Raw genomic sequence first — 57,671 nt, forward strand, 5'->3', positions numbered from 1 at the left:
GCCAAGCATAAACAGGCCAAAGCGCGCCATATCACGCGTCGCCGCCTGAATGCAGCAGCCGCTGATTTCATTGTCCGAATTGTTGAGCAGCCATGTCGCATCCTGCTGCATCCCAAACGGCGCCCAAATTTTCTCTGAGAGATAGTCAGCCAAAGGCTTGCCGGTGGCCTCGCTCACCAAAATGCCGATGAGATTGGTTTCACCGGTTTTATACACCCACTTCTCACCCGCTGGTGCCTCGCGCGGGAGCGAGCGCATATAGCTGACGGTGGTGTCCATGCCCGCTTCAGGCTGGTGATTGTTGAACTTCGCGACGTCAGAATTGGGATCGCCATAGTCTTCATTCCAGGCAACGCCGCTGGTCATGGTGAGCAACTGCTCGACCGACACATCGTCATAGGCGGAGCCTTTGAGGTCTTCGATATATTTGGTTACCGGGTCATCAATGGAGTCGATCGCCCCATCCGCGATGGCCGCGCCCACAAGGGTCGAGGTTAGGCTCTTTGCGACGGAAAAGCTTGTCCATTTGCCGTCGGCTGAAAAATCGAGGCCGTAGTCTTCGAACACCACCGCGCCCTTGTGCACGATTACTAGGGCTGAGGCGCGTTGGTCGGCCATATAAGCTCTGACATCTGTAGGAATTTCGAGCAGTTCGCCCTCAGCAAGCTCCAGCGTTTCATCACCTGCCGCAATAGTCCGCGCCCCTGCCAACATGGGGAAGCCATCGAGTACGCGGAAGCCAGCATCGCGCTCTTCCACCGACCAGAAAAGGACGTTTGGATCGGTCTGCCCTTTGGCCAGAAACGCGCGTGCGTCCTTATCAAGTGAGAACCAAGCTACGCCTAAGCCGACCACCAGCAATGCTAGAAGTAAGAGAATTGCTTTCTTCATGAGGTGATCCCGCTCCCACTGAAATCGTGAACGCTCTACGGCGTCTGAGCTGGCTTTTCCCATGCTAATTGGCAGGTGGCAAGCGTATCAATCGCCTTTCATCGCTTTGTACGCCGTAAGCGCCCTCTCACGCGCGGCCTTATGCGCAATCATCTTGGGCGGATAGGCTTTTGGAAGGCACCCGTGCTCTTCGGGATCGTGGATATAGGGTTCGTCAAGATCGCTGAGCTCTGGCACAAATTTGCGTATGTAGTTTGCGGCATCGAACTTCTCCGACTGGCTAAGCGGGGCCATAATCCGCACGAACATATTGGAATCGACGCCTGTTCCCGCCGTCCACTGCCAATTGGTGGCATTGGAGGCGTAGTCGGCATCCAGCAACGTGTCCCAGAACCATTGTTCGCCGTGCCGCCAATCGATCAGCAAGTGCTTGATCAAAAAGCTCGCCGTGATCATCCGCACCCGGTTGTGCATCCAACCGGTCTGCCACAACTCCCGCATGCCAGCATCCACAATCGGATAACCGGTGCGACCTTGCTGCCATTTCTTGAGGTCTTTGGCCGCCTTTTCGTCGGTCTCAGGGTCACGCCATTCGATCTGGTCGAAGTCCTCGCGGTAATTGCTGCGGGCATAGAGCGGAAACTGTGCCACCGTGTTCTGCGCATAATCGCGCCAGATCAGCTCGCTTTCGTAGGTGTCCCAGCCCTTGGAGCGTTTGTGTTTAAAGTGATGCCAGATTTGCACCGGCGTAATCTCGCCAAAGTGCAAATGCGGGGAGAGTTTTGATACCTTATCGACACTGGGAAAATTGCGTTTGTCATCATAGTCATCAACGTGGGTCTCCCACCAATCGAGACGTGCGTGAGCCGCCTCTTCGCCGACCTCCCATGCCTCGGCTATGCCACCTGACCAATCGGGCTTCGTCGGAAGCAGGTCCCAATCCGCAAGCGCATCGCTCTTGGGCCAGCTCTCGGGTGAAGACAGCGTTTCAGGCTCGGGCAGTTCATCGCGCGGCGGGAATTGCGCACGCACGGCTCGGCTGAATGGGGTGTATATCTTATACTGCCCGCCAGTGCCCGTTTTGATTGAGCCCATCACGGTGAGGAAATTCGCATCATCATAACGCTGAAGGTCGATTTCCTCAGCGAGCTGTTTCTCTGCATTGCGCCACCACGGCTCATAATGGCGGTTGGCGTGGATGGTTGTCGCACCTGTTTCTTTCGCGATTTCAAGCAATTGTTCCACGCAGTCGCCTTTGCGAAGGACAATTTTTGCATGGCGCTTGGCAAAACTTGTCTGCAAACTCTCAAGCGAATGGTGCAGCCACCAACGCGACGCGCCGCCATATGCATGGGTTTTCGCGACCGTGTCATCGAGCACGTAAACCGCGACAACAGGCCCCCTTTTGGAGGCTTCGAAAAGGGCGGGATTGTCGGCCAAACGCAGGTCGCGCCTTAGCCACACTATTTGTGTTTCACTCATGTGTGCAAAAGCGCTTTAACGCCCGTCAAGTTCCTCACATTGCACATCTGGCAGCGGCAATGAGAACCTTGCCCGCGCACGCGGATCATAAAACCGTGCATCATGCAGGATCACGCTCCCATCTTCCGCGCGCGTGCCAAAGGGTGCTCTTGACCAAAACAGGAAAGCATCAAGCTGACTGTTATCATGCCGCTCCTCGCTCAAATCAGGAAGGACGCATTGAACCGCCTCGGAATGGCGATAGCCATAGCCGGCGTCCTCGCCCTGCCAGGTGTCCGATACCCAGCGCCCATCCTCAAGCTTTGCAATCCGCTCGCGCGCAAGCGAGGCGATTGGCTTTGGCGAGGCGATGAATTCTGACGGATAAGGCTCTGCCATGATCCCCTTGTTCAGATAATTGAGCGAAGTGATTGTCCAATTCATCGCAATATAGGCAAGCATGATCGCAATCGCACCGCGGGCAATCGGGCGTTGGTTCCCTCCTGATTTTTCTCGTCTGTACCCCCACCACACGGAAATGATCAGCAAAGCCCAAAGCCACACATCAATGATAAACAATGTATCGCCATAGGCCCAAGTGGGCGCGAACGGCTCCCAAAAACGCACACCGTAAACATTGAGCCAATCGAACAGTGGGTGACTGAGAGCGCCGATAAAACTGAGTGCGTACAGCCAGCCAAAATGCACAGGCAATCGCCCCTCAGGCCGCTTACCCCGTTTGGTTTGCCATCGGTCATAATACCAAAGAATGCCCGCCAGTATCAGCGGCAAAATCACCAAGGCAGGCGGTCCATGTGTGATCCCGCGCCGGAAACCCAGATGCTCTGTACCTTCAAGCCAGAAGAAGCAGGCTGCATCCACATCTGGCAAATTTGCCCCGATGATCAGCGCAGGCATACCAAGCCCGGTTTTCGTCTTAAGGCCCGCTTGGCCCATCACTGCGCCTACAAGGCTGTGCGTCAGGTTATCCATTTGCACACGCCTAACCTTCGTGCATAGCTGCGTCAAAATAGTATCGACGAGAGAGACAAAACCCATGACCGACGCACCCTTTGTACGCCCCGACATGAAGGCCCTAATCGATGGCCTTGCAGCAGCGGGCGGCCCGGCGATGTCGGAGATGAGCCTCGAGGAAGCACGCGCGTCCTATGTGGCGTTGCACGCTATGGCAGACCGTCCAGCGCGCGAGCTTGCGGTGATCAAGGACCTCTCGTGTCCAGGGCCTGCTGGCGATATTCCCCTGCGGCTTTATGACGCGAAGGACACTCGCGGGCCGGGTCCAGTGATCACCTTCTTCCATGGCGGCGGTTTCGTTATCGGAGACCTCGAAACCCACCATAATCTGTGCACCGAAATCGCGCACCTGATGGACCTGCCCCTGGTCGCGGTCGATTATCGCCTTGCGCCCGAACATCCCTTCCCCGCTGCGATTGAAGATTGCGAAGCGGCGGCGCGCTGGATTGCCTCATCGCCTCATGAGCTTTACCGCGAGGCAACGGGTCTCATTACGATCGGCGATAGCGCTGGTGGTAATGCGACGATCGCTGTGACCCAGCTACTGGGCACCAAAGCTGCCGATGTCCCCGTTGTCCTCCAAGTGCCCATCTTCCCGCTTGCAAGCGATGCCATGGGATCAGCCAGCATTGAGGAATTCGCCGATGGCTACATCCTCACCAAAGCGGCGATTGAGTTCTTCGATATGGCATATCAAGCCGACAAGTCCGACCCGCGCGGCTTTCCGATCCTTGGCGACCACAGCAATGCCCCGCCCACCGTCCTGACCACAGCAAGCCTTGACCCCATTCGCGATTCCGGGCGCGACTATGGCAAGGCATTGATCAATGCAGGGCGCGATGTGGTGTTCTTGGAAATGCAGGGGCTGTGCCACGCGCATACCAATTTGCGCGCCGCCGTACCAAGCGCTCAGGCTGACCTTGAACGGATGGTGGCTGCGATGAAACTCATGTTGGGGCGCGCGTAAAATGAGCGATCTTCCCTACCGCCCGTGCGCTGGCTTTATGCTGGTGAATTCAGAGGGGCTCGTCTTTGTCGGCGAGCGTATCGACAAACGCGCGCATGGCTTTTGGCAAATGCCGCAAGGGGGTATCGATGCGGGCGAAGACCCCAAGACAGCCGCCCTGCGCGAGCTTCACGAAGAGACCGGCGTTGGCCCTGATATGGTGGAGATCATCGCAGGCGGTGACATGACCTTCAAATACGACCTTCCACCAGAGCTTTTGGGCCGCATTTGGAAGGGCAAATATCGGGGCCAAGAGCAATATTGGTATCTGGGACGCTTCACCGGGACCGATGCCGATATCGACCTCAACGCTCACGATCCAGCGGAGTTTAAGGACTTTCGCTGGGTGAGTGTCAATGAACTGCCCGAGCTCATCATTCCGTTCAAACGCGATGTTTACGAACGGCTCGTCGCAGAGTTTGCGCCGCTGATTTAGAACTTAAACGTAATGCTATCGCGGTTGTCTTTTGCTCGGGCTGCTTTGAAGCTGCCCAGCGCTTCTACCCGGTTAAACCACGCGTTCACATTCGGATAGCCGCCTTCAAACAGACCCTTATCGCGCACGGCGAACATGGGATAGGACAAGGTGATATCTGCGCTTGTCAGATTGTCACCGCCAAAAAAGGGCTGCTTGCCGAGATCTTCTTCCATCAGCTTAAGCATCGCTGCCATGCGCGGGTCTAGGAAGAGTTTGCGCACCTGACCAAACACCGCTTTCAAAAGCGAGCTAATCGGCCACGGGCTGCGGCTCTCCAATAGCCCCAAGATCATAGCGATGCTCTGAAGGTTCATCAAAGAGCCCGGCGATGAGTGATACCAAAATAGATGCCGCGCGCGGTCCTTGTGCCCTGCCCCCGGATTAAGCGTGCTCTCGGGATACCCATCGAGAATATAATCGATGATCGCATTGCTTTCTGCCAGCACCAGATCGCCATCTGTCACCACCGGAGCCGTGCCCAAAGGCGAGAGTGCCTTATAATCGTCAGGTGCCAGATTATCGTCGGTGTTGCGATTGTAGAGCTTAAGCTCATACTCAGCGCCAAGCTCCTCCAACAGCCAAAGAATGCGGAAGCTTTGCGAATATTCGAGGTGGTGAAGTGTTAGCATGGCCGCGACTCCTAACGGTGAAGCTCAGTTCGTGACAGCGGTTTCTTCGCCTGCGTCACCCGCAGTCTCAACCGCGAGACGCGCAGGAGGACCGGCAGCAATGCGCTGTTGCAACGCCAGAGTTTCCGGACAAGAGGAACCGCAGAGGCTCTCTAACCGCGACAAGTTGCGCTGTGCCTTTTCAACGGCACCCCTCTCCACCAAAGCCTCGCCCTCGCCCGAAATTGCCGCAAAGTTATCCGGATCGCGCTCCAAAGCCTCACGGTAATACCCAATCGCTTTTCCTTGAAGGCCATCCTGACGCGCAGCCTCAGCAAGCTGTACGAAAATCGGCGTGTATGCAGGGTCCACGGCAAAAGCGGCTTCAAAGGCATCAATCGCGCCTTGCGTGTCGCCATTGGCGAGCGCTGCCTGACCTGCTTCAATCAACTGAGCCGCCAGCGGGCTCGGCGTTTTTTCGCCAGCGCTTGTCACACTCGCCGTAGTGGCCAGGAAAAGCGAAAGAGCAGCAGCAACGGGCGCGAAACGCATGAAAAGCTCCTTGGGAGTAGCAAGGCCGATGGTGGATGGCTTAGCCATAGGCGCGCTGCCTAACACTCAAAAGCGAGCTTTGCGACAAAAAAGCCATCTGTGTCGTCGTGGAACGGCGTAAGGCGCTTGCCCTGTCCGCGCGGCCGCCCAATAGGCATTTCAGGCGCAGTTGCAGTCCAGCCCTCGTGTCGCTTCAAGAACGCTTCAACTCGGTCAGCCCCTTCGTCGTCAAGGACGGAACAGGTCACAAAGGTCATCGAACCGCCCGGCCGCGTAAGGTCCGCGCCGATATCGAGCACATGGTCTTGAAGCTTGGTCAGCCGCGCAAGCTCTTTGGGATCGAGCCGCCAGCGCCCTTCGGGTTGCCGCCGCCAAGTACCGCTCCCCGAGCATGGCGCATCAACCAGCACCCGGTCCGCTTTTCCAAGCCACGGCTCGAGGGCCTCACGCTCTTTGCCCGGATCAAGCAAGACAGTGTGATCAACCTGCACCCCGGCACGCGCTGATCGCGGAGCCAGATTGCCAAGACGGCGTTTGTCTGTGTCACAAGCAACAAGGCTCGCTGCATTGCCCAGCTTGGCCGCCAAAGCGAGCGTTTTGCCCCCTGCCCCTGCGCAAAGATCGATGATGGTGTCACCCGGGTTAGCCTCAAGGCTTTCGCACACCCATTGACTTGCGTGATCTTGAATTTCGATCAGTCCCTCGCGGTATTCGGCCCATTGCTCAACCTGCGTACCTTGGGGAAAACGAAGCGCATTTGGTGCGGCAAGCGGCTCGCCCAATTCAGGAAGCTCTAAGCCATCGCGCGCAGCTTTAAGGGCGTTCACTCGAACATCGAGAGCCGCGCGTCCAAGAAGCGCCTCGGCCTCTTTGCCCGTCACCCCTGAGGCTTTAAGCCTTTTCTCAAGCCACTCTGGCGCGACACCAATAAACGCCGCCATCTCGCCTGCACCAATCTTGGCAGGGCCATGGGTGGAACCATCGAACAAGGGCACGAGGTTCTCATCCTGCGTCGCCACCGCCAACATGGCAGAGCGACCATCGTAAGGCACCTCTCCGCACAGCCGGATCGCCTGGTACACAAGGTCGCGCACCGCGCGGCGGTCCTTCGAACCTGCATAGCGGCGTGTTTTGAAATAAGCGGAGATTAACCGGTCAGCAGGTGCGCCTTTATTGCGGGCGCCTTCGATGATCTGGTCAAGAAGCTCGATTGCGGCTTGGACGCGGGCTGCGGGCGTCATTCAGGCGCTTCGGTCTGGCGAAATTCGCGCTTGAAAAGTTCTTCGATCTCAGAGCGCTCAGGAAATTCGACACAGCGGGCGGCGAATTGCCTTGGTGTGTCCCCTTCAGAGGTCACTTCGGTGTAATCTGCCAGAATGCCAGCGCTCGCTTTTTCACAAGCTTCGATTGAGCTAAACAAGACGGGGTGACGCTGAAGATCAATCTGCGAGGGATCATCAGCGCTCCAACCAAGGATAAACAGCATTACAGGGACAAGTTCGATCAACATCTGGGTCCTTTATCGGGTCGGATAATTCGGCGCCTCACGCGTGATCGCCACATCATGCACATGGCTTTCGGAGAGCCCGGCATTGGTGATGCGAACAAACTGTGCGCGGGTTTGCAGGTCGTTGATCGTGTGTGAACCCGTATAGCCCATAGCTGCCTTCACCCCGCCGACAAGCTGGTGGATTACATCGGCGGCCGGGCCTTTGAACGGGACCTGCCCTTCGATCCCCTCCGGCACGAGTTTGAGCGCGGACACATCCTGTTGGAAATAACGATCAGCAGACCCGCGCGCCATCGCGCCGACGCTGCCCATGCCCCGGTATGCTTTGTAAGAGCGCCCTTGGTATAGGAACACATCGCCCGGGCTTTCCGCTGTGCCTGCCAGCATAGAGCCGACCATGACGCTGGATGCGCCAGCAGCGAGAGCCTTGGCCGCATCGCCAGAGGTTCGAAGGCCGCCGTCTGCGATGACCGGAACACCTGATTTTGCAGCTTCCTTCGCGCTTTCCATAACGGCGGTAAGCTGCGGCACGCCGACACCAGCCACCACGCGCGTTGTGCAGATGGAGCCAGGGCCAATGCCAACTTTCACAGCGTCCGCGCCTGCATCGATCAGCGCGCGTGTGGCCTCAGCCGTGGCAACATTGCCTGCGATGACTTGCACCGAGTTTGAAAGAGCCTTTACCCGTTCCACTGCACGGCTGACATCGTCATTGTGACCGTGAGCTGTATCGATCACCACCACGTCAACTTCGGCATCGACAAGAGCTGCTGTACGCTCAAAGCCTTTGTCACCCACCGTGCTGGCCGCTGCCACCCGAAGACGCCCGGCGGAGTCTTTGGTGGCGGTTGGGTAATTCACAGCCTTCTCGATGTCTTTCACCGTGATAAGGCCAATACATTTGTAGTCATCATCAACCACAAGCAGCTTTTCAATCCGGCGCTGATGAAGGAGCCTGCGCGCATCTTCTTGGCCGGTGCCAAGTGGGACGGTGGCAAGATCATTCGTCGTCATAAGCTCACGAATGGGCTGCAAGGGGTTCTCGGCAAACCGAACATCGCGGTTGGTAAGGATACCCACGAGGATGCCATCATCATCGGTCACGGGAATGCCGCTGATCTTGTTTTGCTCCATGATCGCTTGCGCTTCGCCAAGCTCTGCATCGGGGCGGATGGTGATCGGGTTTACCACCATACCGCTTTCGAAGCGCTTGACCGCACGCACAGCGGCGACTTGTTCATCAACATCAAGGTTACGGTGAAGAACGCCAATTCCGCCCAATTGCGCCATAACGATGGCCATATCGGCCTCGGTCACAGTGTCCATTGCACTCGAAAGAACAGGGATATTGAGAGCAATGTCCTTTGTCAGCTTCGTTTGCGTATTCGCCATGCTTGGCAGCACATTGCTTTGCGCCGGGCGAAGAAGGACGTCATCAAAAGTAAGGCCGAGGGGGATTTCCATGTGCACGTGAGAGCTTTCATCAAGGTGGAGCGAGATCGTGCACGTCCCTGTAGGACGGACTTTCACTCAGCGCTAGGGGAGCCTTGTGCGTAATCGCCCACTATTGTGACGCCGAGGTGTCACCCGCCGGGTAGGAAACAACATTCGCTAGCCGCGTGACCAATGCCTCATGCAGCAAAAGGTCATCAACCGCCCCGCCCATTTGCAAAGCGTCCACCTCATCACTTGGGCGATGATAACGGTTCTCCAAATACGGGCCAAGGACAATCTCAGAGGCAAAAGAGGTCGATAAAAGCACCGAGGGCACCCCTTGTTCGAGCAAAGCCCAGCCATCGTGACGCTGCAAGAAGCTGTTGGCGAACTCGCGGTTACCAAGCTCCTGCCCGCGTTCGCGAATTACATCGAGCACCACCGGGTCAAGCGGCGTTCTTCCCTCTCCGATGAAGCCCACCGCTCCCCCTGCTGGCGCGACTGCCGTTGAATCGAAATTGAACGCTGCGACAATTCTCTCAAGCGCAACAGAGGGCGCATCGACAAAGGCTTTGGCCCCCAAAAGCCCTGCTTCCTCCGCGCTGGTTGCGAGAAAATAGATGTCCCGATCATGCGGCCCTTTCGCTTTAAGCTTAGCTGCGAGCTCAAGCATCAGCGCGACACCCGAAGCATTGTCGACCGCGCCATTGCATATGAGGTCTGGCGCCGCGCTTGCGCACTCCCCCAAATGGTCCCAATGGGCCATTAATAAGACCGCACCCGACCCCGGTAATTGGCCCGGGATCAGTCCGATCACGTTGGAACTGGTAAATTCGCGGCGGCTCGAGTGCACATCAAGAGCGATGGTTGCTTTGAGAACTTCAAATTCAAAATCGGCGCGAGAGGCACTTTCAAGCAAACGCGCCCACTCACCCCTGGGCAATGCATCGGCAAACGCCCTTTGGGTAACAAATGCGTTAAGATTATCGGGGGATTGGCTTGCAAGAAGCAAACGCTCCCTCGCATATTGAGAGCCCACTTTGGCAAGGCTGCTCTTGTCAGGCAAAATGCTCAAAACGGCGGCTGGACGATGAGCGTGGATCGCGTCGAGAGCCACAGGATCGCCTTTGTCGAAGAGCATGACAACGATGCGGCCGGTAATTTCTTCATCGGGAATGGGATTGGCACCAGAACCGATAAAGACCACCTCAACACCATCGATCAGAACCCGGCTGCTCAACGAAAAGGCGGCGCTGCTTTCCAGAGGGAGCACCGTTGTCCCCGTCCTGGTCCGCACGGTTATTTCATGATCAAGCGGTTGTGAGCTCAGCAATTCAACCGGAGCACGCCAAGCGCTTCCAGGATCATTTGTACCCGATTGAAGACCAATCGCTTGCATCCGGCTGATGATATAGGAAATCGTTCGTTCGCCTCCGGGCGTGCCCGGCTTGCGCCCGCCAAACTCATCGCTTGCCAGCACCTCGACATCGCGAATCATTCGTGCAGCTGCGGCGTCACGCTCAATCTGTGGATCGGGCCCGTCAGGAACCGTCACACAGGCTGCAAGGGCAAAGCAAACCCCACACGCAAAGACAAAGCGGCCAAAGGACGTCATTCAGCGGTCCAGCCTCCGTCGATGCTCCAATTGGCCCCTGTCACATTGCCCGCCTCCTCGCGGCATAAGAACACTGCCATCGCGCCAATTTCTTCAGGCTGAACGAACTTTTTGGTCGGCTGTTTGGCCAAGAGCACATCCTGCATGACCTCTTCGCGGGTCATTTGGCGCGCTTGCATCGTGTCTGGGATTTGCCCCTCCACAAGAGGTGTCCAGACGTAACCGGGGGAAATGCAATTGGCTGTCACCCCGCTTTGAGCAAGCTCCAATGCGATGGACTTGGTAAAGCCGTCAACGGCATGCTTCGTTGCCACATAGGCGCTTTTAAAAGGCGATGCCTGTTTAGAGTGTGCACTCGCCGTGTTGATTATCCGTCCCCATCCCTTTGCTTTCATATACGGCACGGCAAGACGGGTTGCATGGAAGACGGCATTAAGGTTGAGCGCAATCACCTGATCCCATTTCTCAGGCGCAAAATCCTCAACTGCTGAGACATGCTGCATCCCTGCATTGTTCACGAGGATATCGACGCCCCCCGCCTCGGCGATCTCCTCCATCATCGTCTCGATAGCGGTGGGTTCAAGCAGGTTTGCGCCATGATACGAGGCGCTAAGCTCTTCGCACAATTGCTCAATCTCTGATGTGTCGCCAAGCCCGTTGAGGATCACTTGCGCGCCCTGAGCTTGCAATGCCCGCGCGATGGCAAGCCCAATTCCCGAGGTCGACCCTGTGACCAATGCGCGTTTGCCTTCAAGCATCCTACCTCACCTCATTATCCATAATCACATGCTATCTTGGCATTGCGAGCCACTTCAAGACGTGTACCATGGGGCATGCAAGCTTTTGCGGTGCAAGGCGGCTGTGTCCAGTTAATTGCGCCAAATATCGAAGCTTTTGAGCAGATTGCGGTCATCACCTGCCTTGCTCAATTGGGAATTAGGAGAACACCGTGCGGCTTGGCCGGTATGATACATCCAAAATCAAAGTCCGTTCTGCGGGAGGGCGTGGACGTGCTGGTAAAGCGGGCAGCGTTGGGTGCGGAACAATAATCATCGCGCTCATCGCAGCGGTCCTGTTCGGCGTCGACCCAATGCAAACGATTGGACTAATCGAGGGCGGGCAGAGCCCTGTTTCCCAAACCGGCCAGCAATCAAACCTCACCGAAGATCAACTCTGCTCAAGCGGCCCTTATGCTGAAGAAGTGTGCAACGCGATGCTAAGCCTCAATCAGACATGGGCGCCAATCGTGAGCCAAGCGGGTATTCGTTTTGAAGAGCCTGAACTTGTTCTTTATCCACCGGGGCCTGTCTCAACTCAGGGTTGCGGAAACGCGAGCTCAGCGGCCGGACCATTTTATTGTCCTGCAGACTACGGCATCTACATCGAAACGGGCTTTTTTGATCAGCTTGCCCAGATGTCTGGCACCAACGGCGATTTCGCCCGGCTTTATGTGATGGCGCATGAATATGGCCATCACATTCAAAATTTGAGCGGACTTTCGGGACAAGTGCGCAGCCTGCAACAGCAAAACCCTCGGCAAGCCAATCAGCTTCTGGTGCGGCTAGAACTGATGGCGGATTGCTATGCAGGCGTATGGGCAGGCAAGAACCGGGCACTGATCGAACCGGGTGACCTTGAGGAGGGCTTGCGCGCAGCCAGCTCTGTTGGAGATGACACCATCCAGCGGCGTGCCGGGCAAAGAATAAATCCCGAAGGCTTTACTCATGGCACAGCGCAGCAACGAATGGATGCGTTACGACGCGGATTGCAGAGCAGTGATGCAGGGGCATGTGATGTCTATTTCAATGAGCGGTAAGGCGATTGCGCTTGGTTTGATTATCGCGATGGTTTGGCCTGCCGCTTCTGCGCAAGCCCAGATGCGCCAGGATGACCCGAACGCGATGGATGTTGCGCGCACGCCGCTGGAAGACCTCAATATCGATTCAAAGGATATCCCAGAGGTTTTGCAAGAAGCGGTGCGCAATCCATACGACAACACTGGCATTTTCAATTGCGATCATGTGCGCGCACAGATTGCGGTGCTCGATAGCGCGCTTGGGCCTGACTTTGATCTACCGCAAGAAGAACAAAGTCGGATTAGCGCGGGCCGTGTTGCCAAAAGCGTTGTTGGCTCGCTCATCCCCTTTCGCGGGATCGTGCGCGAAGTCTCAGGCGCCAACAAAAAGCGCAACGAAAGGCAAATTGCCTACACCGCCGGAATGGTGCGCAGAGCGTATCTTAAAGGCATGGGAGAGGCGCGTGGATGCTCGTACCCTGGGCGACCTCGCACGGCAGTTGGCGAAACAGATCCACGCCTCACTACACCCATTCCGCCCAATATCGATCGAAGTGCACCAGATGCAGAGGCACCCGAGCCACTGCCGGTTCAGCTCAAACAAAGCGGTGAGGACACCGCGCCAATCGACCAATAAAAACCGGCGCGAAGGGGACTGATCTTCGCGCCGGTTGAGTATGCTCAAAAAGGACTTTGCCCTTTTGTGAGGTGTTTTACTTCGCCTCGCTCTCCCAGCGAGAAATCACCCGGTCAATCTCACGAAGAGCACGAGAGCGCGCCTCACCTTCCATCTCCGAGCTTTTGATAGAGCGGCGCGCTTCCTTGAGGCCATCGAGGGCTTCAACCATCACACGTTTTTGGCAGATACGAATGATTTTCACGCCGTCGCTGTCTTGCGTTTCGGTAACGACCTCGCTGTCGCCGCCCTTACAGCTTGATACAACGCGCACCTGTTGTCGGCTCGCACCAAGGCGTTCTTCTTCCGCCCCGGCCTGGGCTTGCTCAATGATCTCAGGAAGGTTCTCAAGCGCCTCGTTGGCCTCTTCAAGGCCTTCGCGGACATCTTCGAGAATTTCCTCGATCTGCTCTTCGCTCAGTCTGCCCTCAGCGCTGAGGTCCGAACGATCAAAAAAGCGCAAATTGCTGCTACGGCTTCTTAGCGTAAGCCGTCTATTTTCTGATCGCTCAAGAAGCTTGGCAAGCTCCTGTGAGTCCATGCGCTTGCCTTCGGATATCCATTTGTCGAAGGAGCGGGTCTCTCCATCTTTGCCGCGGATGATCAAGCGGGTCTCTTTATCGCCCTCCTCAGAGTTCCAGACAAAAACACTGTCGCCATTGCCCTGTGCCCCGGACACCTCGACCTCACCATCTGGATCAATCACGATGATCTGCTCATCGACAAGCGGTGCTTCGGGTGGAACGGGCGCACCTGGAGCTTTTGGCGGTGCCGGCGGTGCAATGGCGAGCGATAGCGCTTCGGGAGCTGTGGGTGCTTCGGGCGCCTCACTCGCGGCATAGCTAATCGAGGCTGTCATCGGAAGAGCGACAACCGCTGCTCCGAGCATTAGCCTTCCTGCCAAACGGCGGCTCTTGTTTGTGTTGTCCATTTTCAGGCTCCTTAAACGGTGTACGATGGATTTTTCCCCCAGCACAGGACAGGCCATTGGGGCTGTCAGTGCATGGCTTGGGGCAACATTGGGGCCAAAAGCGCGTTCGGCTGCGAAGCTGACGATGAGATTGGCGTAAACCTCGCGGTCCTCGCGCTGGGCATGGGCCATAACACGCGCGTCACAGGCCGCCTCTTGATCACGGCGCAGCGCCAGCCAGCCATACCGGCCAAGCGGGTTCCACCAATGGATCGCAAACAGGGGTTGCACAAGAACATTAGCGAGAAGATCGCCGCCTTTGTGGTGTGCAAGCTCATGCGAAAGGGCAAGATCACGCGCCTGGCGGTCAGGATGAGCGAGAAACCCGTCGGGCAACGCCACCACTTTGTCGATAACGCCAAAGGCTAAGGGAGCCTTGGTTCCGGGCGTCTCGACCAAGCGAACCGAGCCTGAACGCCCGACTTCACGCGCATCTTCGAGCAATTGGTCGCGAAGCTGGAAATATGCAGAAAAGCGCATTCCCAAAAAGATGGCGGCCCCGATAAGCCACACAAGCACTCCCACTTGAACCAGCAATCCGGTGTCAAAACCGCTAAGGTCGAACGAGGAGGCTTTTGTCAGGACAGGCGCAGTATCGGACGCTGCCCCCAATGCGCCATCAGACGGTGCGACAACCGCGTCGTCAAAGCGCGCGGTGGAAGCATCCATTTGAGGGGCGGCATCGCTTTGAGGAACTGAGATGGGAGCTGGCAAAGGTGCAAGCAAAGCAGCTTGCGAGCTTTCCCCCAAACGCATCCAGGCCGGAAGTTCTATCGGCGGGAGCACCAGTCGCAAAGCTGGAATGGCCCATAAAGCATAGGCAATCTGCGGCCCAAAAGTGCGCGAGACAGGACGACGAATAACAAGGACGAACGCGATCAATACCGCTGTCCAAACGAGGGTTTCCATCATCCAGCTGGTCATGACTTTAACTCCTTGAGCAAAGCCTCAATCTCGCTGAGGTCATCATCGGTAAGCGCTTCGGTCTCTGCCAAATGGGCAACCAAGGACGCGGCGCGGCCGCCAAACAGCCTATCAACAAGTCGGCGCGATTCCCCACCGACATAATCTGAACGTTCAATCAGCGGGCTGTAGATATAGCGCCGACCATCAGGACGCGTTTCAATCGCACCCTTTTGTACAAGCCGGGACAAAAGCGTCTTGACCGTTGCCAAGCTCCACCCGCGTGCCTCGCACACGGTGTCACACACCTCTGAGGCGGTTGCCGTGCCTTGGTCCCACAAGGCCTCCATCACCGCGTGCTCAGCTTCGCTTATGCGTTCTGGTCCAGAATTATCTGACTTACTCAAGATTGCCTCCTCTAACCGCGACGAAGACTAATGATTACGCCTGTAGTCACATCGACTACGCCTGTAAACATTGCTGCTGGATGAACATATGTACATCCCCCTTTTTGTCGCCCCTTGTTTATGGACAGACGTGCGATATGGGAGGACGAATGACTTGGAGATTTTTGTTAGTCGCGGCCCTCATGATGGGCCTATCCGTGAGCGCGCAGGCGCAAGACGAGATATTTGCCGAAACACAGCCGGTTGAGTTGAACGCCGATGATCCCGAGGTCAATCAAGTTGGCGAGCTCATCTACCGTGGCGGGCTGGAAATTGCCCCCGGCGAAGAAGACATCGGCGGCATCTCCGGCCTCACATGGCACGAGGACAAGCTCTACGCGGTGAGCGATGATGGCCATTGGCTGACGATTGAAACAGATGAAATCGATGGGCTGTTGATCGATCTGCTCAATGTTGAGCGTGGGCCCCTCCTCGATGAGCGGGGTAAGAAGCTAAAAGGCAAGGAGCGCAGCGATGCTGAGGCGATCAGTTTTGTGCCTCAGCTTGGATGGTGGGTGAGTTTTGAGCGCGAGCACCGTATTTGGTACTACCCGGAATTGGGCGCTCCGGCACAGCCATGGTCCTTTGGTGAAGAGGGTTTTCCGCCTCTTCCATTCCGTATTAGCGCAATGATTGGATCAAATCAGGGCGTGGAGACTCTTGCTCACTACCCGCAAGGAATGCTGGCGTGTGAAGAGCGATATTCTCCTGAAACCGTCAATTGTGTGCGATTTGATCCAACAGGTGAGGCTGAGTATTTTCAGCTTGTGCCACCAAAACCACTTGCCGAGCATGGCGGTGTGCCCACTGATGCCGCTTGCCTCGAAGATGCAACTTGCTTCATCCTTTTCCGCAGCTTCACGCCCGGCGAAGGCAACCGCGCCGCCATCGTAAAGCTCCCCCTCGAAGGCGAGCCGGAAACCCTCGCCGTCCTCACGCCGCCCCTGACCCTCGACAATTTCGAAGGGCTCGCGGTGCGCGAAGAGGCGGGGAAGACCTATCTCTACATTGTATCGGACAACAATTTCTCGCGTGACCAACGCACGCTCCTGATGAAATTTGAGATCAAAGCGCCTGAGCCGGTCATCATCCCTCCTCCGCCTGAACCTGAGATCGTTTATGAAACACAGGACGTGGTGCTCGAAACAGACGCTGGCAACATCACCATCCGGCTTGAGATCGAACGCGCGCCGATAACGGCTGCAAACTTCCTTGCCTATGTCGATGAAGATCGCTTCAACGGTACGACAATTTATCGCGCTTTGAAATTCCGTCTCGAGCCAAAACCCTATGGCATGCTCCAAGGGGGCACACGCTATGATCGCAAACGCATGCGCCCTGATATTGCGCATGAACCGACTACGGTCACCGGCCTTAGCCACACGAACGGCGCTGTCTCAATGGCACGGCTTGGGCCCGGAACAGCAAATGGTGATTTCACCATCATGTTAGGGGACATAACCAGCCTCGATGCAAATCCTGATGCACAGGACGAAAATGAGCGCGTGGGCTATGCCGTCTTCGGCTATGTCGTTGATGGCATGGATGTGGCGGCAACGATCCTTGCCGGTGAGCCTGACCCCAAAGAAAAGGGAGCATTGGCCGGACAGATCCTTGCAAAGCCTGTGGTCATAAACCAAGCCCGGCGCGCCGATCCCCAAGAAGAAGTGGCCCCGGCACAGAGCGCAAAAAGAGCGGAAGGGCCGTAATCAGTCGCCAATCGCAGGCCTGCCAACCGGCGCGCTTGCGGTCTTTGGAATGCGAGACTCCAGCACTGGTAGCCATTCGCCAACCCCTGCTCCAAACGCATTTTGAGGAAGCGATGCCAGAAGGCGCTTTTGGGTCTCCCACCCTGCAATTTGTACAGATGCCGCACGCGCCGCATCGTTAAGGCTTTGGGGTTTGCGCAATTGATGGTTGACCAAAGCATCACCATAAAACGTCCAATCGTTCTCCGGTTGGCACCCGAATGAATTACGCTCAGCAGCTGACGCTGTCAGAATGGCGGTCTGATGAGCGGCAAGCACCGGCACGAACACTCCCGAATGGCATGCGCTGATGATCAGAATGCGCCGCTCAATCCCCAACTCCTCCAGCGCACCCTTTAACCTTGCCGGTGACAGAACACCGTATCCCGTGTCGCCATAGTGATAGGCCAGACCAAGCTTGTTTCCATGGCTAGTGGTGTAAAGCACGAGCACGTCTTCTGACCGATCCATCACATCGGCGATATGGGCAAGGCTCACCAAAAGGTTCTCGATCGATCCCTTGGGAAGGTCATTGCGGCTCCCATCAGGCCCAGCGAGCGCAAGCGTGCGCCCCTCCCCTTGATATCGGTTTGAAAGAACCTTCGCAGTTTCCCGCGCCTCACGCGCAAAAACCGGATCGCTATCAAGCGCGATGGAGACAACATAGGCATCAACAATACCCGGCGTTTGAGGCTGAAGCCTTGCGAGCGCGCTGTCCAATCGGCGTCGCTGCGCCACAATCTCGCGCACGGGCACTCCGCGATTAAGCTCCGGCGCGCCTTCCATACTGGCGGCCAATTGCTCCTGTGTTTGACCGGCGGCAATATTGGGCCAAGGCTGCGTGTGAGCGGGGGGTTGGTTCGGGCTATCTTGTGCCACTGCAATCTGAGGCCCGGCGAGTGATACACAACACAGCGCTGACGCAATTGGGATGCTAATCGCTTTGATCATAGACAATCAATCACCAAGCGCGAACCTCGCGTCAAGCTTTTGACCGGTCCGATTGTGTCAAAGCGACATTCTTGACCAATGTCGCCCGCGTACAATGCGCTTGATCAAAGGTGATGTAAGAGCCGCAATGCAAGCAGAACCGGTTAAGCAGTAAGAACCGGTTGGGGGGACGATTATGAGCAGCACTATCAAGGGTAACTCAGAGGAAAAGCGCACAGCCAACAGCGCAACTGTGCCAGCGCAAAACCTGGCCCACGGCCTATTTGGCAGAAGAACCGCTTCCCTAAAGGATGCGTCTTCGCTTAACCGCAGCGGGCCCAATCCTATTGGACGGGCCGCTTAGTCACGCCCTCGCATCCGCGCCAGATCGCTCGCCAATTGCGAAGGGCCAAAGCCCTTGCCGGTGATCAACCGTTTGAAATCGGCAGCATGATCGAAGTGCTGCAATTGGCGATGGTAATAATTGATGTATTCAAGGATCGTGAGCACTGCCGCGATCGTTATCGAGACCTTGTCGCCGGTTGAAGCGCCGATGCCAAAAACCCAAACCGCGAGAATAAGCGCGAGCGACAAGACGCTTGATACAGCAAATGGCCACTGGAGCTTGTCGGTCCATGGCAGCAGGTCTTTGAGAGTTTGCGGCTGCCCCTCCAACTGATGCAGCTTAGCGCGCCAGTAAAGACCGCCGAGCAGAAGCAGCCCGCACATTGGCAGACACGCCAAGGCGAGCCACAAGCTCATGGATTGTTCGAGCGAAATGCAGGCGAAGACTATGATGGCTGGCATCAGCACCACGTTGCCCACTTCCATCTTCCAATAGGAAGACAGGCGGGAGCGGAGACGGTGTTTAAGCAACGCCTATAAATCCATTGCAGTGTTCTGGGCCGGAGCAAGCAACGCGGAACGGGTCGCTTCGATCAAGTAAAGAGCCACTAGAACAGCCGGCGTCCCGATAAAACTGGACCTTAACGCTGCGTCTATTCCCAGATAGCCGATGACAATTGCAACTAGCGCAAAAGGTAATGTGACTGCCGCGCTCATCCCTGGCATGTCGTACCGCCATTGCAGTAGCTGAACCGGCAAAGGCCGAAAGAAGAAGGCTATCCCCGCCCCAACTGCGACGCAGATCAGCGCCAAGACTAAGTATGCGATTGTGAAGCTCATCATCGGAATTATGATAGTATCAGAGCACCATGGAAAAACTCCACGCCCCAGATCCAGTGTCAGACCGTGCATTTGCGAGAGCCAGCTAAGCCCTAGGACACCGATCCCAAGTGCAAAATACGTCCATTTGCGCTTCGGTGTGACCAAACGAGCGCTGGTGGGATCACCAAAAGCAAAGATAAGAAGAAAAGACGTAGCAGCTGCGAGAGCTAGACTGATCCCGCCTTGCATAATGGGATAACGCATTGTTTCGAGCGCCATCATCCGTTCGCGCCACCCATAAATAACGTTGCCTTCTGCATCGCAGGCAGCGGAACGCAGAGCTATGAAGGCTTCATGATCAGTGTGGACCGGGATGGTATGACCATAAAAGAAGAGGCCCGCTCCGATCGCCAGCGCAACCGCTAGCGGCATCGTCACGAGCCTCTCGAACGCTGTGTGCATGCAGCTTAGTAAACCCGCGCCTTCGGTTCGATATAATTTGTGTCATCGGTGAGCGTGTACTCATGCACAGGACGATAATCGATCTGGATGTTTGAACCGCGACCGCCCCAGCCTTCGAACCAGGCGACGGTGTGCTTCATCCACTCACCATCATTGCGATCCGGGAAGTCCTCGTGAGCGTGCGCGCCGCGGCTTTCTTTGCGGTTGGCAGCAGACGCCATGGTGACGTTTGCTTGGCTCATGAGGTTATCAAGCTCGAGCGTTTCGATGAGATCGCTGTTCCAGATGAGCGATTGGTCGGTCACGTGGATGTCTTCCATGCGCTTGTTCTGCTCGGCGAGGATTTTGACGCCTTCGTCCATCAGTTCGCTGTCGCGGAACACGGCGCAGTGTTTCTGCATGGCCTTTTGCATGTCGCTGCGGATAGCCGCCGTTGGTGAGCCACCTTTGGCATAGCGGAAATGGTCGAGGCGAGTGAGCGAGAAGTCTGCGCTATCGGTTGGAAGCTCAGGTTGAGCAGCGCCAGCGGTCAGGTTGTCCTTAAGGTGCAGACCCGTCGCACGGCCAAAGACCACAAGATCGATCAGCGAGTTTGATCCCAGACGGTTTGCACCGTGGACCGAGACACAGGCGGCTTCGCCCACGGCATAGAGGCCCGGTACAATTTCGTCCGGATTGCCGTCTTTGCCGATGGTCACAACTTGGCCGTGATAGTTACACTGAATGCCGCCCATGTTGTAGTGGACGGTCGGCGTTACCGGCAGGGCCTCTTTGGTGAGGTCAACGCCTGCAAAAATCTTACCGCTTTCGGTAATGCCCGGAAGACGCTGAGCCAGAACGTCTGGCGCAATATGGTCTAGGTGCAGGTGGATGTGGTCGCCATCAGCGCCGACACCGCGCCCTTCGCGCATTTCAAGAGCCATGGAACGGGACACGACATCGCGCGACGCCAAGTCTTTAGCGGAAGGCGCGTAGCGCTCCATAAAGCGCTCGCCCTCGGAGTTGGTGAGGTAGCCGCCCTCACCGCGTGCGCCCTCGGTGATGAGGACGCCTGCGCCGTAAATACCGGTTGGGTGGAATTGCACGAATTCCATATCCTGCAAGGGCAAACCAGCGCGAAGCACCATGCCGCCGCCATCGCCTGTGCAAGTGTGCGCGCTAGTTGCTGTGTAGTAGCAGCGGCCATAACCGCCTGTTGCCAGCACGACGGACTGAGCGCGGAAACGGTGTATTGTGCCATCATCAAGGCACATCGCCATTACGCCAACGCACTGCTTTACGCCATCAACGTCCGCCATGATGAGGTCGAGCGCAAAGTACTCGATGAAGAAGTCTGCGTCGTACTTCAGGCTCTGTTGATAGAGCGCGTGAAGCATCGCGTGACCGGTACGGTCAGCAGCAGCACACGTGCGCTGCACCGGAGGACCATCGCCCATGTTCTGCATGTGACCGCCGAAGGGACGCTGATAGATCGTGCCGTCTTCGTTGCGCGAGAATGGGACCCCTGCGTGCTCTAGTTCGTAAACCGCCTGAGGCGCTTCACGAACTAGATATTCAATCGCGTCCTGGTCGCCCAGCCAGTCTGACCCCTTCACGGTGTCATACATGTGCCAGGTCCAGTGATCGGGCGTGTTGTTGCCGAGCGATGCCGCGATCCCGCCTTGCGCTGCAACCGTGTGGCTACGCGTCGGGAAAACCTTGGAGATGTTGGCGGTGCGCAGACCTGCTTCGGCAGCACCAGTGGTCGCGCGAAGGCCCGAGCCCCCTGCGCCTACCACGACCACATCATAGGTGTGGTCGATAATCTTATACGCGCCTTGAAGATTTGCGGTGTCGTTTGCGGGTGCAGTTGCCATCAGGCAGCTCCTGTAAGTGCGAGGCGGGCAATGCTGAACAAAGCAAATGCGCCGCCGCCAAATGCGGCAAGGTTAAGGGCGGTGAGCGTTCCGAATTTCAGACCCGCTTCGTGCACGTAGTCTTCGATCAGAACCTGAAGCCCAAGCTTCGCGTGGTAAAAAACGCTGATAATCAGCAGCATCATAGGTACGGCGGCAATCGGCTGAGAGATCCAACCGCTGACCGTTTCGTAGGAATAATCAGAGAGCAGGACGAAGCTGACGATCAGCCATGTCATCAAGATAAGATTGCCAACAGCGGTCGTGCGAGCGACCAACCAGTGATGCGCGCCCTCATGCGCTGAACCCAAACCGCGAACGCGGCCGATGGAAGTACCGTTACCCATGGATCAAGCCCCCTTCACAAACAGGAGGTAACCCCAAAGGGCAACCGTCAACAAAATGGCGATAATCGGCGATGCAATCGACCACATGCGGTTTGTATCCAGCTCATATCCAGCGCCAATATCGAGTACAAAGTGACGAAGACCGCTCATCATATGGGTGAAGAACGCCCAGGTGAGGCCCACCAGAACCACATAGCCAATCGGCGAACTCGCGGCGCTCAGAAACGTCTCATACGCCGCAGGGCCGCTCGCCAAAGCGCCCAGCCACCAGACCAGAACGCCAAGCCCGACAAGCGCCATCCCGTCGCCCGTTGCACGGTGCAAGATTGACACCAGCATATGCGGTCCCCACCGCCATATCTGTAGGTGCGGCGAAAGCGGTCTTTGGCTCATACTCGTCTCATGTAGATTGTTTATCCCCCGTCCCACTTAGCGAAGTGGGCCATGGGTGCAAGCCTAGACCGCCTCGACTTTACTTGCAATTTTCCCGATAGAGGGTTGCATGAGTTACATTCTCGTCACCGGTACAAGCCGCGGAATTGGATCAGCGGCTAAGCAAGCGCTCGAAAACCGGGGCTTCACCGTCATCGGTCACAGCACAAGGGGTGGTGCCAAAGACGGTGGGGACAATACGATCGCTGCCGATTTCGCGGACCCGCTGGCGGCACAAATGCTGTGGAATGAAGCACTTGAGATGAGCGGCGGGGACATAATCGCGGTGGTGAACAACGCCGGCCTGTTCGAACACAACTCGCTTGATTCGTCCGATATTGAATGGCTCGACCGCTGGGAAGACACGCTTAGGATCAACCTCACCGCCGCCGCTCAACTCAGCCGCTATGCCGTGCGCCACTGGCAAGGTCGCCTTGCTAGCAAAAGCGGAGAGCGCGGGCGGTTGATCCACGTTGCAAGCCGCGCTGCATACAGGGGCGATTCGCCTGCGCACTGGCATTATGCAGCAGCAAAAGGCGGCATGGTCGCGATGCATAAGACCATCGCCCGCGCCTATGCCGCAGAAGGCATTTTGAGCTATGCTATCACTCCGGGCTTTACTGACACCTCGATGGCAGGCGACTACTTGCAAAGCCGGGGCGGCGCAGGCCTTCTCGCAGACATCCCCCTTGGCCGCGTAGCTACTCCGGAAGAAATCGCCTCAATCATTGCTTACTGTACACTTGATGCCCCTGCCAGCATGACTGGCGCGGTCATTGATGCCAATGGCGCAAGCTTTGTTCGTTAAAACACGGTACTGCGCTTCGAAGAAATTTGCGGTGAAAATCAGCTGCCGGATTAAAACCTTGTTATGTATCCAGCGCTTGCTCTACGAATGTAACATTCGTTAGCTTCTATGGCGGATTGGGGAAATTTGGTGGGGTCTTGCGCAAGTTGGAAAATGATCGCGCATGCGCCGAAAAAGACGGTGCAAGCAGCACTTTTAGCGCATGATGAAATTGAAGACTGGGACTATGATCTGGTAATCTCAGGCCGAGAGATCAGCGAGGAGCGCCCGCAAGAGTGGGTTTTAGAAGGTTGGTATCCCAGCAAACCCACAGACCTTCAGAAAAAGGCCATCCAAAGCCTGTTTGATGGCGAGGCTCCTGACATCGCAGTTGAACAATTGCCCGAAACCGATTGGGTAACTGAAAGCCAACAAGGCACGCCGCCAATCGAGGCCGGCAAGTTCTATGTCCATACACCTGATTATGATCCCTCACCTGACCATATAAACTTTCAAATCCCCGCAGCGCAGGCCTTTGGCACGGGACAGCACGACACAACCGCCGGATGTCTCGAAGTGCTCACCAAAATGAAAGCCACCGGCATGCGCGCGCGCCGTATCGCTGATATTGGCACGGGCACGGGATTGCTCGGATTTGCAGCGGCGAAACTGTGGCCCATGGCGCAAATCACCGCGTCCGATATCGATCCAATTTGCGCAGACGTTGTGCACTTTAACGCAACGCTCAATTCGATTCCTGTGGGCCCCGGCCCTAGCGAAGTCACTATGGTCGTTGCTGATGGTATGGACGATCCTCTTCTGCGTCTTCGCGGGCCTTATGATATCTTGATCGCTAATATCCTCGCAGGGCCGCTTGTGGATCTCGCCACCGATTTCAGCGCCTCTGTTGCGCCTGGCGGGAGTCTGCTTTTGGCAGGGTTGCTCCATGGCGAACAGGAAAGCGCCGTGCGCCGCGCCTATCGCCGCGAGGGGTTCCGCCTTGCCGGAAGGCTAGAGCGCGGCGATTGGGCAATCTTGTGGTTTCGCCGCCGCAAGGTGATTTAAGCGTCACCTAGCTCTGCGAGCTTACGCTCAAGAAAGAGCCTCTCGGCAAGAGGAGGACCAAGCGCGATTGCTTGTCGATAGGCCTGAGCCGCATCCCTCGAACGCCCCGCTTGCGCAAATAACTGCGCGCGCGCTGCATGAAATGGCCTCGTACTTTCAAGCTTGGTATCATCGATAGCACCCAATGCTCTTAGGCCCGCTTGGGGCCCTTGCGTCTTCGACAGTGCCACAGCGCGGTTAAGCTCAGTGATTGGGCCGGGGCGCAGGAGCAAAAGCGCATCATACAGCCTGACAATCGCGTCCCAATCAGTTTGACCGCCAAAGCCCCTGCTCGCATGAGTAAGCTGGATAGCTGCCATGATCTGATAGGGCCCCGTCTTCCCGATTGTCGCTGCCTCATCCATCCACGCCCTCGCCTGCTCGATCGCGGCAAAATCCCAACCTCTCGTATCTTGCTGCGACAAAGGCACCATTGCGCCTTCGTTATCCACACGGGCACCCGAACGCGAATGCGCAAGAGCTATCAAGGCAGCGCATCCCAAAGCCTCTGGCTCGCGCGGCAAAAGCTCCGCCACAAGCGTCCCGAGGCGCGCAACCTCTTCGCCTGCATATGCACCATCGATCTGCGAGCATTCACCACCTGCATCCTGATACGCCACCGTATACGCCAATTCGAGGGTTAGAAGCACCGCGTCCAAGCGCTCAGCCCAAGCTGCGCGGGGAGGCAATTCAAACGGTATCCCGGCCTCGGTCACCTTGCGTTTGGCGCGCGTAATGCGTTGAAACATGGTGGGTTCGCTGGTGAGAAATACCCGCGCGATTTCGCTCACAGGCAGCCCGCAAATCACTTTGAGCGCAAGCGCCACCCTTGCCTCGGTCGCAATCGCGGGGTGGCAGCAGATAAAGAGCAATCGCAGACGCTCATCGGCAATCGGTTCGGGAAACGCGAGCACATCGGCGCTTGTCTCTGCGATCATTTCGGCATCCTCAATTGCGCGCGTCTCGGTCTCGCGACGGCGCAGCTGATCAACGATCCAGCGCTTGCCCACAGTAACAAGCCACGCGGCGACATTCTCAGGCGTCTGACTTAGCTTGAGGCACTTGGCCGCGCTCTCAGCAAAGGCATCTTCGGCCAAATCAAGGTCGCGGCAATGCGCGGCCAAGATGGCAACCACCTTTGGCCGTGCATCACTTATCGTGCGAGCCAGGGCGCGATCACTTTCGCTCACGCCAAATCCCCCTATTCAGGCCATTTCCTCTTCAGGAAAGACCGGGCGAATTTCGACCGCACCTTTGCCGGGAATGGGGATCATCTTGGCCCACTCAATCGCTGCATCAAGGTCGGCCGCTTCAACGATGTAAAAGCCGCCAAGCTCCTCATGCGTTTCCGCGAATGGACCATCATGCAGCGCCGGTGCCGTGCCACCCTCATATCGCAAAGTGGTCGCCATATGCGCCTCGCGAAGCCGCTCGCCCGACCATTTCACGCCCGCTTTGGTAAGCTCTTCGGCAAGCTTCATATGGCCTGCAATCGTCGTTTCCATCACGCTCGCGCCATCCGCGCCAGCATAAGCGTCTTCGCTCTCATGGATCATCAACATATATTGCATTTGACTATTCTCCGTGTGTGCCCAAGCGCATGTGCCAAGGCTCTGACAGGAAGACGAACGGGGCAAGCCGGATTCGACACGGCCGCTAAAAAAATTTGGAACGAGGCGGCCGATATTTTCATAGGCTGACAAAACAACCGAGACACAAAAGGATTTCTCATGGCTAAGACCCTTCTCATCACCGGCGCATCTTCAGGCATTGGCGCAGCGAGCGCAAAAGCAGCAGCCGAGGCCGGATGGAACGTCGCATTGTGTGCCCGCTCTGCCGACAAGCTGGACGATCTCGCGAGCGAAATTGGCGACACAGCGGTTGCGATCCCTTGCGATGTAACGAACCGTGATGAGGTGCGCGGCGCACTTGAGAAGGCCGAGAGCCATTTTGGCTCCATCGACGCTGTATTCGCGAATGCAGGCACGGGCGCAAAAAAGCCGGGGATCGAAAACGGTGACCCTGACGAATGGCACGATATGATCCACGTAAATGTCCTCGCCCCGCTGCTTTTGGCGCATGAGGCGACGCCTTTCTTGAAGAAAACAAAGGGGCATTATCTGATCACAGGCTCGAAAGCGGGCCGCGACAATTTCAAGGGCTCGGTCTATTCAGCGACCAAGCATTTCGTACACGGCTTTGGCCAGAACTTGGCCGAAGAAATGCGCGAATGGGGCGGCCGGGCAACGGTGATTGCGCCCGGTATGGTCAATACCCCGTTTTTCGATGAGCCGAAGCCCGACAAAATTCAGCCTGAAGATGTTGCGAACGCGGTGGTGTACGCGCTCTCGCAGCCCAAAACCGCAGCCGTGCGCGAGATTTACATCATGCCCAATGACTAGGAGTGTTTAAGCACGCCTTCGGCAAAGTCGAGGGCGTGCTTTGTAAAAGCGTACATGTTGGCGATGCGATCATCGCTTTCAGTTTCCAGAACGCTGTGCGCAATAAAGTCATCGGGTCCGGAAATCGCGACCACGCTAAGGCCCGATGGCGCACCGCCCGGGTGGGTTGATCCGCCCACAGAACCACTCTCAGCAAGGCCCCACTCAGCGTGCAAATTGTCCCTGATCGACCGCGCTTGAAGCTCGGCATACTCTTGGCAGGGTCCGCGAATGCCTTTGTACGCCTCGCGCGGTTGGTCAAAGAGCACGTCGCGCGCGCGGAAAGAGTAAACGACGCCGCCACCCACAAAGAAATTGAGCGCACCGGGGACTGTGAGCAAGCTCGCCATGATAAGCCCGCCCGTTGCCCCATCAGCAATCGCAATCTTCTCGCCGCGCGCACGAAGAGAAGCCGCAATGCGCGAGGCTTGCGGGTGCAGTTCGCGCAATGTGTCCATTATTCAGGCGTCAAATCTTGCCGTAGAAAGAGGTCGCGCTTTCGGTTTCTTCGCCTTCGACCTTTGTGGCCAAACGCCAGAACACGCCGAGGAAGAAGCCCATAAGCACGCCAAGTCCGGGATAGCCAGTGACAAGGCCAGCGGCCGCGCCTGCAAGAACGGTAAAGCCGATCTTGTTCATGAGGCTGTCTTTCATCCGGTCGCTTGGTTCGACCACTTGCTTTGCCAGCAAATAAAACGCGCCTGCGATGACGCCGTAGACAATGCCAAGTTCAAGGTAGCCCGTGACAGAGCCCACAACCGCGCCCCATAGCGCGCCGTGGATGAGTTCGCCCCGAAGAAAACTATTGGGAATGAGATCGTTATTCATGCGTCAATCCTTTTTACCCACCGGCCGCCTGAACAATCTCAGCCCAGCCCGCTTCGTCCAACACTTCGATCCCTAAATCTTGCGCTTTTTTCAACTTTGAACCTGCGCCAGGCCCCGCCACTAGCATATCTGTCTTGGCACTAACAGACCCTGATGCTTTTGCGCCTAGTCTCTCTGCCTGCGCCTTGGCCTCATCGCGGCTCATGGTTTCAAGTTTTCCAGTGAAAACAATGGTTTTTCCAGCCACACGGCTCTCGACAACCTCAACTTCGTAGCGCGGCGGAGAGACTTGAGAAAGCAAATCCTCCCATACGGCCACGTTATGAGGCTCGTGAAAGAAGTCGCCCAGGGCCTCCACAACGCTCGGGCCGATACCGTCAATTTCGGTCAACTCACTTGCAGCATCCTCATCACCGGAGCGCGCTTTTTGAGCGATTTCGCGAAGCGCCGGAAGCTCGTGGACATGCTTCAAAAGATCGCGCGCTGTGACCTCACCCACATGGCGAATGCCAAGGCCGAAGAGCAGGCGCGCGGCATCGGGTTCACGCTTGCTATCCACAGCGGCCAACAGGTTCTCCACAGACTTATCCTGCCACCCCTCAAGCGCGAGAATATCCTCACGGCGTTCCTTCAAGCGGAAGATATCGGCGGGGCTTTCGAGCCAGCCAAGCTCAAAGAATTGCGCGATGGTCTTGGTGCCAAACCCATCGATATCGAGCGCTTTGCGGCTGACAAAGTGTTCTAGGCGCTGTGTACGCTGAGCGGCGCAGATAAGGCCCCCGGTGCAGCGCACATCGACGTCATCGTCCTGCGCCACCGCCTCGCTATCGCAGACCGGGCAATGGTCCGGGAATTGGAAGGGCTCGCGTTCTTCATCGCGGGTGAGGTTTTCAACGACCTGCGGAATAACATCGCCAGCGCGCTGGATCACCACGCGGTCTCCAGGACGGACACCAAGGCGCTCGATCTCGTCGCGGTTGTGCAAGGTCACATTGGTGACCGTCACCCCGCCCACCAGCACCGGAGCCAAGCGTCCAACAGGGGTCAACTTACCCGTTCGCCCAACCTGAATATCGATGGCTTCGAGCGTTGTCTGAGCTTTCTCCGCGGGGAATTTATGAGCCAAGGCCCAGCGCGGCGCTTTCGCGACAAAGCCAAGACGCTGCTGATAATCGAGCCGGTCGACTTTGTAGACCACGCCGTCAATCTCATAGCCAAGGTCGGGGCGCTGACGACCAATTTCATCGTAATGCGCGATCATCGCATCAACGCTGGTCGTGCGGGTAAGGAAGGGCGAGAGTGGAAAGCCCCAGCTCTCAATCATGCGCATCATGTCGCTTTGGGTATTGCAGGGCACTTCGGAGGCCGCACCCCAGCCATAGGCCCAGAATTTGAGCGGGCGTTTTGCCGTGACGCTCGCATCTTTCTGGCGGAAAGAGCCAGCGGCGGCATTGCGAGGGTTAGCAAAGAGCTTGCCCCCCGCTTCCTCTTGCGCGGCATTGAGCGCGGCAAAATCCGCGCGCGACATATAGACCTCACCGCGCACTTCAAACACATCCGGCACGCCCTCCGGCAACTCTTGCGGAATATCGGAAATATGCCGCGCATTGGCGGTGACATCTTCGCCCACCTGTCCATCGCCGCGCGTCGCCGCTCGCACCAGTGTGCCCTTTTCGTAACGCAGCGAGCACGACAGCCCGTCGATCTTATCCTCGGCAGTGATCGCAATCTCATCATCTTCACCAAGGTTGAGATAACGCCGGACCCTCTGGGTCCACTCCGTGACTTCCTCACGGTTAAAGCCGTTATCGAGGCTCATCATGCGAACCTCGTGTGTCACCTTGCTCAAAGGCGAGGCGGCAATCTCATGCCCGACCTTCTTCGAAGGGCTGTCCTCACGGATCAGATGCGGAAAGGCCTCTTCCAGCTCGCGATTGCGGCGGACAAGTGCGTCATACTCCTGATCGGTAATCTCAGGCGCATCATCGGCGTGATAAAGCTTGTCATGGTGGGCGATTTTTCGGGCCAATCGCATAAGCTCATTGGCGGCATCGACCTCAGTGGGCATCGCATTGCTATTCATCGAAGACTCGCAGCTGCATCCTTGTTGTTGCGCCAAAACCATTGCACAAAGTGGTCAACGCAAACAGGGGATCAATGATGGGCTTGCGCAAGAAAATTGGGGTTGGCTGCCTTACGGTCATTGTCTTGCTAGTGATCGTTGCAGCGGTGGGCTGGTACTTTATGCCCGGCCCTCCTCCCATCACCACCGACGAGCCGGGCGAAGGCGGCGAGCGAATTACCCTGAACGAACGGCCCGCAAATTTCTTCCCTGGAAAAGGCGAAGGGCCAAGGCCTGCGATCCTCATGCTGGGTGGATCAGAAGGCGGGCTGAAAGAGGTTCAGAACAAAATCGCGCGCCAATTTGCCGCTGAAGGCTTCTCGGTCCTTTATCCCGGTTATTATCGGACGAGCGAAGAGACCAAAAGCTTCCACATGGTGCCCGTCGAGACGTTTGATGCAGCTTTTGCTTGGCTTCAAGTCCGCAAGGATATCGACCCATCGCGCATCGCCATCATGGGCACAAGCAAGGGCGGTGAAGCTGCCCTGCTCTTTGCTTCACGCAATCCCCAAGTCGCTGCCGTGGTCGCCAATGTGCCAAGCAATGCCGTGTGGCAGGGATTTGACTGGGAGCAGATGGATCAGTCCGCTTTCACCTCTTCATGGAGCGTGGGCGGCGAACCTGTGCCCTATCTGCCTTACGTCGATCTTGAATGGCATGAATGGTTCGAAATCAGCGGTGTTGGCGAAATGTATGCGATGAGCCTCGATCAGCTCCCAGACCATCCCGATGCCGTCATTCCGGTCGAAAACATCGCAGGCCCCATCCTGATGCTGTGCGGGGAGGAGGATTCGCTTTGGCCCTCATGCCGGATGAGCCGCGAGGCCAAGGAACGCGCGCTTGCCGCTGGCAAAACCGATGTCGAGGTCATCGCTTACGAGGACGCAGGCCACTTTATGTTCGGAAATCCGCGTGATCCGAGCGATGAGAATTTCGAGAAACTCGCAGGTATGGGTGGAACGCCGGAAGGCAACAATGCGGCGAGAAAAGCGAGCCTGCCTGCGATTGTGGCTTTCCTCAAAGAGACACTGGCTGAGGACGAATAACTTAAAACCCAACCGGATAGTGCAAGAGAAGTGCGCAATTAGTTAGGAGCGTCGGGTGCCTCTACCGGGGCAGGCAGTTCCAGCGGAACGCCGTTCTCGCTGTCACCAATCACCACACCGTCGCCGTTCACGTCGATGGAAATTTGCATGTCCTCTAGCCCGCCAAGGATCTCCTCGACGCGGGCCTCGGCCTCTGCTTCGGTGAGCGTGCCGTTTTCGTTCTCGCGGGAAAGCTCTTGCAATTGCTCCAACGCCCCGCGCCAATTTTCTCCGCCATCTGTGGGCAGTTGAATGCGATCACCCAGCTCTGCGCGAAGGTCGCGTTCTAATGAGCCGTCGGCAACTGCACCACCTATTGCAAGTCCTACGAGAATGGGCGCGAGCAATCCGATGCCTGCTGACACGAAGAAGACGCGCCTAAAGCTCATCTGAGTGAGGAAATGGAGCACAACCATCGATGCGAGCGCCAATAATGCGGCAAGGCCAACGCCTGCCAAAAGCACTACCGCGACAAAGGCTGCGACGAGCCCACCCAGAATTTCCATTACACGTCCTAACTATACGTCTTCTAGCAGCCGATCCGCTTGCGCGCGTGCCTCTGACGTAATCTGAGCGCCTGACAGCATGCGAGCGATCTCTTCCTGCCTGCCTTCTGTGTCCAACTCAATGACACCGGTCTTAGTGACTGTGCCCTTCGACGATTTGGCGATGAGGTAATGCTGCGAACCGCGTGCCGCGACTTGGGGACTGTGGGTAACGGCGAGGAGCTGACCTTCTTCATTGGCAAGGCGGGCCAGGCGTTCGCCGATGGCAGATGCAACCGCGCCGCCGACGCCCCGGTCGATCTCATCAAAGATAATGGTGGCCGCCCCGCCCTTCTCCGCCAGCGCGACTTTGAGCGCGAGGATAAAGCGGGAGAGTTCGCCGCCCGAGGCGATTTTGTTGAGCGGCGCGAAATCTGAACCGGGATTGGTGGAGATGAGGAACTCGACACCGTCCATCCCGCCTGCTCCCCAACGATCTTCAGGCAGTTGCGTTACCGAAGTTTGGAACCGAGCAGCATCCAGTTTAAGCGGCGCAAGTTCGCCTGCAACCGCTTTGTCGAGTTTCTTGGCCGCTTTGACGCGGCTGTCATGCGTTTTCTGAGCGGTCGTGAGATAGGCCTCACGCGCCTCAACCGCGCCTGCTTCAAGCGAATCCAATTGCGCCTCGCCGCCCTCAATCGCGTCCAGTTTCCCTCGCATCTCGCGCATGAGTTCGGGCAGCGCGTCCACTTCGCAGCGGTGCTTTCGGGCCAATGCGCGCAGTTCGAATAGTCGCGTTTCGGCGGCATCAAGCGCCTGCGGATCATGGACCAGCGCCATCGCCGCTGCCTCAAGCTTGTCCTCAGCCTCACCCGCCTCGATAACCGCGCGGTCAAGTGCAGCGAGTGCTTCGGTCAGCAGAGGGTGTTCTTCAGCAATCCGGTCAAGCTTGCGAGCTGCAACCCGCAAATTGGCGAGTGGGCTATCAGACCCCTCCCAAAGGTGGCGCAGCTCTTCGAGGTCGCCTGAAAGCTTCTCCCCCTTTTGCATATCGGCGCGCGCCAGAGCGAGGCGGTTCTCCTCGCCTGCTTGGGGCTCAAGCGAAGTAAGCTCTGCCAAATGCGCAATCAGCAAGTCTTCATCTGCCTTGGCCTGCTCTTGCTGCTCGCGAGCATCGGCCAATTGCGCCTCGGCCTTGGCCCATGCTTTCCAGCGGCGAGCGAGCGTATCAAGATCAACGTCCGCAAACCGATCCAGCAGCGCCATGTGCCCGCGCGGATTTACAAGGCCGCGATCATCATGCTGCCCGTGGAGCTCAACCAAAGAGGCGGCAAGCTCTCGGAGCAAGCCAACGCTCGTAGGCTGATCGTTAATAAAGGCCTTGGAGCCCCCATCGGCTTTGACCTGACGGCGGATGATGAGCGGTTCGCCGGGCTCAATCTCAATATCGGCATCGTCCAGCGCAGTTGTGATCGCAGCTGGCAGTTGCGCAAACTCAAAGCTGGCTGAAACGCTCGCCTTGGGCTCCCCTGCGCGCACCAGAGATGTCTCCGCGCGGTCGCCCAGCACGAGGCCCAGCGCATCCAGCAAGATCGACTTACCCGCCCCCGTTTCCCCGGTAAGCACGCCGAGCCCACGCCTGAAATCAAGATCAAGCGCCTCGATCAAAACGATATTGCGGATGGAAAGACGGGTGAGCATTTCCCGCAAGGCTTAACGCATTGATTGCCCGGCGTCACGTGAGCTTAGCGCGAAAACGAACAGCTTTGGTGGAAGCGTTATTCCGCAGGCCTCGTGTCGCCTGCGCGCTCTGCCTCGCGCGCGAGGATCGCCTCCATCCCGCTATCGATCCCTTGTCGATAGTCTGAAAACAATAGCGGTGCTGGCATATCCACCTCAACCGGGCCCACAGCAACGCCGAACACGATGTTGATCCAGAAACACCTCGACCAGTCCGAACAACCGTTTTCCCAATCATGATAACCGGTTGATGCGTATAGATTTATCTCAGAGTTCGGGAGGGCCATTGGCGAGCCACCCTCCGCCCAAAATTGCGTGTCATCACCCATGGGAGAGCCCACAAGCACAGCCTTTTCGCCTGCTCCATAGAGCGCGAAATAGGCCGTCACGATACCAGCAGAGAATGTGTCTCCATCGGCGAGTAGGTAAACTCGTCCATCGGGTTTCACGAGATCCCCAAGCTCTTTGGCAACAGACATCGACTGAGTGTAATCGCCCCCGGCATTGGCTCGAAGGTCAACGACGAGATAGTCGGCTGGGTTCTCGCGCAAGGCATTGGCCCGTGCATCTAACCAATCACCAACAGGTGCTTCCTCAGAGCCAATGATATTGCGCATCCGCCAATACGCGCCACCATATTCGAGTTCATCATGCCAAAGGATTGTATCGGGATCGCGCCCATACCAAGTCGCCTCAGTCATTGCAGGATCAAGGAAGCGCCATTCGTGGCCGCTCTCGGCCTCTTTGTCGGTCGGCTGACCAAGCGCAAAATCAGTTGGATAGGAGAACTTTGTCGCCTTCTCTTCAACCTCGAGTGTGCGTGTGAATCTTTCTCCATCTGCGCCAACAAGGTCGAGCGTCACACTGCTCGGCGCATCAATTAGGCCTGCTGCATGCAGTGAAGCGGGAGCCGCAAAGAAGTTCGCCGAATTCTGGCGCAAGAACGCATCATTCCCGCCAAAATATGGATCCATCTTAGGATAGACTTCCTCCGGCTTTTGCCCCTCATAGGACGCAACCTTCGCGCCGATCAGATCCGCATGCTCGGCACGTGCACGCAAAATGTGGAGACCATCGCCAAACCACATAAAGCGCACCGGCAGGCTGTTCAAACGGTCCATCGTGCGGTTCAAGCTGACGCCGGAATGCCCGTTTTCCGGTATCGCACCGGCCGCCGATACACCCATCACGAACTCCGCGTCCGTCATTGTTTCGGCCCGTGCTTCGAGATCATCAACCAGCGCGTTTAACGCCGTCAGATCTTCGGCGGAATAACTACGATCCATCTCTGGATATCTTCTGAGATAGTCGAGGTCCTGCCGCCGAGCCTCTATTGGATCATCAGTTTTGGGGTAACTTGCCTCTGGGACCTGAGGGGAAAAACGCCAAAGAAACGCGCCAAATCCAGCGGCGGGGATCAAGACGAAGAGCCCCAAAACCACAAGACCGATAAGGACATATTTCTTCATGACCTCGCCCTTCCTGAGCGTGTAAGAAAAACAGCACAGCGAACGACCGCGCGCTGCAATCAGGGGTCATGATTGAATTATGTCTCTTGTTTACAAAGGCATTCTCGACGAACGCCAATTCAGCTCAGCTCGGCGTTACATCGCTCGCATGGTCGCCGACGAGTTCGTAGGCTTTCTCATACCATTCCGTACCCGGATAGTTTGCGCCCAAAACGGCGGTGTATTTGACCGCTTCCTCACGGATACCAAGCGCCAGGCTGCTCTCGGTCAAACGATACAGCGCCTCTGGTGTGTGGCTTGTCGTTTGGTAATCATCCAGCACATTGCGGAACCGCAATTGCGCAGCGAGCCAGCGACCTGAGCGCTGGTAAAAACGCCCGATTTCCATTTCCTTGCCCGCCAAGTGGTCTGCTACCAGGTCAAGCTTAAGGCGAGCGTCTGCGGCATATTCTGTCTGCGGGAAACGGCGGTTTACTTCGCGAAGTGCGGTTTGCGCTTGCTCGGTAATCGACTGATCGCGGTTCACATCGGAGATTTGCTCGTAATAGCAAAGTGCGATGAGATAATAGGCGTATGGCGCATCCTTGTTACCCGGATGGATCGAGAGGAAGCGCTGAGCATTCTGGATTGATTTGTTATAATCGCGCGAGATGTAATAGCTAAACGCACTCATCAACTGCGCGCGCCGGGCCCATGGTGAATAGGGGTGTTGACGCTCCACCTCGTCAAACAGCGCGGCGGCCACTTGCGTATTCCCACCATCAAGCCGGCGCTGTGCCTCAGCATAAAGGGTCTCCACATCGCGTGCGACATAGGCAACGTCTTCGTTGCCAGAGCCACCACCGCAAGCTGCAAGAGTAGCGATAGAGGCACCCAAAATGGCTGTACGCATTAAAGGGCGAGCGAGGTTTTTGCGAAGCGTCCGTGTCATATCGCGCGGATATAGCCAGCCTCTTGGTGAACGCCAAGTGAAGTGTTTAAGTTTTGCGCGGCGCAAACGCCAATTGGACCCAATTGCCCCCGTCAAGGCAAACGGTTGCGCCTTAAAACCCGGGCATTTGCGGCATCGCTATCCGCTTCGATAAAGGAAACCGCGCTGCCGATATCGACATCTGATGCGTCCACTTCGCCGCGCGTTTGCGCAACAGCTGTGCGGTCTCCTGCTGAAATGATACTATAGCGCACAGCGCCTATGCGACGAAGCTGATCAACATCAATCTGGTCGCCAACGCTTACCAGCGGCCGACCATAGTTGATCTCAACCCTGTCACCTTCAACGCCAATGACTTGAACCGGCTCAATTCCAAAGGTGACTTCGCGCGCGATTTGCAGCGCAACCTCGTTCTGGATGAGGTCATAGACCGCCCCGCCCGGTTCACTCACCCGAACTCGCATGCGGTTGGTATCGAGCGTGCGAGACATCTCGATACGCTTGGTCAAAATGCCGCCATCAACGCTATCGCCTCTACGGTCACGAACGGTAAAGTTGGCTGTCACAACCGCTTTGCCCCATGATGTGCGATAGGACGCATCGCCGCGTACCGGGCGGTTGGTTGCTGGCAAGGTGCTGCTAACATCAGAGATTGTCACATCAACGATATACCCCCCTCGCCCGACGGTGATACGGCCGGTCGATGCAAGGGCAGCTTCGATTGAACTTCGAAGTGTTGCAAAGTTGCTCTGGCAATCCTTTACGACCCAACTGCGCCATGTCGTATGCGCTGCATAATACCGCCGCGCGGCCGCTGCTCCCCAATAACGGGCATATTCGCTTTCAGAGTAGGATAAACGGCTGCCCGAATAATTGCGGAAATAGGCGCAAGACTGGGTGGAATTGATAGTGCCCACCTGGACGGTGTAGCGGTCTTGAGCAAGCGCCGCCGTTCCGGTCAGAAAACCTGACGTCAACAAGGCACCGACAATTGCGACCAGGATCTTTCTAAGGTTTAGCATTCATTCCCCCCACACCAATTTACGCAAAGGCCGCCCGCAATGCACCAATCGCGGGTCGGCATGCACACCAAGTTTGCCGTTAACGCACTATCGCCGGCGGCGCTGCGCTTTCTGGAGCGCTTTGACGACGTCTTTCTCAACCGGCCTCGCGATCGAGCCAACACCCAAAGGCACGCTGAACTGTGTGACCTGAACAGCCCGAGAAAACGCACTTTGCACATCGGTGACTTGAATGGCGCCTTGTTGCTCACCATCGATCTTGATCGTGCCGGTGCCAGATGGATCGGGTATCTCAGTCGCTTCGCCATAGATCATCAGGAAGTCGCCGCGTTGAACCGCGCCCTCTCCAAAGTTCAAAATGACAGTGCCATCGCCTTGGACTGCAGCAACTTGGATCGGGAAAATCGCGGTGATCAATCCGGTTGCAATCTGGTCGGCTGATGAGCGCAACAAGAGCGAGCTATCGATTTGGCTTCCACCGCCGCACACTGTTGCAGAATCCTGCTCTTCACTGATCCGCGTTGCATAGCGCACCTCGCCCGTTTCGGTATCGGTGATACGAATATCAGCTTCCATGCGCACACGGGTTTTGTAGCAATCAGGCCGCGATGCGTTGCGGCCACTCAACATGCCGCGAAGGAGGCTTCCCCCAAAATCAGACCGATTGGTTGCTGATATGGAAGAAATTGTTCCGTAAATGAGATAATCAACACCTTCAAAACCGCCAATTTTACCCGGCCTGTTGGTGGTTGTTGTGCCGCTTAATGACAGACCTTGCTCTTCCATAAGTGTAGCGAGGCGTGCACGTTCAATAATACGAAACTTTCCGCTGCTGATTATTGCAGTTTCGATCATTGCAACAAAATTGTCAGAATTGCTGCCCCCGGAAAGGTCTTCCATCTGCGCAATACCAACAATTGGTTTGTTGTCTTGCGCATAGGCTGGAAAAGATATGCCAATACTCGCGCCAATGGAGACACAAAATGCGGCAAAGTAAGCGGCGAAAAGCCGTACAAAATTCATAGACACCCCCGATTTGCACTTCGAATCGAGCAAAGTGTAAACAGGATTTTACCTATGTACCAGAGTAATATCTTGAAGGTTTATCGGAAGGGGTCAGCCCTCAAGCTCTGCGATTTTTTGCATGACCTCCGGCACCTCGCCTGCTTCGCGCACGAACCTGCGGTAATTGTCCAAGGCAAGCCCCCTGTTGCCAAAGGCAGCTTCGATATCGCCCATTAGAACCATGAACTCAGGGTTATCCGAAAACTCGCGCTGGACCCTGTCCTTTGCCTCGCGAGCGCCTTGGATATCGCCAGTGGCAAGTTTGTAACGAGCAAGTTGCCATTGAAGGAAGGGATAATTGCCGTAATTTTGAAGCGCGATATTGAGTGTATCGCCTGCTTGTTCGACGTGTCCCAAGTCCAGATGCAAGCCCACCACATTGGTCAGTGGCAGTGCGCTCGTCGGATTGAGTTCATAGGCCTTTTGGTAATGGGCAATGGCCTGTTCCAAATCGCCTGAAAATATCGAGCGGCGACCTGAGACTAGCCTTGCTTCAAAGACGTCTGGTCCATTCAAAAGCGCTGCATCGGCGAAACGCTCGGCCTCATAAGGGAGTTGCAAATCATAGAAATGGTCAGCCGCTTGCGCATTGATATGGGCGCTGTTGGGAAACCGGTCGAGCGCCATATCCAAACGCTGTTTGAAATAGCTAAGATCGCCCAGATCACGCAGCGCCCAAAGCGCCATCCGGTGGTCTTGCTCGGTATATTCGTCGATTTCAACGCCCTCATACAGCGAGGCTGTGCGTTCAGTCGCTCCCTGCAAATTCTGAGCGTGAGCAATCGCAATACGGCGCTTTGCCCCTGTCAAAGCGCTTTCGGGCAGCTGATCGATCGCTGCCATCGCTCGGTTTCCGTCACCCATCTTGAGCATGAGTTCAAGCTGCAGTTTGCGCACTCTTTCATCGACCTCGCCCTTGGCAAGTAGGTCCGAGAGATGCGCATTGGCGATCCTCAGCTGCCCCGCATCGAAAGCAGCTTGCGCGTCCTCGTAAGTCGAAGACGTGCTGAGCATCTCGCAAGCCCCCAGCGATAGAGCACAGGCGGCCGCAAACATGATGGAAAATGGTTTAGAACGATGCTGCATCACACCCAGCGCTTTAGCCCAAAGTGCCCTAAAGTTTTGCTAAAATCAGGATCCTCAAGAGTGCGCGGATCAATGCACCGGGCAAAGCGCGCATTTTCCTACTCGGCCCAAATATGATTGACCTTGCGCGCATGACCCGCCGAGCAGACCCCCGAACCAAGCGCCTTGCCGTCTCCAAGGCACACCTTCCCACCTTCGCGCCCGTCCCCCGACAGTGCGAGCGCCACGACGGCTGGACCCCGCAGCGCCAACGCGCCTTTATCGAGGCGCTCGCAGACACAGGCTCGGTCGCGGGCGCCTGCAAGCGTGTCGATATGAGCACCGTTGGCGCCTATCAATTGCGCCGCCAGGAAGGCGCTGAGGAGTTTGGCAAGGCGTGGGAAATGGCGCTCCAGCTTGGCGTTCAGCAATTGGAGGACGTTGCCATGGACCGCGCATTGAACGGCGTCGATGTGCCCGTCTATTCCTATGGCGAGCTGATCGGCACACGCAAAAGCTATAACGACCGGCTCCTCATGTTCATGCTCAGAAACCGCGCGCCAGAGCGTTTCGGCGCCTCCACTTCTGGGAGCGGCGGAGGCCTAAAGGGCCTTAACGCGGTGGGCAAAATGGAAAAACGCCGCCTCAAAAAGAAATGGCGCGAGCGGTTTCGCGCCGAGTGGGAGGCCGAACTCGAAGCCTCACGCTCGCACACATCGGTCCAAGCCATCCGCGACAGCATCGATGCAAAGGTGAACGCGATCCGCGCACAAGTCGATCAGGAACGCGCAAAGGAATGGGAGCAATTCTCCGAGAAAACTCGCAAGGCATGGAAGGCATTTGAGCGGTTGCGTGATGCCGACTTTGAACGCTTGGAGGCCGATGAGGCGTTCCGCCGGCGGCACGAACAAGGACCGCGCGAGACGGTGAACTGCGAGCCCTATGATTGGAGGAAGAAGCCCGAGCCAAGGGTGAGGAAGACTGTGCATGGGCTTAAGGATGATGGGTGGGGAAACACTGACTGATGACCTTGCCAATCCGCCTTTCAAGGAGCACCAAACTAACCAAAGGAAAAGTCATGGATGAACTAAAAATTGAAATCCAGAATTGCTATGGAATTCAGCTCCTTAGCTATGATTTTGATTTCACAAAGGACCGACAGTTTGCGATCTATGCGCCGAACGGCGCGATGAAAAGCTCACTAGCTCGTTGTTTTCAAGACGTCGAGAAAGGCAAACCCTCAGGTGATCGTATCTTTCCCGAGAAGAGAATCGGTTCGCACCATGCTGTCTGATGACAACGAACTAGCGCAAGAAAACGTATTTGTTGTCGAGCCCTATAATGAAGCATTCAAATCTGAAAGGGTGTCGACCCTCTTGGTAAACCAAGCTCTCCGCCGGGAATACGATGATGTACGGCGTCAAATCGATGCAGAGAAAGAGGGCCTAATCAAAGAGCTCGGCACTGACGCTGGTTTAAGGCCAGCCTCAAAGGCCGAGGAGATCTTAAGCGAAGATGTGTCTCAGGATCCGAAGCAATTCTTCCGATCGTTGCTGAGGCTTCGCGACGAGGTCGCGGAGAAGCCATTCGCACATCTGGCAAGTCTGAAATATAACAAGGTGTTCACCCCGAAGGCTCAAGAGGTTTTGTCCTCACCTGATTTTCAAGAGCAAATTCAACGGTATATGGAAGTATATGACAAGCTTACTAGCGACTCATTCTTCTTCAAGAGAGGAGTTTTCAACCACAACAACGCGTCAGATGTCGCAAGCAGCCTGAAGAAGAATGGGTTCTTTGAAGCCGAGCATTCTGTCTATGTGAACAACAAAGACGTGCGGGAAGAGATTAAGACCGAAGCTGATCTCGTCAAATACATTGAGATCGAGAAGCAGTCGATCATCGGCAATCCAGATCTGCAGACCGCGTTTGAAAATATTGACAAGATCCTGACCAAGAATGCTGATCTCCGAGCATTTCGTGATTATATTTCGGAGAATGACGAGATAATTCCTGAACTTTTTCGCCCGGAACGATTGAAACAGCGTTTTTGGATCGCTTATCTTTCAGCGCACGAAGAACGCTTCAATACCGCTCTAGAAACCTATCAAAATGGCAAAGAGAAACTGGATAAGATCATCGAGGCCGCTCGTGAAGAAGCTACGCGTTGGTCACAGGTACTCGCTGAGTTTAACGAGAGGTTTTCGGTGCCCTTTATTGTGACGATGGAGAACCAGGAGGATGTAATCCTTCGACGTGACGCGCCCAGCATAAACTTCCGGTTCAAGGATCGTGATGGAACCGAGAAGGCAGTTTCCGAGGGAGACCTCATTCGTAGTTTAAGCACCGGCGAGAAACGGGCACTCTACATCCTGAATGTGATTTTCGAGGTTATGGCGCGTCTTGACGCCAAAACTGAAACTTTGTTCGTACTCGACGATATCGCTGACTCTTTTGACTACAAGAACAAGTATGCCATCGTGGAGTACCTTCGCGATATCGCTGAGACTGAGTTCTTTTACCAAATTGTCCTCACTCACAACTACGATTTTTACCGGACATTCTCCGGACGAGTTGGGTTGAGTAGGCAACATAAGCTACATGCCATCAAAAATGGAGAGGGCGTCACGCTCAAACAAGAGAAGTATCAGAACAACCCTTTCAAGCATTGGCGCGAACAGATCCCGTTGGATCAGAATTACGACTTCCTGTTAGCGTCAATCCCGCTTTTTCGCAACCTTGCCGAGTATGCTGGAGATGAGGACAGCGAGATTCTGCTCACTCAGTTTTTGCATATTCAATCAGGAACGGCGGCATTGACGATTGGTGATCTCAAATCGATCATTGAGGGCGTCGCGAAGTTTCCCGGTTCCCTGAATCTTTCGCGGGAGAGCGAGATCCTATCTGGAAGTCCTTTTCTCCCAAGCTGAGGCCGCCAAGGAGCTTAACGAAGAGGCGATCGAGCTAGAATCAAAGATTGTGCTGTCTATCGCGATCCGTTTGAAAGCCGAGGAGTTTATGATCCGAGAGATCGCAGACGATGAGTTCGTGACGCAAATCTCAAAAAACCAGACTTTCGAACTTACGAAGAAGTATCGAGAGCTTTTTCCAGACAAAGCGCTGGAGATCAGGGTCCTGAATAAAGTCAATCTAATGACCCCCGAAAATATTCACCTGAATTCGTTCATGTATGAACCCATCCTCGACATGGCGAATCTTCACCTCAAACGGCTGTTTGAAGAGGTTAGCGCCTTGGGAACCGAAACGATAGGTGAACTACAGATTGAAGAGGCGTGACAAACTATGGACACTGAATTGAAGAAAGCTCTTTCGCACTTGCAGGTCGCATTTTCGCTAGCCAGTAGAGAAGGCGGCCAAGGCAAAGTGATCGCATCCAAGATACAGAGCGCCGAGGTTCACATTCGTAACGCGATGAAGAATTGATCCTACTTCAAGGTATGGTCAATTACCTTCGCCACGCGCCTTTCCATGATCGCTGCCGCAATCGTTCGATGCCGCGCGCGACGTCAAACAGGTTCGGCTAACGCCGACCCGCTGGCCGAAGTTACAGCCTCTTGCATTTAAGCCTCCGGTTGCTTTGTCCCCCTTCCCGCCTGCGGGAGGGGTTAGGAGTGGGCCTGCGACGGTGGTGGCAACGCGCCCACCCCGCTGCGACTAGAGCCCGCTGGTGCGGGTTAAATCTCGCTGCCCCTACCGCGAGCGGGAGGGGATAATCGGGTTACTCCTCCCCCATCCTCAACGCCGCAATGAACGCTTCCTGTGGAATGCTCACATTGCCATACTCCCGCATCTTGGCCTTGCCCTTTTTCTGCTTTTCCAACAGCTTTTTCTTACGCGAGATATCGCCGCCGTAGCACTTGGCGGTCACGTCTTTGCGCATGGCTGCAATCGTCTCGCGGGCGATGATTTTGCCGCCTATGGCCGCTTGCACCGGGATCTTGAACAGGTGGCGCGGGATTAGGTCTTTTAGACGCTCGCACATGCCACGGCCGCGCTCTTCGGCGACGCCGGAGTGCACGATCAGGGACAATGCATCGACGGGCTCTGCATTGACGAGGATGTTCATCTTCACAAGGTCGCCTTCGCGCAGACCAATTTGCTCGTAATCAAAGCTGGCGTAGCCGCGTGAGATGGACTTGAGGCGGTCGTAGAAATCGAACACCACCTCGTTCAAGGGGAGCTCGTAAGTGACCTGTGCGCGGCCGCCTACGTAGGTGAGGTCGGTCTGGATACCACGGCGGTCTTGGCACAGTTTCAGGATTGAGCCCAAATATTCGTCGGGGGTGTAGATCACCGCCTTGATCCATGGCTCCTCAATCATCGCGATGCGGTTGATATCGGGCCAATCGGCCGGGTTGTGGAGCATGATCTCCTTGGCGTCCTCGGTCTTCGACTTGCTGAGTTGCAGGCGGTAGACAACCGATGGCGCGGTGGTGATGAGGTCGAGGTCGTATTCGCGTGACAGGCGTTCCTGGATTATCTCCAAGTGGAGGAGGCCCAGAAAGCCGCAGCGAAAGCCAAAGCCCAGGGCCGCGCTCGATTCCATCTCGAAGGAGAAGGAGGCGTCGTTGAGGCGCAGCTTTGCGATGCTCTCGCGCAGTTTTTCAAAGTCGGCAGCGTCCACTGGGAACAGGCCGCAGAAAACCACGGGTTGAACTTCTTTATACCCCGGCAGAGCCTCGGTCGCGCCGTTTTTGACCGTGGTGATGGTGTCGCCGACGCGGGCCTGTTCGACCTCTTTGATCTGGGCTGTGATAAACCCGATTTCGCCGGGGCCGAGTTCTGGAAGCTGCTCGATCTTGGGGCGCATACAGCCGACGCGGTCGACGAGGTGTTGCGTTCCGCCTTGCATGAATTTGATCTGTTGGCCCTTGGTGAGGACGCCTTCGATGACGCGCACAAGGATGACGACGCCAAGGTAAGGGTCGTACCATGAATCGACGAGGGAGGCGGACAGCGGCTTTTCGCGGTCGCCTTGGGGGGCGGGATTTTGGCGACGACCGCCTCGAGCACGTCTTCGATGCCGATGCCGGTTTTGGCTGACGTCATGACAGCGTCGGATGCATCAAGGCCGATGACCTCTTCGATCTCGGCCTGCACGCGCTCTGGTTCAGCGGCGGGGAGGTCGACCTTGTTGATGACGGAGACGATTTCGTGGTCGTGCTCGATCGATTGGTAGACATTGGCAAGTGTCTGCGCCTCAACCCCTTGGGCAGCGTCCACGACCAGCAGCGCGCCTTCGCACGCGGCAAGGGAGCGCGAGACCTCATAGGCGAAGTCGACGTGGCCGGGCGTGTCCATCAAGTTAAGTTGGTAAGTTTCGCCATCTTTGGCGGTGTAGTTAAGGCGCACGGTTTGCGCTTTGATGGTGATGCCGCGTTCCTTCTCGATATCCATGTTATCAAGGACTTGCTCGGACATTTCACGCGCGGTGAGGCCGCCGGTGAACTGGATCAAGCGGTCAGCCAGCGTCGACTTGCCGTGATCAATATGAGCGATGATCGAAAAGTTGCGGATTTTGGAGAGGTCAGTCATTTGCTCGCCGTTTAGCGGTCCTTGGCGAGGATGTCATTTAAGAAAAATGCAACATACGACCGCGACGGTCAGGCCGCCTCAAAACGCGCCTGTAGAGCATAGCTAAACTGTGGCATGCTTCCTTCAACTTTAGCTTTCCCCACACCGCCGCCGGGCATTTGGTCATAGCTCCCTGGTGAAAGTGCGGCAAGCGGTGCCCCTGCTGCTGAGAGCGCATAGGGCGAGACACGGTTACGGGTGCAAAGCCCGCCTGAACCATCATCGATTAGCTGTTGTTCAAACTCCAACCCTTGCGTGTCGCCATTGGTGCGAATGACCGTTGCAACTGCTAGTTGCCCCCCGCCAAGATCGACGACGAATTGGGTTCCCTTCGGCACTTCATCTAATCCTTGGATCAATGCGCCTGTCTTGGACAAATTGCGCAGGACCACCTCATAGGAATGATCGTCATGTATGACGTTAATGCGGCGATAGACAGTGCGGCGTTTTGACCTTTTGATGCGGTCGCTACTTGGCGCGATTTTCCAGTTTTCGCCAAACAACTCCTCCTCGACCACATCCAAAGCGATCGGGTCGGAATAGATCGGGCCTTCCATGCGTTTGACACCGCACTCTTTGAGACGCTCCAACAACTCAGTGCTCTCGATTCCATTAGCAATCGTGTCCATCTCAAGCGCGCCAGCAAGTGCCACAATAGCCCGAATGAGCCCAAGTTCGCGGCTGTCGTGCCTCTCGGCCTCTTCCACGAGCTTCTCATCGATTTTGATCGCCTCGAACGGGGCACGGCGAAGATAGGCAAGGGAGGAATATCCGCTGCCAAATTCATCAAGCGTCAAGCGCACACCAAGCTTAAACAGCTGGCCCAGTGTGCGATCCACAGCATCGGTATCGCCAAAGAAAACCGCTTCGCTGACCTCAAGCTCGAGTCTGTGAGGCGGAATATCTGCCGCAGCCAGCGCACCCGACACAGCATCAACAAAGCCGTCTGAAGCAAACAAGGGCACGGGCACATTGACAGCGACGCGAATGCTTTCAGGCCACTGGGATGCGTGCATACAAGCTTGCCTGATTGCCCAGGTGCCCACTTCGGTGACCTGGCTTGAACCGTCAAGGATCGACGCAAATTCTTCCTCGTCAATCTCGCCGCGCTGATCATGCATCCAAAGGATGTGAGCCTCAAGCGCGCGAACTTCCTCGGTGCTCGCATCAACGATTGGCTCATATTTGAGGAACAGTTGCTTGTCGCGTACCGCCTGCCCCAAGTTTTGTTCTAGGCGGCGTCGAAAGATCGCCTCGTTTTCAAGGTCACCTGTGAAAAAGCGGTATTGCCCTCGCCCTCCATTCTTAGCCGCGTAAAGCGCAAGGTCAGCTGAACGCACAACCTCATCCAAAGTCACCCCATCGTGAGGCGCCACAGCAATACCGATCGAACACCCGATAACGCAGCGCCCCTCTTCAAGGGTGTAAGGCTGCTTTAGCATGGTGATCATTTTCAAAGCGATCTCACCAAGTTCCCCGCGATCATCGAGATCAGGGATCAGCACCTGGAACTCATCACCACCAAGGCGTCCAATCTCGCAGTCAATCTCAATCGAGCGTTTGAGACGATCGGAGACTTGTTTTAACAGCTCGTCACCCGCCGCATGGCCAAGCGTATCATTCACATGTTTGAACTTATCGAGGTCTAGCATCATCAAAGCGCAATTGCGCTTTGCCGCTTTGAAAGCGGTAAGCGTTGTTTCGATGAGATGTTTCATGCGGTGACGGTTCGACAGACCGGTGAGCAGATCATACTTCGCAAGCCGCGCGGTCTCTTCCTCGCGGAAGTACTCCTCCGTTATGTCCCAGCCCGTGCCCCGAAAGCCTGCAAATGCACTGCCTTTGAATGTAGGTTGACCCGATAAGCGGATCACCGCGCCATCAGGTCTTTTTTCGGCACGCACTGCGAAACCTGAGAACGACTTATGCGCGCCGAGCATAAGCGCTAGCGATTTGGTTCGACCATCATGGTCGGCAGAGACGAATACACTTGAAAGCGGCTGTCCGATAATCTCATCAATAGGAAGGTCGAGCCGGTTTGCGATAGATGCGCTAAGGTATGTAAGGTTGCCTTGGGTATCGCACGCCCAAAACCAACCCAGGCCAGATTGTTCCAGGTCATCGAGCATAGCAAGCTTCTCTCCGTCGGAGAGCTTGCTCATGGCTTTGCGAGGGGACCCTCCGCCAATCGATGACAAGAAACCCTTTAGGGGCACCTCGCGCCTGTCCTTTCTAAACTAGCCTCTGCGGAAAGACACCGGGGGCTACGTTCACCAGGAGTAAACTCAGGTGGTTATTTTTTCGCTAAGAACGCAGGTTAACATGTCGCAATGATTGCGAAATCTGAGATTACCTTGCCGCACAAGTTCACCCGCATCCGGCCCCAAAAGCCGTGTGCATCGCGGGTTTGAATTGAACTGGGGAGTTAACGTCTGATTTGTGCGCCAATATCGACTTCGACAAAGGCTTTCGGTGCGCTCGACATGCCCCCGGTGTAGGCCGCAACAGCAGAATTGGTAAGCGCTCCAAGTGGGCGTCCAGCAGCTTCGATCTGATATGGCGATACGCGGTGCCTTGTGCAGAAACCATTAGCGCCATCGCTAATCAATTGAGTTTCAAATTCAACGCCTTGAGTAAAGCCTTCGGAGCGCCTCACTGTAACAACTGCCAGCTGTCCGTCCCCAAGATCGAGCACCATTTCAGTACCAACTGGGACGTCGAGAAGTCCTTCGATGCGTGCGCCAGTTTTTGAGATGTTGCGCAAGAAGACATTATAACGGCTGTCGCCATGAATAAGGCCAATTCTGCGGAATTCGGTCCTGCGCTCAGCACGGTATTTCTCCGGTCCACGTGGCTTAAACTCGAGCTCCTTATTCTCAAACCTTTCAAGCAAGTCTTCGAATGAAATGGGGCTAGAGAACAAATATCCTTGCAGATGGGTCGCGCCAAGGGATGTTACCAGTTTCAGTTCATCCTTGGTCTCAATCCCTTCGGCCACTGTCTGCATCTTGAGCGCTTTCGCCATGCTGACGATAGCCGACACAAGAGCGCTGTTGTTGTTGTCCTCGACTGTACAACCGCGCACAAAACTGCGGTCGATCTTGAGCTTATCAAAAGGCGCATCACGCAAATAGCTAAGCGATGAATAGCCGGTCCCAAAGTCGTCCAATGCCAAACGAAGACCGCGCCTTTTCAATTGCTTGAACAGAGCAAGCGTGCGGTCAAGATCACCAACAAAGACGCTTTCGGTAATTTCTAGCTCGATGCGCGAAGGATCAACGCCGGTCTTGAGAAGAATACGGTCAATCGCGGAATAGAAATCATCTGAGGCAAATTGGATCGGCGACACATTAACAGCTGCACGCAATTCAGGCGGGCAACTGCCGAGCTGCATACAGACCTCTTCAAGAACCCATTCGCCGATTTCATTAATGATACCAAGCTCTTCAGCGACAGGCACAAAATCCGCTGGTGAAACTCGCCCTCGCTCAGGGTGCTCCCAACGAAGAAGCGCTTCAAGCGAGGAAACTTTGTGGGTCCCGGCATCTACAATCGGCTGATATTGGATCAGAAACTGACCCTGAGCCAATGCATCGCGCAAATCGTCTTCTATTCGTTGGCGAAAGTCGGCGCTTTGGCTCAGCTTACTTGAGTAAAAGCGGTACGTGCCCCGGCCTGCATCTTTGGCCGCATAAAGCGCAAGGTCAGCAGCTTTCACAAGATCGCTTGCCTCAATGCCATCATAAGGCGCAATCGCGAGGCCAATCGAGCAACCGATAATCGCACGTGCCCCTTCAACCGAATAAGGCTGAGAGAGCATCTGAACGAGGCGCTTTGAAAGATCACCAAGTTCGCCGCGGTCATCGATATCGGGCAAGAGGATTTGAAATTCGTCGCCCCCGAGCCGACCAATCTCACCGCGGTCGCCAACCAGTTTTTTGATCCTAACAGCAACCTGCTTTAGCAATTCGTCGCCAGCAGGGTGTCCAAGGGTGTCGTTCACTTTCTTGAACCGGTCGAGATCAAGCAGCATGATCGCGCATGAACGTTTAGACTGCTTGAAAGTCTTGAGGGTCTGCTCAAGCTGACGCGCCATGCGGAGGCGATTGGCAAGCCCGGTCAGAGAATCGTATTGGGCAGCACGCTCAGAATCGCGCGTTTGCGCGAGACTTTTGGTGATGTCCCGAGCAGTGCCATAAAATCCTTCGAAATTGCCCAGCTCATCCACGCGCGGTGACGCGGAAATCTCCCACCAGACCTCTTGCGTCTCATCGGTGAGGACTTTTACATTGAGACGAGAAATCGGACTGCGCGATGCCAAACGGAATTTGAGCGGGCGAGAGGTGCTTCCCTCTTCATCGGAAGTGGCGGTTGCGAAAATCTGTGTAAGGTCGCTCCCGATCAAATTGGTCTTGTCGCTTTGGATCGCCGAAATCGCAGAATCGGTTAGATAAGTTAGCCGGCCATTTGCATCACTTTCCCAAAACCAACCAAGGTCGGCAGCCTCCAGGCCCGCGAGCAATGCTGCGCTGCGCCGCGTCTCGGACAGTCGTGCGTTGCCCTGCTGGGACGCAGGCTCGGCTGCATGTCCACCAGACAATTTTGACAACAGTCCACTCATTGACGCTCGAAATCCTTATTCGTTGCGGGCCGGACTAACGCAAATGGGTGAAGGAAGGTTAAACTACGCCGACTGTTGCGAAGGACATTGGCGGCGATTGTAATCAAAGCGAATTTTGGATCGACCCTGCGCGGGCGCCTTGCAAATTTACACCAATAGGGTCATCACGTGCTTCGATTGGGACGGGGAAATAAACCCAAGGTGAAGGGATGCAGGAATGCCTGAGGCAAAAGTAACGCTCGAGAATGAAGCGGCACAATCCACCAATGCGCTTGGCCCGCTGATCGGAGTTGCGCGGGAGGATTTTGTGGGAGCTGTCGCAGTGCTCCTGCGAGAGACGGCGTCTGATCCAAAACGTTTGATGAAACACGCGCAATCTATGACCGAGGATATGGTCAAGATTGTCACCGGCAAAAGCGACCTTGCCCCGCACCCCAAAGACAAGCGATTTATGGACCCGGCGTGGCAGTTCAATCCGTTCTTCCGGGCCGGTGCGCAGTACTATCTTGCGATCCAAAAGGGCATGAACAATTGGCTTGAAGATCTTGAGCTTGATGAGCTTGAGCGCAACCGCGCCAATTTCATCTCAAACATCATCATCGATAGCTTAGCGCCTACCAACACCCTGGCGGGCAACCCAATTGCCCAAAAACAAGTGATCAACTCAGGCGGGCTAAGCCTCATTAAAGGGTTGCAGAACGCCTACAACGATATCGTCCACAACAAGGGCATGGTCAGCCAGGTGGACAAGCGCCCGTTTAAGCTTGGCGAGAATATCGCGACGTCGAAGGGCAACGTTGTTCACCGCACTGAGATGTATGAGCTCATCCACTACGCGCCGACAACAGACGAAGTCTATGAGGTGCCCCAGCTCACCATCCCGCCGCAAATCAATAAGATGTACATCAACGACCTCTCGCCCGAGAAATCGATCATCAAATGGCAGGTCGACAATGGGATGCAGACCTTCGTGATCTCCTGGCGCAATCCGTCCAAAGAACAGGGCGTGTGGGGCATGAATGAATACATCGCCTCTTGCGAAGAGGCGTTGGACATTGTCTCGAAGATTTCGGGCTCGAAGAAGGTCAACGTCTCTGCTGGCTGTTCAGGAGGTCAAACCGCCTCGGTCCTCGCCTCAAAGCTTGCAGCAACCGATAACCCGATCCTTGGCACGCTCACGCTGATGGTTTGCGTACTGCATCCCAAGGCGACTGACATCGAAGCGGGGTCCTTGGTCAGCGAAAACGGCATGCAAATCGCCAAGCAGCGCGCGGCCAAGAAGGGGATCATCAAGGCCGACGATCTGGCACGCGGCTTTGCGTGGCTGCGGCCCAATGACCTCATCTGGAACTATGTGATCAACAATTACCTGCTCGGCATGGACCCGCCCGCGTTTGACGTCCTTTACTGGAACTCGGACGCGACCAATTTGTCGGCAAGCCTGATGGGCGACTTCCTCACTCTTTATGAGACCCTCGCTTTCTCAACACCGGGTGAGACTGAGATGGCCGATCACAAGGTGGACCTCACCAAAGTTACCGCGGACCTGTTTATCCTTGGCGGCGTGACCGACCACATCACCCCGTGGAAGGCGACGTACCGGTCCACCCAGCTGTTTGGGTCGAAAGACGTGACCTATGTTCTGTCTCAGTCGGGCCATATGCAGGCGATCCTCAACCCGCCGACCAACCCCAAAGCCAAATATTTCGTTCAGAAGAAGAAGGGCGCACTGCCTGAAACCGCTGACGAATGGCTGCAAGGGACCGAAGAGGTGAAAGGCAGCTGGTGGCCCTATTGGATGGAGTGGATCCAGAAGCGTTCGGGCAAGAAAGTGGCTGCGCCTGAGGCTGTGGGAAGCGATGCTTATCCGCCTCAAGATAGCGCTCCGGGACTCTACGTTGTTGAAGAAGTCTGATAAGGCCCTGACTTAAAGAGCGCCTAAAGAGCTTATGGGAGGCACAGCCCGCAAGGGATCTGCGAGCCGTGCCTCCCACCCTCTTCCCCCCAATTGGCGCGGACGGAAAGGTTAGGTCAATTGTGGCTGAATTGATGAAAGATGCGCGCGTCACCATGGAAGACGTGGGCGGGCGGACGCTACGGGTTGCTACATGGAGGCTGGATCAGCCTTCTGATCATTTGCCCGTTCTTTTCTTCAATGGAATTGGGGCAAATATCGAAGCCGTCGCCCCGATGGCTGACGCTTTGAGCGAGCGCCCTTTCATCATGTTCGACATGCCGGGGGTTGGCGAATCGCCCGATCCCGTGATGCCGTATAACCCCTTCACCATGAGCTGGACGGCGGCTGAGCTGCTCAAAAAGCTCGGCGTGGGAGAGGTTGATGTCATGGGCATCAGCTGGGGCGGCGGCATGGCACAGCATTTCGCCATGCAGCATGCCAATATTGCGCGCCGGGTTATCCTGATTGCGACCAGCGCCGGGATGCTGATGATGCCGGGGAGCCCCAAAGCGCTTACCAAAATGGCGAACCCGCGCCGCTACGTCGACGCGGACTACATGCTCAAAAACTTTGAGACTTTGTATGGCGATGGCCTTGGCAAGAGTAAGGGCAAAGGTGGGCATATGTCGCGCCTCAAACCCCCTTCCCCGCGCGGCTATATGTATCAGCTGCTTTGTATGCTGGGCTGGACAAGCGCGCCTGCTCTCCCGTTCCTCTTAAAGCAAGAGACGCTCATCATGATGGGCGATGACGATGCGATTGTGCCTCTGACGAACGGTAAGTTCCTCAATATGCTGATCCCCAATTCGGAACTTGTCGTGATGGAAGGCGGCGGCCACCTTTTCCTTCTCAGCCATGAGGAAGAGAGCGTTTCAGCAATCCGCGAATTCCTTGACCGACCAGAGGCGGCAAGCAAAGCGGCTTAGGCCTCGGGTAGCCATTCCGATAGAATAGCGTTCACCTCATCCGGCGCATCCTGCTGCACCCAGTGGGAGACCCCGGGGAGGCGCTTTAGTGTTAGGTCATGCACCCATGCTTGCGTCCCCTCGGTGCAGTGGATGTCAATCGCGACGTCCTCCTCGCCCCAGACCATGAGGGTTGGGACATCAACCGTGAAGTCGCCGGGATTAACCGTGCCACCATGCCGTAGAAGCGCGCGGTAGTAATTGACCATCGCTGTGCGAGCACCGGGACGTCTGCTCGCCTCGCTGTAAATTGCGCGTTCCTCAGGACCAAAGCGATCCGGGTTGGAGGATGTGTTCGCGATCAAATCACCGATCGCATCGCCGTTGTTTCGCGCCAGCATAAGCTCAGGGAGCCAAGGGAGCTGGAAAAAGAAGATGTACCAGCTCTTCTTAAACTGCCGCCATTTCTTGAGTTCGCGCCGTCCGGGCTTTGGGTGAGGCACATTCATGATGATGAGCCGTTCAAGCGGGCGCTTCTTGAGAATAGCAAACATCCACGCGATGATCGCTCCCCAATCGTGCGCGAACAGCGTCACCTTCTTGGCACCGCTTGCATCAATCAGGTCCGCCACATCCTGCGTCAGATGATCGAGCGCATAATTGCGCACGCCTTCGGGCCGGTCCGTCCCGCCATAGCCTCTGATATTCGGGGCCCATACGCGGTATCCCTTGCTAGCCAAGAGAGGCATTTGATGCCGCCACGAATAATGCAGCTCAGGAAAGCCATGAAGCATCAGGGCGAGATGATCGCCCTCTCCTGCTTCGGCCACCTCAAACGTCAGACTATTGGTCTCGACAAATTTGATGTCGATCCCGCTATCGGCTGGCGGGCTCCAACTTGGCGTTCGCTGAGTGTTAGTCACCGCGCGTGATGCCGCATGTGCCCGGAGCGGGCAGGCGTTCTTCTTGGGCCAGCGCTCTGGCTGCTGCACGCGGGCGGTCGGTGGCAATGATATCCACCCCGCCCTCTCCCAGTTCTGCATAGCGTTCATCAGTGCCAAAGCGCTCAAACACCCCGTCAAGCGAGCGGTCCGGGCGGCCCAAAGTGCCGAAGATCACCTCAACATCCTGTTCGTCGAGCGCCGAATAGAGATCAGGCCGCGCCACCCTTGTACCGGTAAACGCCACAATATTTTCAGCCGGAATGCCAGCCTCAACGATCTCAGTCAGCTCGCCGGGCGCGTTTACTGAATAAGAAATCAGCATCTCCGGCGCGAGCTCATAAAGCCGCGTGGCCTGCGCCTTTGTGTAGGCGATGAGGATCACGCCTTGCTCCATGCCCGCCTCGCGGATTTCCCGGATTACGGTCTCAAAATCCGCCGTCCGTTTGAAATCCACCTGAAGCACGGTTTTGCCTTTGGCCCAGCGAAGTGTCTCGAAAAAAGTGGGCACCCGGTAAGGTGTCACCCATCCCGCTTCATCAACCAGTTTAAGCTGAGCCACAACTTCCCATGGCACGTCGGTGACAGAGCCCTCACCTGTGGTCGTGCGGTTCAAAGTTCGGTCATGCATAAGGTAATGAACGCCCTCAGGGCTCGCCGCGACGTCGATCTCCATCATAGCGGGCGCAGCATGGAGAACCGCATCCATCGTCGGTATAGCATTCTCAGGAAGGCCCGGCGAAGGCCCTCCCCGGTGCGCGGAGACGATCGTTTTGCCCTCAGCCTCAAGGCAATCGAGAGTTGCGGAGAGATCGCCATCGGTCGGCATCTCCCATGGCCCGCCTTGGAACTGAGCCTGTGCTGGCGCACCAATCAGGATCGCCGCCGTCATCAATAGTCGCAATTTCACAGAATCATCCCCTTTGTTGCCGCCAGACTAGCGCCCTCACCCATCTGGACAAGCCGGTTGCGATATGAGACTTTCCGCAAGAAGAGACAGGAGAGAGAACATGCCCGCATTCGACCTAATCATCAGGGGCGGAACCATCGTTGATGGAACCGGCCAAGAGCGCTTTACAGGCGACGTGGCGGTTAAAGACGGCCTTATCGCGCAAGTGGGCGAAGTACGCGGCGATGCGACACGGGAAATTGACGCAAGCGGCAAAGTGGTCGCTCCCGGATTTGTCGATATTCACACACACTACGATGGCCAGGCGACTTGGGACCAAGAAATGGCCCCTTCCAGCTGGCACGGCGTCACCACGGTCGTCATGGGCAATTGCGGCGTGGGCTTTGCCCCTGCGAAACCCGACCGCCACGAATGGCTCATCAGCCTGATGGAAGGGGTCGAGGATATCCCCGGCACCGCCTTGGCGGAAGGCATCACATGGGATTGGGAGACCTTCCCCGAATATCTCGACGCACTCGAGAAGCTTCCTCGCACCGTCGACGTGGGCACTCATGTCCCGCACGGCGCGGTGCGCGCCTATGTGCTGGGCGACCGCGAGCGGCCCGGAGCTATCCCGACCGAGGAAGACATAAAGGCGATGTCTGATATCGTCGAAGAAGGCGTGCGCGCAGGAGCCCTCGGCTTCTCCACCTCACGCACGGTCCTACACAAATCGGTCGATGGAGAGCTTGTTCCCGGCACCACCGCAACGGCAGAAGAACTGGTCGCCATCGGCCACGGAATGGGCCGCGGCCGAGACGCTGGCGGCTATGCCGTGTTCGAAATGGCAAGCGACCTCAAGCGCGAATGGAATGAATTTGAATGGATGGGTAAACTCAGCCGCGAGGCAGGGATCCCGGTGACTTTCGCAGCCCTCCAATCCATCGCCAAGGAACAGCCGCTTGACGAACAAATCGCCAATATGCGTGCCGAGAATGACAATGGCGCCAATATCGTGGCTCAAATTGCCCTTCGCGGAAACGGGATCATCATGGCGTGGCAGGGTACGGTGCACCCCTTCGTTTACCGCCCAAGCTGGATGGCCATCGCCGATCTTCCATGGGCGGAACAGAAAGCCAAACTCTTGGACCCCGCTTTCAAAGCGCAACTCCTTTCAGAAACCAGCGATTACACCGATGCGCCGCAAGACATCATGGAAGTAGTCGCGGTCATCACCATGGGCTGGGCCTTGCAGTATGAGATGGACGACGACTTCGACTATGAACCCGAAGCCTCAGCCAGTATCAATGCACGCGGGCAAGCGGCGGGCGTAGACCCGCAGGAATACGCCTATGACCTGCTATGCCGGGACGAGGGAACCGGGTTTATCTATCTGCCGATCTTGAACTATGCAGACGGCAATCTCGACTTCCTACACCCCTTGCAGCATTCCGATGACACGGTGAATTCGCTCTCCGATGGAGGCGCACACTGCGGCACAATCTGCGACGCAGCCTCGCCAACCTTTATGCTTGAGCACTGGGTCAAAAACAGAAAGCGCGGCGACCGGATCACCCTCGAAAACGCGATCAAGCGCCAATGCCGCGACACCGCCGTGCTCTACGGCCTCGAAGATCGCGGGGTGATTGCACCCGGCTATATGGCTGACCTCAATGTGATCGATTTGGAACGCTTGAAACTTGGCCGCCCATGGCTCGCCTTTGACTTGCCAGCAGGCGGCAAGCGCTTGCTTCAGAAGGCGCAAGGCTATGATTACACGATCAAAAATGGCGCGGTTACGTTTGAAGCTGGCAAATGGACCGGTGAGGCGCCCGGCGGCCTGATCCGTGGCCCGCAACGCGCAGAACTGGCGGAAGCGGCTGAGTGATGTACTATTGATTTTTTAACTCGCTTACGGCATATGGTACCGGACGAAGCTGTAGAGGTTACGTATTTCTCTGCGATTCGATTACTTAGGGGTCCCTGCGGGGGCCCCGTTTCATTTGGGGGAACTGGAATGCGGCAAACCGCGATATTTGTCGACGCAGGATATCTGTTTGCCGCAGGTAGTGCCCTGATTTCAGGGGCCAAACAACCCCGAGCCGTTTGCCAACTCGATGCGAAGAAAGCGCTCAATGCTTTGGTTACGAAGGCCAAGATTGTTGAGCCTGACGCAAGAGTGCTACGAACCTATTGGTATGACGGGATTAAGCCATACACCGGACCAACCGCGGCTCAAACGGCCTTGGGCGAAGAGCCTTTTGTAAAGCTTCGGCTTGGAATGCTTAACAGTCAGGGGCAACAAAAGGGCGTGGATTCCCTTATTGTTACGGACTTGATTGAGCTTGCTCGAAACAATGCAATCCACGACGCCCTGATCTTAGCAGGTGATGAGGATGTCCGCGTTGGGGTGCAAGTAGCACAGTCGTTTGGAGTTCGCGTTCATTTGCTGGGAATCGTGCCCACCAGAGGTAATGTCTCTCCACATCTGCGTCAGGAAATGGATTCTATAGCAGAGCTTGATCTTGCCACGATCAAATCATTTCTGAAATGCAGCAACGGCAATCAACACACGGCCCCACCAGCGTCTGAAAGTACGACAAAGTCATTAATTCAGACCAATGAGAATAGCGCTTCTGACGCACAACTCGACGAGAAGTTGCTATCAGAAGTTGTAACAGGCGTCTTAAGTCGGTTTGACGCAGACGAACTTGCGCAGATGAGTACAGTCGTAGCGACAACCGGAAGTCTGCCCCGGGAGCTTGATGCCCCAATGCTTGCTACAGCTAGAGACAAACTCGGCAGAGACCTACTTGGAAACGAGAAGCGAGAAGCACGTCGCTACGTGCGTGAAGCCCTCTCGAAAAACTGACTGAGAATTAAGGTTCGATCACGATCCCTTTTGCAGGATCAATCTTGCCCGCGATCATTTCCAGATAGGTCGCCCGTGCAGCCTCCAGGCCTTTGTGCGCCTCCATTTCGATTGCGCCCTCAACCGCGTCCAAAAAGCCGTGCCAATTCGCCGCAATCATTTTCCCGCCTTGCGCTGGACCGTGTTCCTTGAAGAACGCCACAAAGTGGTCTGGTGCAAAGAAAAGCGTAGGCTTTGGCCCGGGAAGCTCACCGGCACCGCCGCCCCCATTTCCGGCCATGGAACTGCGCGCCTCAATATGGGTAGCGCCCACGAGGCAGGAGTATTTCAGCGTGTCCTCGAAGTGATTGTGGAGCTTGGCAAGGACATCAGCGTTTCCTGCAAAATCGACTGTCACGCTGGGAGTGATCGAGAGAGTGCCGATCATCTCATATGTGAGGACCTCGTCATAAAGCCTCGTTTTTTCGACAAACTCTACGTTTCCAGCAGACGTCAAACCGATGCGCTTCACCTTGGGCGAGTTCTGCTTGGCAACGCTAGCCAAGCCCATCGCAGTCTTGGAAGATGCGCTGGTTAGGATCACCTGATCCGCCCCAAACCAATCCTCAGAACGCATAAAGTAGTCGATCACAAAACCGGTCTTGAACAGCGGGCCATAGATCATGCGTTCGTTTTCACGGGCGGAATCATGCTCAGGGTCCGCTGCCAAGCGATTGTAATTGTTATAAACTGGACTCATCGGCTGGCGATAGTCGGTCATATCAGAGAAGCTCGCATCGGTGACATTGCCAGGCACCACATCAAGCTGGGACCCCATGGGCAGATAGCCATAGACCCGCTCACCCACGGCAAAGGCGTCATTCTTGCTTTCTGTAACAACCGCGTGCCCCCACATGGGGACAATACCAAGCCCCTCCTCGTCCGTCTTAGGCGGGAAGAAATTCCAATAGCCAAAGCCATCGCCAACCACCGCATAGGTGATATTATTGGCGGTCACTGAGAAGCTCTCGACCTTCAAACGGATCGAACCATCTGCCAGCTCGTCAGTCGGCGCTTCAATGAGCGTGGCTTCACTAAGCTTGTCTTTGCGAACGTGAACTTGGGCTAATGTCATCGATAAAGCATCCTCATTGTTTCTCTGAAGGTTAGCTTATCCCTTTTCGATTTCCCAGCGTGTTGCGACGATCGATGGACGATTTTTGAGGGTTTCCAGCCATGCCTTGAGCATGTCGCATTGCGCTATGCCGACCTCGCCCTGCGGCGTGAGCTCTAACGACCGCATAATCGGGTACATAAACACATCGGCCAATGTGATGCCTGCCTCACCCGAAATCACAGTCCATGCGCCATCGCTCTGCAACTCTGCCTCGACAAAACCCAAAGCGCGGC

General features: G+C 56.1%; 54 protein-coding genes and 1 pseudogene (2 of these 55 running past the window's edge). 18 read left to right on the forward strand and 37 right to left on the reverse strand.

The features are described 5' to 3' along the window. The 3 genes from AC0V61_RS16150 to AC0V61_RS16160 all read right to left on the reverse strand — a co-directional run. Positions 1-891: the 5' portion of a serine hydrolase domain-containing protein gene (locus AC0V61_RS16150; protein ID WP_486159223.1), read on the reverse strand. The gene continues 321 nt to the left of window position 1, outside the view; the window shows 891 of its 1,212 coding nt (coding positions 1-891); its start codon is at positions 889-891; its stop codon lies beyond the left edge, outside the window. 87 nt (positions 892-978) lie between these two features. Continuing rightward, positions 979-2,373, reverse strand: a complete 1,395-nt coding sequence (locus AC0V61_RS16155; RefSeq protein ID WP_486159225.1) for a cryptochrome/photolyase family protein — start codon at positions 2,371-2,373, stop codon at positions 979-981. 15 nt (positions 2,374-2,388) lie between these two features. Continuing rightward, entirely contained in the window at positions 2,389-3,345 is a 957-nt protein-coding gene (locus AC0V61_RS16160; protein WP_486159227.1) for a metal-dependent hydrolase, read from the reverse strand. A gap of 64 nt (positions 3,346-3,409) precedes the next feature. Between AC0V61_RS16160 and AC0V61_RS16165 the strand changes: the two genes are divergently transcribed. After that, a complete protein-coding gene (locus AC0V61_RS16165) occupies positions 3,410-4,354 on the forward strand; it encodes an alpha/beta hydrolase (protein ID WP_486159229.1) in 945 nt (314 codons plus the stop codon). A 1-nt stretch (position 4,355) separates the two neighbouring features. Continuing rightward, the gene (locus AC0V61_RS16170) at positions 4,356-4,829 is read left to right on the forward strand and encodes an RNA pyrophosphohydrolase (protein WP_486159231.1); all 474 of its coding nucleotides are present in this window, start codon (positions 4,356-4,358) and stop codon (positions 4,827-4,829) included. Here AC0V61_RS16170 and AC0V61_RS16175 read toward each other — a convergent pair. The 7 genes from AC0V61_RS16175 to AC0V61_RS16205 form a co-directional block, all read right to left on the reverse strand. Then, complete coding sequence (locus AC0V61_RS16175; protein ID WP_486159233.1) at positions 4,826-5,500, reverse strand: glutathione S-transferase family protein; 675 nt, start codon at positions 5,498-5,500, stop codon at positions 4,826-4,828. The genes AC0V61_RS16170 and AC0V61_RS16175 overlap by 4 nt on opposite strands. Before the next feature lie 24 nt (positions 5,501-5,524). Next, complete coding sequence (locus tag AC0V61_RS16180; RefSeq protein WP_486159235.1) at positions 5,525-6,079, reverse strand: tetratricopeptide repeat protein; 555 nt, start codon at positions 6,077-6,079, stop codon at positions 5,525-5,527. 11 nt (positions 6,080-6,090) lie between these two features. Further along, positions 6,091-7,272, reverse strand: a complete 1,182-nt coding sequence (locus AC0V61_RS16185; protein ID WP_486159237.1) for an RsmB/NOP family class I SAM-dependent RNA methyltransferase — start codon at positions 7,270-7,272, stop codon at positions 6,091-6,093. Continuing rightward, on the reverse strand, positions 7,269-7,541 hold the full coding sequence (locus AC0V61_RS16190) for a hypothetical protein (protein ID WP_486159239.1): 273 nt from the start codon (positions 7,539-7,541) through the stop codon (positions 7,269-7,271). The genes AC0V61_RS16185 and AC0V61_RS16190 overlap by 4 nt, the downstream gene beginning before the upstream one ends. A gap of 9 nt (positions 7,542-7,550) precedes the next feature. Beyond that, the gene (gene guaB, locus AC0V61_RS16195; RefSeq protein WP_486159241.1) at positions 7,551-9,005 is read right to left on the reverse strand and encodes an IMP dehydrogenase; all 1,455 of its coding nucleotides are present in this window, start codon (positions 9,003-9,005) and stop codon (positions 7,551-7,553) included. Positions 9,006-9,105: 100 nt separating this feature from the next. Then, on the reverse strand, positions 9,106-10,590 hold the full coding sequence (locus AC0V61_RS16200) for a M20/M25/M40 family metallo-hydrolase (protein ID WP_486159243.1): 1,485 nt from the start codon (positions 10,588-10,590) through the stop codon (positions 9,106-9,108). Beyond that, positions 10,587-11,348, reverse strand: coding sequence for a 3-hydroxybutyrate dehydrogenase (locus AC0V61_RS16205; protein WP_486159244.1), 762 nt, complete (start codon positions 11,346-11,348; stop codon positions 10,587-10,589). Before AC0V61_RS16205 ends, AC0V61_RS16200 begins: the two co-directional genes overlap by 4 nt. A gap of 191 nt (positions 11,349-11,539) precedes the next feature. Between AC0V61_RS16205 and ypfJ the strand changes: the two genes are divergently transcribed. Together ypfJ and AC0V61_RS16215 are read left to right on the forward strand one after the other, a co-directional pair. Further along, positions 11,540-12,406: a KPN_02809 family neutral zinc metallopeptidase gene (gene ypfJ, locus AC0V61_RS16210; RefSeq protein WP_486159246.1), complete on the forward strand. Its 867-nt coding sequence runs from the start codon at positions 11,540-11,542 to the stop codon at positions 12,404-12,406. Continuing rightward, complete coding sequence (locus AC0V61_RS16215) at positions 12,384-13,022, forward strand: hypothetical protein (protein WP_486159248.1); 639 nt, start codon at positions 12,384-12,386, stop codon at positions 13,020-13,022. Before ypfJ ends, AC0V61_RS16215 begins: the two co-directional genes overlap by 23 nt. A gap of 76 nt (positions 13,023-13,098) precedes the next feature. On the opposite strand, the gene AC0V61_RS16220 is transcribed toward AC0V61_RS16215, so the two are convergent. Beyond that, positions 13,099-14,955: a M56 family metallopeptidase gene (locus tag AC0V61_RS16220; protein WP_486159250.1), complete on the reverse strand. Its 1,857-nt coding sequence runs from the start codon at positions 14,953-14,955 to the stop codon at positions 13,099-13,101. Beyond that, the gene (locus AC0V61_RS16225) at positions 14,952-15,341 is read right to left on the reverse strand and encodes a BlaI/MecI/CopY family transcriptional regulator (RefSeq protein ID WP_486159252.1); all 390 of its coding nucleotides are present in this window, start codon (positions 15,339-15,341) and stop codon (positions 14,952-14,954) included. Before AC0V61_RS16225 ends, AC0V61_RS16220 begins: the two co-directional genes overlap by 4 nt. Before the next feature lie 149 nt (positions 15,342-15,490). On the opposite strand from AC0V61_RS16225, the gene AC0V61_RS16230 reads away from it, so the two are divergent. Then, positions 15,491-17,089 carry an esterase-like activity of phytase family protein gene (locus AC0V61_RS16230; RefSeq protein ID WP_486159254.1) on the forward strand — a complete coding sequence of 533 codons (1,599 nt, stop codon included), beginning with the start codon at positions 15,491-15,493 and terminating at the stop codon, positions 17,087-17,089. Here AC0V61_RS16230 and AC0V61_RS16235 read toward each other — a convergent pair whose 3' ends face one another. The 6 genes from AC0V61_RS16235 to sdhC all read right to left on the reverse strand — a co-directional run bounded on the left by AC0V61_RS16235 (position 17,090) and on the right by sdhC (position 22,322). Beyond that, entirely contained in the window at positions 17,090-18,079 is a 990-nt protein-coding gene (locus tag AC0V61_RS16235) for a C13 family peptidase (RefSeq protein WP_486159256.1), read from the reverse strand. Positions 18,080-18,418: 339 nt separating this feature from the next. Continuing rightward, positions 18,419-18,865 (reverse strand): hypothetical protein, encoded by a 447-nt coding sequence (locus AC0V61_RS16240; RefSeq protein ID WP_486159258.1) that lies wholly within the window; start codon positions 18,863-18,865, stop codon positions 18,419-18,421. Positions 18,866-18,937: 72 nt separating this feature from the next. Beyond that, positions 18,938-19,663 (reverse strand): hypothetical protein, encoded by a 726-nt coding sequence (locus AC0V61_RS16245; protein WP_486159260.1) that lies wholly within the window; start codon positions 19,661-19,663, stop codon positions 18,938-18,940. A 29-nt stretch (positions 19,664-19,692) separates the two neighbouring features. Further along, positions 19,693-21,543 carry a succinate dehydrogenase flavoprotein subunit gene (gene sdhA / locus AC0V61_RS16250; RefSeq protein WP_486159262.1) on the reverse strand — a complete coding sequence of 617 codons (1,851 nt, stop codon included), beginning with the start codon at positions 21,541-21,543 and terminating at the stop codon, positions 19,693-19,695. Further along, positions 21,543-21,929: a succinate dehydrogenase, hydrophobic membrane anchor protein gene (sdhD, locus tag AC0V61_RS16255; protein WP_486159264.1), complete on the reverse strand. Its 387-nt coding sequence runs from the start codon at positions 21,927-21,929 to the stop codon at positions 21,543-21,545. Before sdhD ends, sdhA begins: the two co-directional genes overlap by 1 nt. 3 nt (positions 21,930-21,932) lie before the next feature. Then, a complete protein-coding gene (gene sdhC / locus AC0V61_RS16260) occupies positions 21,933-22,322 on the reverse strand; it encodes a succinate dehydrogenase, cytochrome b556 subunit (RefSeq protein WP_486159266.1) in 390 nt (129 codons plus the stop codon). A gap of 109 nt (positions 22,323-22,431) precedes the next feature. Here sdhC and AC0V61_RS16265 point away from each other — a divergent pair, with 109 nt between their 5' ends. Together AC0V61_RS16265 and AC0V61_RS16270 are read left to right on the forward strand one after the other, a co-directional pair. Further along, positions 22,432-23,169, forward strand: coding sequence for an SDR family NAD(P)-dependent oxidoreductase (locus tag AC0V61_RS16265; protein WP_486159268.1), 738 nt, complete (start codon positions 22,432-22,434; stop codon positions 23,167-23,169). A 153-nt stretch (positions 23,170-23,322) separates the two neighbouring features. Beyond that, positions 23,323-24,213, forward strand: coding sequence for a 50S ribosomal protein L11 methyltransferase (locus AC0V61_RS16270; protein WP_486159270.1), 891 nt, complete (start codon positions 23,323-23,325; stop codon positions 24,211-24,213). Here AC0V61_RS16270 and AC0V61_RS16275 read toward each other — a convergent pair. Then, complete coding sequence (locus tag AC0V61_RS16275; RefSeq protein WP_486159272.1) at positions 24,210-25,442, reverse strand: RNA polymerase sigma factor; 1,233 nt, start codon at positions 25,440-25,442, stop codon at positions 24,210-24,212. The genes AC0V61_RS16270 and AC0V61_RS16275 overlap by 4 nt on opposite strands. A gap of 15 nt (positions 25,443-25,457) precedes the next feature. Next, a complete protein-coding gene (locus tag AC0V61_RS16280; RefSeq protein ID WP_486159274.1) occupies positions 25,458-25,823 on the reverse strand; it encodes a YciI family protein in 366 nt (121 codons plus the stop codon). A 159-nt stretch (positions 25,824-25,982) separates the two neighbouring features. On the opposite strand from AC0V61_RS16280, the gene AC0V61_RS16285 reads away from it, so the two are divergent. Further along, on the forward strand, positions 25,983-26,654 hold the full coding sequence (locus tag AC0V61_RS16285) for an SDR family oxidoreductase (protein WP_486159276.1): 672 nt from the start codon (positions 25,983-25,985) through the stop codon (positions 26,652-26,654). Here the strand turns inward: AC0V61_RS16285 and AC0V61_RS16290 are convergent. From AC0V61_RS16290 to ligA, 3 genes are read right to left on the reverse strand one after another with little or no spacing between them, the layout of a single operon-like run. Then, entirely contained in the window at positions 26,651-27,151 is a 501-nt protein-coding gene (locus AC0V61_RS16290; protein WP_486159278.1) for a CinA family protein, read from the reverse strand. The genes AC0V61_RS16285 and AC0V61_RS16290 overlap by 4 nt on opposite strands. A 10-nt stretch (positions 27,152-27,161) precedes the next feature. Next, positions 27,162-27,521: a hypothetical protein gene (locus AC0V61_RS16295; protein ID WP_486159280.1), complete on the reverse strand. Its 360-nt coding sequence runs from the start codon at positions 27,519-27,521 to the stop codon at positions 27,162-27,164. 13 nt (positions 27,522-27,534) lie between these two features. Further along, on the reverse strand, positions 27,535-29,604 hold the full coding sequence (gene ligA, locus AC0V61_RS16300) for an NAD-dependent DNA ligase LigA (RefSeq protein ID WP_486159282.1): 2,070 nt from the start codon (positions 29,602-29,604) through the stop codon (positions 27,535-27,537). Positions 29,605-29,678: 74 nt separating this feature from the next. Here ligA and AC0V61_RS16305 point away from each other — a divergent pair, with 74 nt between their 5' ends. Next, entirely contained in the window at positions 29,679-30,689 is a 1,011-nt protein-coding gene (locus AC0V61_RS16305) for an alpha/beta hydrolase (protein WP_486159284.1), read from the forward strand. 38 nt (positions 30,690-30,727) lie between these two features. Here the strand turns inward: AC0V61_RS16305 and AC0V61_RS16310 are convergent, their stop codons facing one another. From AC0V61_RS16310 to AC0V61_RS16340, 7 genes are all read right to left on the reverse strand, one after another. Further along, on the reverse strand, positions 30,728-31,234 hold the full coding sequence (locus AC0V61_RS16310; protein ID WP_486159286.1) for a hypothetical protein: 507 nt from the start codon (positions 31,232-31,234) through the stop codon (positions 30,728-30,730). A gap of 12 nt (positions 31,235-31,246) precedes the next feature. Next, positions 31,247-32,914, reverse strand: a complete 1,668-nt coding sequence (gene recN / locus AC0V61_RS16315; protein WP_486159288.1) for a DNA repair protein RecN — start codon at positions 32,912-32,914, stop codon at positions 31,247-31,249. Positions 32,915-32,991: 77 nt separating this feature from the next. Next, positions 32,992-34,422 carry a hypothetical protein gene (locus AC0V61_RS16320; protein ID WP_486159290.1) on the reverse strand — a complete coding sequence of 477 codons (1,431 nt, stop codon included), beginning with the start codon at positions 34,420-34,422 and terminating at the stop codon, positions 32,992-32,994. 124 nt (positions 34,423-34,546) lie between these two features. Further along, positions 34,547-35,314, reverse strand: coding sequence for an outer membrane protein assembly factor BamD (locus tag AC0V61_RS16325; protein ID WP_486159292.1), 768 nt, complete (start codon positions 35,312-35,314; stop codon positions 34,547-34,549). Positions 35,315-35,445: 131 nt separating this feature from the next. After that, positions 35,446-36,375, reverse strand: a complete 930-nt coding sequence (locus tag AC0V61_RS16330) for a hypothetical protein (protein ID WP_486159294.1) — start codon at positions 36,373-36,375, stop codon at positions 35,446-35,448. An 87-nt stretch (positions 36,376-36,462) separates the two neighbouring features. Next, the gene (locus AC0V61_RS16335) at positions 36,463-37,398 is read right to left on the reverse strand and encodes a CsgG/HfaB family protein (protein ID WP_486159296.1); all 936 of its coding nucleotides are present in this window, start codon (positions 37,396-37,398) and stop codon (positions 36,463-36,465) included. 93 nt (positions 37,399-37,491) lie between these two features. After that, entirely contained in the window at positions 37,492-38,526 is a 1,035-nt protein-coding gene (locus tag AC0V61_RS16340; protein WP_486159298.1) for a hypothetical protein, read from the reverse strand. 131 nt (positions 38,527-38,657) lie between these two features. Between AC0V61_RS16340 and AC0V61_RS16345 the strand changes: the two genes are divergently transcribed. The 5 genes from AC0V61_RS16345 to AC0V61_RS16365 are packed head-to-tail and all read left to right on the forward strand — an operon-like array spanning position 38,658 to position 41,946. Then, positions 38,658-39,530, forward strand: a complete 873-nt coding sequence (locus AC0V61_RS16345) for a hypothetical protein (protein ID WP_486159300.1) — start codon at positions 38,658-38,660, stop codon at positions 39,528-39,530. Between the two features lie 53 nt (positions 39,531-39,583). Next, entirely contained in the window at positions 39,584-39,799 is a 216-nt protein-coding gene (locus tag AC0V61_RS16350; protein ID WP_486159302.1) for a hypothetical protein, read from the forward strand. Continuing rightward, complete coding sequence (locus AC0V61_RS16355; protein WP_486159304.1) at positions 39,789-41,432, forward strand: hypothetical protein; 1,644 nt, start codon at positions 39,789-39,791, stop codon at positions 41,430-41,432. The genes AC0V61_RS16350 and AC0V61_RS16355 overlap by 11 nt, the downstream gene beginning before the upstream one ends. Positions 41,433-41,481: 49 nt before the next feature. Continuing rightward, entirely contained in the window at positions 41,482-41,799 is a 318-nt protein-coding gene (locus AC0V61_RS16360) for a hypothetical protein (protein WP_486159306.1), read from the forward strand. A 6-nt stretch (positions 41,800-41,805) separates the two neighbouring features. Then, positions 41,806-41,946 (forward strand): hypothetical protein, encoded by a 141-nt coding sequence (locus AC0V61_RS16365; RefSeq protein WP_486159308.1) that lies wholly within the window; start codon positions 41,806-41,808, stop codon positions 41,944-41,946. Between the two features lie 295 nt (positions 41,947-42,241). On the opposite strand, the pseudogene lepA reads toward AC0V61_RS16365, so the two are convergent. The 3 genes and pseudogenes from lepA to AC0V61_RS16380 all read right to left on the reverse strand — a co-directional run bounded on the left by lepA (position 42,242) and on the right by AC0V61_RS16380 (position 48,718). Further along, positions 42,242-44,058: pseudogene (gene lepA, locus AC0V61_RS16370) on the reverse strand (translation elongation factor 4). A gap of 68 nt (positions 44,059-44,126) precedes the next feature. After that, positions 44,127-46,259 carry an EAL domain-containing protein gene (locus AC0V61_RS16375; RefSeq protein WP_486159309.1) on the reverse strand — a complete coding sequence of 711 codons (2,133 nt, stop codon included), beginning with the start codon at positions 46,257-46,259 and terminating at the stop codon, positions 44,127-44,129. A gap of 263 nt (positions 46,260-46,522) precedes the next feature. Further along, on the reverse strand, positions 46,523-48,718 hold the full coding sequence (locus AC0V61_RS16380) for a putative bifunctional diguanylate cyclase/phosphodiesterase (RefSeq protein ID WP_486159311.1): 2,196 nt from the start codon (positions 48,716-48,718) through the stop codon (positions 46,523-46,525). A gap of 217 nt (positions 48,719-48,935) precedes the next feature. On the opposite strand from AC0V61_RS16380, the gene AC0V61_RS16385 reads away from it, so the two are divergent. Next, positions 48,936-50,633 (forward strand): alpha/beta fold hydrolase, encoded by a 1,698-nt coding sequence (locus AC0V61_RS16385; RefSeq protein WP_486159313.1) that lies wholly within the window; start codon positions 48,936-48,938, stop codon positions 50,631-50,633. A gap of 122 nt (positions 50,634-50,755) precedes the next feature. Next, positions 50,756-51,601, forward strand: coding sequence for an alpha/beta fold hydrolase (locus tag AC0V61_RS16390; RefSeq protein ID WP_486159315.1), 846 nt, complete (start codon positions 50,756-50,758; stop codon positions 51,599-51,601). On the opposite strand, the gene AC0V61_RS16395 is transcribed toward AC0V61_RS16390, so the two are convergent. Both AC0V61_RS16395 and AC0V61_RS16400 read right to left on the reverse strand, forming a co-directional pair. Further along, entirely contained in the window at positions 51,598-52,503 is a 906-nt protein-coding gene (locus AC0V61_RS16395) for an alpha/beta fold hydrolase (RefSeq protein ID WP_486159317.1), read from the reverse strand. The two genes, AC0V61_RS16390 and AC0V61_RS16395, sit on opposite strands and share 4 nt — an antisense overlap. Continuing rightward, a complete protein-coding gene (locus AC0V61_RS16400) occupies positions 52,496-53,431 on the reverse strand; it encodes a glycerophosphodiester phosphodiesterase family protein (RefSeq protein WP_486159319.1) in 936 nt (311 codons plus the stop codon). Before AC0V61_RS16400 ends, AC0V61_RS16395 begins: the two co-directional genes overlap by 8 nt. Before the next feature lie 100 nt (positions 53,432-53,531). On the opposite strand from AC0V61_RS16400, the gene AC0V61_RS16405 reads away from it, so the two are divergent. Beyond that, the gene (locus tag AC0V61_RS16405; protein WP_486159321.1) at positions 53,532-55,298 is read left to right on the forward strand and encodes an N-acyl-D-amino-acid deacylase family protein; all 1,767 of its coding nucleotides are present in this window, start codon (positions 53,532-53,534) and stop codon (positions 55,296-55,298) included. Between the two features lie 129 nt (positions 55,299-55,427). Then, on the forward strand, positions 55,428-56,282 hold the full coding sequence (locus AC0V61_RS16410; protein WP_486159323.1) for an NYN domain-containing protein: 855 nt from the start codon (positions 55,428-55,430) through the stop codon (positions 56,280-56,282). A 7-nt stretch (positions 56,283-56,289) separates the two neighbouring features. Here the strand turns inward: AC0V61_RS16410 and AC0V61_RS16415 are convergent, their stop codons facing one another. Both AC0V61_RS16415 and AC0V61_RS16420 read right to left on the reverse strand, forming a co-directional pair. Continuing rightward, the gene (locus tag AC0V61_RS16415) at positions 56,290-57,396 is read right to left on the reverse strand and encodes a DUF2855 family protein (protein ID WP_486159325.1); all 1,107 of its coding nucleotides are present in this window, start codon (positions 57,394-57,396) and stop codon (positions 56,290-56,292) included. A gap of 36 nt (positions 57,397-57,432) precedes the next feature. Further along, positions 57,433-57,671: the 3' end of a glutathione S-transferase family protein gene (locus tag AC0V61_RS16420; RefSeq protein ID WP_486159327.1), read on the reverse strand. The gene runs 415 nt beyond the window's last position; only the last 239 of its 654 coding nucleotides appear in the window; the start codon falls outside the window, past its right edge — the gene reads right to left on this strand; its stop codon occupies positions 57,433-57,435.

The organism is Erythrobacter sp. JB1-4, assembly GCF_057365025.1.

Coding starts and splice junctions, on each gene's coding strand:
- AC0V61_RS16155 (WP_486159225.1), bottom strand. CDS start 2,373: ATGAGTGAAACACAAATAGTGTGGCTAAGGCGCGACCTGCGTTTGGCC.
- AC0V61_RS16160 (WP_486159227.1), bottom strand. CDS start 3,345: ATGGATAACCTGACGCACAGCCTTGTAGGCGCAGTGATGGGCCAAGCG.
- AC0V61_RS16165 (WP_486159229.1), top strand. CDS start 3,410: ATGACCGACGCACCCTTTGTACGCCCCGACATGAAGGCCCTAATCGAT.
- AC0V61_RS16170 (WP_486159231.1), top strand. CDS start 4,356: ATGAGCGATCTTCCCTACCGCCCGTGCGCTGGCTTTATGCTGGTGAAT.
- AC0V61_RS16175 (WP_486159233.1), bottom strand. CDS start 5,500: ATGCTAACACTTCACCACCTCGAATATTCGCAAAGCTTCCGCATTCTT.
- AC0V61_RS16180 (WP_486159235.1), bottom strand. CDS start 6,079: ATGGCTAAGCCATCCACCATCGGCCTTGCTACTCCCAAGGAGCTTTTC.
- AC0V61_RS16185 (WP_486159237.1), bottom strand. CDS start 7,272: ATGACGCCCGCAGCCCGCGTCCAAGCCGCAATCGAGCTTCTTGACCAG.
- AC0V61_RS16190 (WP_486159239.1), bottom strand. CDS start 7,541: ATGTTGATCGAACTTGTCCCTGTAATGCTGTTTATCCTTGGTTGGAGC.
- guaB (WP_486159241.1), bottom strand. CDS start 9,005: ATGGAAATCCCCCTCGGCCTTACTTTTGATGACGTCCTTCTTCGCCCG.
- AC0V61_RS16200 (WP_486159243.1), bottom strand. CDS start 10,590: ATGACGTCCTTTGGCCGCTTTGTCTTTGCGTGTGGGGTTTGCTTTGCC.
- AC0V61_RS16205 (WP_486159244.1), bottom strand. CDS start 11,348: ATGCTTGAAGGCAAACGCGCATTGGTCACAGGGTCGACCTCGGGAATT.
- AC0V61_RS16215 (WP_486159248.1), top strand. CDS start 12,384: ATGTCTATTTCAATGAGCGGTAAGGCGATTGCGCTTGGTTTGATTATC.
- AC0V61_RS16220 (WP_486159250.1), bottom strand. CDS start 14,955: ATGACCAGCTGGATGATGGAAACCCTCGTTTGGACAGCGGTATTGATC.
- AC0V61_RS16230 (WP_486159254.1), top strand. CDS start 15,491: ATGACTTGGAGATTTTTGTTAGTCGCGGCCCTCATGATGGGCCTATCC.
- AC0V61_RS16235 (WP_486159256.1), bottom strand. CDS start 18,079: ATGATCAAAGCGATTAGCATCCCAATTGCGTCAGCGCTGTGTTGTGTA.
- AC0V61_RS16240 (WP_486159258.1), bottom strand. CDS start 18,865: ATGCCAGCCATCATAGTCTTCGCCTGCATTTCGCTCGAACAATCCATG.
- sdhA (WP_486159262.1), bottom strand. CDS start 21,543: ATGGCAACTGCACCCGCAAACGACACCGCAAATCTTCAAGGCGCGTAT.
- sdhD (WP_486159264.1), bottom strand. CDS start 21,929: ATGGGTAACGGTACTTCCATCGGCCGCGTTCGCGGTTTGGGTTCAGCG.
- sdhC (WP_486159266.1), bottom strand. CDS start 22,322: ATGAGCCAAAGACCGCTTTCGCCGCACCTACAGATATGGCGGTGGGGA.
- AC0V61_RS16265 (WP_486159268.1), top strand. CDS start 22,432: ATGAGTTACATTCTCGTCACCGGTACAAGCCGCGGAATTGGATCAGCG.
- AC0V61_RS16270 (WP_486159270.1), top strand. CDS start 23,323: ATGATCGCGCATGCGCCGAAAAAGACGGTGCAAGCAGCACTTTTAGCG.
- AC0V61_RS16280 (WP_486159274.1), bottom strand. CDS start 25,823: ATGCAATATATGTTGATGATCCATGAGAGCGAAGACGCTTATGCTGGC.
- AC0V61_RS16285 (WP_486159276.1), top strand. CDS start 25,983: ATGGCTAAGACCCTTCTCATCACCGGCGCATCTTCAGGCATTGGCGCA.
- AC0V61_RS16290 (WP_486159278.1), bottom strand. CDS start 27,151: ATGGACACATTGCGCGAACTGCACCCGCAAGCCTCGCGCATTGCGGCT.
- AC0V61_RS16295 (WP_486159280.1), bottom strand. CDS start 27,521: ATGAATAACGATCTCATTCCCAATAGTTTTCTTCGGGGCGAACTCATC.
- ligA (WP_486159282.1), bottom strand. CDS start 29,604: ATGAATAGCAATGCGATGCCCACTGAGGTCGATGCCGCCAATGAGCTT.
- AC0V61_RS16305 (WP_486159284.1), top strand. CDS start 29,679: ATGATGGGCTTGCGCAAGAAAATTGGGGTTGGCTGCCTTACGGTCATT.
- AC0V61_RS16310 (WP_486159286.1), bottom strand. CDS start 31,234: ATGGAAATTCTGGGTGGGCTCGTCGCAGCCTTTGTCGCGGTAGTGCTT.
- recN (WP_486159288.1), bottom strand. CDS start 32,914: ATGCTCACCCGTCTTTCCATCCGCAATATCGTTTTGATCGAGGCGCTT.
- AC0V61_RS16320 (WP_486159290.1), bottom strand. CDS start 34,422: ATGAAGAAATATGTCCTTATCGGTCTTGTGGTTTTGGGGCTCTTCGTC.
- AC0V61_RS16325 (WP_486159292.1), bottom strand. CDS start 35,314: ATGCGTACAGCCATTTTGGGTGCCTCTATCGCTACTCTTGCAGCTTGC.
- AC0V61_RS16330 (WP_486159294.1), bottom strand. CDS start 36,375: ATGCTAAACCTTAGAAAGATCCTGGTCGCAATTGTCGGTGCCTTGTTG.
- AC0V61_RS16335 (WP_486159296.1), bottom strand. CDS start 37,398: ATGAATTTTGTACGGCTTTTCGCCGCTTACTTTGCCGCATTTTGTGTC.
- AC0V61_RS16340 (WP_486159298.1), bottom strand. CDS start 38,526: ATGCAGCATCGTTCTAAACCATTTTCCATCATGTTTGCGGCCGCCTGT.
- AC0V61_RS16345 (WP_486159300.1), top strand. CDS start 38,658: ATGACCCGCCGAGCAGACCCCCGAACCAAGCGCCTTGCCGTCTCCAAG.
- AC0V61_RS16350 (WP_486159302.1), top strand. CDS start 39,584: ATGGATGAACTAAAAATTGAAATCCAGAATTGCTATGGAATTCAGCTC.
- AC0V61_RS16355 (WP_486159304.1), top strand. CDS start 39,789: ATGCTGTCTGATGACAACGAACTAGCGCAAGAAAACGTATTTGTTGTC.
- AC0V61_RS16365 (WP_486159308.1), top strand. CDS start 41,806: ATGGACACTGAATTGAAGAAAGCTCTTTCGCACTTGCAGGTCGCATTT.
- AC0V61_RS16375 (WP_486159309.1), bottom strand. CDS start 46,259: ATGAGCAAGCTCTCCGACGGAGAGAAGCTTGCTATGCTCGATGACCTG.
- AC0V61_RS16380 (WP_486159311.1), bottom strand. CDS start 48,718: ATGAGTGGACTGTTGTCAAAATTGTCTGGTGGACATGCAGCCGAGCCT.
- AC0V61_RS16385 (WP_486159313.1), top strand. CDS start 48,936: ATGCCTGAGGCAAAAGTAACGCTCGAGAATGAAGCGGCACAATCCACC.
- AC0V61_RS16405 (WP_486159321.1), top strand. CDS start 53,532: ATGCCCGCATTCGACCTAATCATCAGGGGCGGAACCATCGTTGATGGA.
- AC0V61_RS16410 (WP_486159323.1), top strand. CDS start 55,428: ATGCGGCAAACCGCGATATTTGTCGACGCAGGATATCTGTTTGCCGCA.
- AC0V61_RS16415 (WP_486159325.1), bottom strand. CDS start 57,396: ATGACATTAGCCCAAGTTCACGTTCGCAAAGACAAGCTTAGTGAAGCC.